52 protein-coding genes (1 of these 52 only partly in view) are annotated in these 57,334 nt (G+C 74.0%); 33 read left to right on the forward strand and 19 right to left on the reverse strand.

The window, feature by feature from the left end:
• Positions 1-76 precede the first annotated feature (76 nt).
• On the reverse strand, positions 77-1,681 hold the full coding sequence (aceB, locus tag OF117_RS12705) for a malate synthase A (RefSeq protein ID WP_263553210.1): 1,605 nt from the start codon (positions 1,679-1,681) through the stop codon (positions 77-79).
• Positions 1,682-1,904: 223 nt separating this feature from the next.
• On the opposite strand from aceB, the gene OF117_RS12710 reads away from it, so the two are divergent.
• Positions 1,905-2,687 (forward strand): IclR family transcriptional regulator, encoded by a 783-nt coding sequence (locus OF117_RS12710; protein WP_263553211.1) that lies wholly within the window; start codon positions 1,905-1,907, stop codon positions 2,685-2,687.
• Here the strand turns inward: OF117_RS12710 and OF117_RS12715 are convergent.
• The 3 genes from OF117_RS12715 to OF117_RS12725 all read right to left on the reverse strand — a co-directional run bounded on the left by OF117_RS12715 (position 2,668) and on the right by OF117_RS12725 (position 6,350).
• A complete protein-coding gene (locus OF117_RS12715) occupies positions 2,668-3,441 on the reverse strand; it encodes an enoyl-CoA hydratase/isomerase family protein (RefSeq protein ID WP_263553212.1) in 774 nt (257 codons plus the stop codon). The two genes, OF117_RS12710 and OF117_RS12715, sit on opposite strands and share 20 nt — an antisense overlap.
• On the reverse strand, positions 3,438-4,691 hold the full coding sequence (locus OF117_RS12720; protein WP_263553213.1) for a CaiB/BaiF CoA transferase family protein: 1,254 nt from the start codon (positions 4,689-4,691) through the stop codon (positions 3,438-3,440). The genes OF117_RS12715 and OF117_RS12720 overlap by 4 nt, the downstream gene beginning before the upstream one ends.
• A 105-nt stretch (positions 4,692-4,796) precedes the next feature.
• Positions 4,797-6,350, reverse strand: coding sequence for an SLC13 family permease (locus OF117_RS12725; protein ID WP_263553214.1), 1,554 nt, complete (start codon positions 6,348-6,350; stop codon positions 4,797-4,799).
• Between the two features lie 222 nt (positions 6,351-6,572).
• Between OF117_RS12725 and OF117_RS12730 the strand changes: the two genes are divergently transcribed.
• The 3 genes from OF117_RS12730 to OF117_RS12740 all read left to right on the forward strand — a co-directional run bounded on the left by OF117_RS12730 (position 6,573) and on the right by OF117_RS12740 (position 11,676).
• A complete protein-coding gene (locus OF117_RS12730) occupies positions 6,573-7,748 on the forward strand; it encodes a pyridoxal-phosphate-dependent aminotransferase family protein (protein ID WP_263553215.1) in 1,176 nt (391 codons plus the stop codon).
• A complete protein-coding gene (locus tag OF117_RS12735) occupies positions 7,745-10,663 on the forward strand; it encodes an FAD-binding and (Fe-S)-binding domain-containing protein (RefSeq protein ID WP_263553216.1) in 2,919 nt (972 codons plus the stop codon). Before OF117_RS12730 ends, OF117_RS12735 begins: the two co-directional genes overlap by 4 nt.
• Positions 10,664-10,755: 92 nt before the next feature.
• The gene (locus tag OF117_RS12740) at positions 10,756-11,676 is read left to right on the forward strand and encodes a diacylglycerol/lipid kinase family protein (RefSeq protein ID WP_263553217.1); all 921 of its coding nucleotides are present in this window, start codon (positions 10,756-10,758) and stop codon (positions 11,674-11,676) included.
• Between the two features lie 24 nt (positions 11,677-11,700).
• Here the strand turns inward: OF117_RS12740 and OF117_RS12745 are convergent, their stop codons facing one another.
• Both OF117_RS12745 and OF117_RS12750 read right to left on the reverse strand, forming a co-directional pair.
• Complete coding sequence (locus OF117_RS12745) at positions 11,701-12,144, reverse strand: OsmC family protein (RefSeq protein ID WP_263553218.1); 444 nt, start codon at positions 12,142-12,144, stop codon at positions 11,701-11,703.
• Positions 12,145-12,301: 157 nt separating this feature from the next.
• Positions 12,302-12,754, reverse strand: a complete 453-nt coding sequence (locus tag OF117_RS12750; RefSeq protein ID WP_263553219.1) for a MarR family winged helix-turn-helix transcriptional regulator — start codon at positions 12,752-12,754, stop codon at positions 12,302-12,304.
• A gap of 204 nt (positions 12,755-12,958) precedes the next feature.
• Between OF117_RS12750 and clpB the strand changes: the two genes are divergently transcribed.
• Positions 12,959-15,550: an ATP-dependent chaperone ClpB gene (gene clpB, locus OF117_RS12755; RefSeq protein ID WP_263553220.1), complete on the forward strand. Its 2,592-nt coding sequence runs from the start codon at positions 12,959-12,961 to the stop codon at positions 15,548-15,550.
• Positions 15,551-15,723: 173 nt separating this feature from the next.
• Complete coding sequence (locus OF117_RS12760; RefSeq protein WP_263553221.1) at positions 15,724-16,575, forward strand: hypothetical protein; 852 nt, start codon at positions 15,724-15,726, stop codon at positions 16,573-16,575.
• A 12-nt stretch (positions 16,576-16,587) separates the two neighbouring features.
• Here the strand turns inward: OF117_RS12760 and OF117_RS12765 are convergent, their stop codons facing one another.
• A complete protein-coding gene (locus OF117_RS12765; protein ID WP_263553222.1) occupies positions 16,588-17,067 on the reverse strand; it encodes a hypothetical protein in 480 nt (159 codons plus the stop codon).
• A gap of 138 nt (positions 17,068-17,205) precedes the next feature.
• On the opposite strand from OF117_RS12765, the gene OF117_RS12770 reads away from it, so the two are divergent.
• The 7 genes from OF117_RS12770 (at position 17,206) to OF117_RS12800 (ending at position 23,086) form a co-directional block, all read left to right on the forward strand.
• Positions 17,206-18,912 carry a molybdopterin-dependent oxidoreductase gene (locus OF117_RS12770; protein WP_263553223.1) on the forward strand — a complete coding sequence of 569 codons (1,707 nt, stop codon included), beginning with the start codon at positions 17,206-17,208 and terminating at the stop codon, positions 18,910-18,912.
• A 146-nt stretch (positions 18,913-19,058) separates the two neighbouring features.
• Positions 19,059-19,736, forward strand: coding sequence for a fasciclin domain-containing protein (locus OF117_RS12775; RefSeq protein ID WP_263553224.1), 678 nt, complete (start codon positions 19,059-19,061; stop codon positions 19,734-19,736).
• A gap of 139 nt (positions 19,737-19,875) precedes the next feature.
• Positions 19,876-20,559 carry a fasciclin domain-containing protein gene (locus OF117_RS12780; protein ID WP_263553225.1) on the forward strand — a complete coding sequence of 228 codons (684 nt, stop codon included), beginning with the start codon at positions 19,876-19,878 and terminating at the stop codon, positions 20,557-20,559.
• Positions 20,560-20,585: 26 nt separating this feature from the next.
• Positions 20,586-21,140 carry an orotate phosphoribosyltransferase gene (pyrE, locus tag OF117_RS12785; RefSeq protein WP_263553226.1) on the forward strand — a complete coding sequence of 185 codons (555 nt, stop codon included), beginning with the start codon at positions 20,586-20,588 and terminating at the stop codon, positions 21,138-21,140.
• Positions 21,141-21,294: 154 nt separating this feature from the next.
• A complete protein-coding gene (gene fbaA, locus OF117_RS12790; protein ID WP_263553227.1) occupies positions 21,295-22,329 on the forward strand; it encodes a class II fructose-bisphosphate aldolase in 1,035 nt (344 codons plus the stop codon).
• Between the two features lie 3 nt (positions 22,330-22,332).
• A complete protein-coding gene (locus tag OF117_RS12795; RefSeq protein WP_263553228.1) occupies positions 22,333-22,749 on the forward strand; it encodes a DUF3151 domain-containing protein in 417 nt (138 codons plus the stop codon).
• A 193-nt stretch (positions 22,750-22,942) separates the two neighbouring features.
• A complete protein-coding gene (locus tag OF117_RS12800; protein ID WP_263553229.1) occupies positions 22,943-23,086 on the forward strand; it encodes a GPGG-motif small membrane protein in 144 nt (47 codons plus the stop codon).
• Between the two features lie 105 nt (positions 23,087-23,191).
• Here OF117_RS12800 and OF117_RS12805 read toward each other — a convergent pair whose 3' ends face one another.
• From OF117_RS12805 to OF117_RS12815, 3 genes are all read right to left on the reverse strand, one after another.
• Positions 23,192-24,016, reverse strand: a complete 825-nt coding sequence (locus tag OF117_RS12805; RefSeq protein ID WP_263553230.1) for an ATP-binding cassette domain-containing protein — start codon at positions 24,014-24,016, stop codon at positions 23,192-23,194.
• Positions 24,013-25,074 carry an ABC transporter permease gene (locus OF117_RS12810; protein WP_263553231.1) on the reverse strand — a complete coding sequence of 354 codons (1,062 nt, stop codon included), beginning with the start codon at positions 25,072-25,074 and terminating at the stop codon, positions 24,013-24,015. The genes OF117_RS12805 and OF117_RS12810 overlap by 4 nt, the downstream gene beginning before the upstream one ends.
• A gap of 153 nt (positions 25,075-25,227) precedes the next feature.
• Positions 25,228-25,836, reverse strand: coding sequence for a hypothetical protein (locus tag OF117_RS12815; RefSeq protein ID WP_263553232.1), 609 nt, complete (start codon positions 25,834-25,836; stop codon positions 25,228-25,230).
• A gap of 81 nt (positions 25,837-25,917) precedes the next feature.
• On the opposite strand from OF117_RS12815, the gene OF117_RS12820 reads away from it, so the two are divergent.
• Complete coding sequence (locus OF117_RS12820; protein ID WP_263553233.1) at positions 25,918-27,207, forward strand: adenylosuccinate synthase; 1,290 nt, start codon at positions 25,918-25,920, stop codon at positions 27,205-27,207.
• A gap of 322 nt (positions 27,208-27,529) precedes the next feature.
• Here OF117_RS12820 and OF117_RS12825 read toward each other — a convergent pair whose 3' ends face one another.
• Positions 27,530-28,558: a glycerophosphodiester phosphodiesterase family protein gene (locus tag OF117_RS12825; protein WP_263553234.1), complete on the reverse strand. Its 1,029-nt coding sequence runs from the start codon at positions 28,556-28,558 to the stop codon at positions 27,530-27,532.
• Positions 28,559-28,653: 95 nt separating this feature from the next.
• Here OF117_RS12825 and rsgA point away from each other — a divergent pair, with 95 nt between their 5' ends.
• On the forward strand, positions 28,654-29,772 hold the full coding sequence (gene rsgA, locus OF117_RS12830; protein WP_263553235.1) for a ribosome small subunit-dependent GTPase A: 1,119 nt from the start codon (positions 28,654-28,656) through the stop codon (positions 29,770-29,772).
• 76 nt (positions 29,773-29,848) lie between these two features.
• The gene (gene purD / locus OF117_RS12835) at positions 29,849-31,126 is read left to right on the forward strand and encodes a phosphoribosylamine--glycine ligase (RefSeq protein WP_263553236.1); all 1,278 of its coding nucleotides are present in this window, start codon (positions 29,849-29,851) and stop codon (positions 31,124-31,126) included.
• A 25-nt stretch (positions 31,127-31,151) separates the two neighbouring features.
• On the opposite strand, the gene OF117_RS12840 is transcribed toward purD, so the two are convergent.
• On the reverse strand, positions 31,152-32,699 hold the full coding sequence (locus tag OF117_RS12840) for an AI-2E family transporter (protein WP_263553237.1): 1,548 nt from the start codon (positions 32,697-32,699) through the stop codon (positions 31,152-31,154).
• 63 nt (positions 32,700-32,762) lie between these two features.
• Between OF117_RS12840 and purB the strand changes: the two genes are divergently transcribed.
• The 6 genes from purB (at position 32,763) to OF117_RS12870 (ending at position 38,658) form a co-directional block, all read left to right on the forward strand.
• Positions 32,763-34,070 (forward strand): adenylosuccinate lyase, encoded by a 1,308-nt coding sequence (gene purB / locus OF117_RS12845; protein ID WP_263553238.1) that lies wholly within the window; start codon positions 32,763-32,765, stop codon positions 34,068-34,070.
• On the forward strand, positions 34,067-34,933 hold the full coding sequence (locus OF117_RS12850; protein ID WP_263553239.1) for a phosphoribosylaminoimidazolesuccinocarboxamide synthase: 867 nt from the start codon (positions 34,067-34,069) through the stop codon (positions 34,931-34,933). Before purB ends, OF117_RS12850 begins: the two co-directional genes overlap by 4 nt.
• A 101-nt stretch (positions 34,934-35,034) precedes the next feature.
• Entirely contained in the window at positions 35,035-35,274 is a 240-nt protein-coding gene (gene purS, locus OF117_RS12855) for a phosphoribosylformylglycinamidine synthase subunit PurS (protein ID WP_263553240.1), read from the forward strand.
• A 3-nt stretch (positions 35,275-35,277) separates the two neighbouring features.
• Positions 35,278-35,949 carry a phosphoribosylformylglycinamidine synthase subunit PurQ gene (gene purQ / locus OF117_RS12860; RefSeq protein WP_411969451.1) on the forward strand — a complete coding sequence of 224 codons (672 nt, stop codon included), beginning with the start codon at positions 35,278-35,280 and terminating at the stop codon, positions 35,947-35,949.
• Entirely contained in the window at positions 35,946-38,258 is a 2,313-nt protein-coding gene (gene purL, locus OF117_RS12865; RefSeq protein ID WP_263553242.1) for a phosphoribosylformylglycinamidine synthase subunit PurL, read from the forward strand. Before purQ ends, purL begins: the two co-directional genes overlap by 4 nt.
• Before the next feature lie 16 nt (positions 38,259-38,274).
• Positions 38,275-38,658: a sterol carrier family protein gene (locus OF117_RS12870; protein ID WP_263553243.1), complete on the forward strand. Its 384-nt coding sequence runs from the start codon at positions 38,275-38,277 to the stop codon at positions 38,656-38,658.
• Positions 38,659-38,780: 122 nt separating this feature from the next.
• Here the strand turns inward: OF117_RS12870 and OF117_RS12875 are convergent, their stop codons facing one another.
• Together OF117_RS12875 and OF117_RS12880 are read right to left on the reverse strand one after the other, a co-directional pair.
• Entirely contained in the window at positions 38,781-38,933 is a 153-nt protein-coding gene (locus tag OF117_RS12875; protein WP_263553244.1) for a hypothetical protein, read from the reverse strand.
• Positions 38,930-40,339, reverse strand: coding sequence for an OFA family MFS transporter (locus OF117_RS12880; RefSeq protein ID WP_263553277.1), 1,410 nt, complete (start codon positions 40,337-40,339; stop codon positions 38,930-38,932). The genes OF117_RS12875 and OF117_RS12880 overlap by 4 nt, the downstream gene beginning before the upstream one ends.
• A 288-nt stretch (positions 40,340-40,627) precedes the next feature.
• On the opposite strand from OF117_RS12880, the gene purF reads away from it, so the two are divergent.
• Together purF and purM are read left to right on the forward strand one after the other, a co-directional pair.
• Entirely contained in the window at positions 40,628-42,193 is a 1,566-nt protein-coding gene (gene purF, locus OF117_RS12885; protein ID WP_263553245.1) for an amidophosphoribosyltransferase, read from the forward strand.
• Entirely contained in the window at positions 42,190-43,251 is a 1,062-nt protein-coding gene (gene purM / locus OF117_RS12890; protein WP_263553246.1) for a phosphoribosylformylglycinamidine cyclo-ligase, read from the forward strand. The genes purF and purM overlap by 4 nt, the downstream gene beginning before the upstream one ends.
• Positions 43,252-43,374: 123 nt before the next feature.
• Here purM and OF117_RS12895 read toward each other — a convergent pair whose 3' ends face one another.
• The 3 genes from OF117_RS12895 to OF117_RS12905 form a co-directional block, all read right to left on the reverse strand.
• Complete coding sequence (locus tag OF117_RS12895) at positions 43,375-43,593, reverse strand: DUF3073 domain-containing protein (protein WP_263553247.1); 219 nt, start codon at positions 43,591-43,593, stop codon at positions 43,375-43,377.
• 158 nt (positions 43,594-43,751) lie between these two features.
• Positions 43,752-44,816 (reverse strand): Glu/Leu/Phe/Val family dehydrogenase, encoded by a 1,065-nt coding sequence (locus OF117_RS12900; protein WP_263553248.1) that lies wholly within the window; start codon positions 44,814-44,816, stop codon positions 43,752-43,754.
• Between the two features lie 75 nt (positions 44,817-44,891).
• Positions 44,892-45,158 (reverse strand): hypothetical protein, encoded by a 267-nt coding sequence (locus OF117_RS12905; RefSeq protein ID WP_263553249.1) that lies wholly within the window; start codon positions 45,156-45,158, stop codon positions 44,892-44,894.
• A gap of 109 nt (positions 45,159-45,267) precedes the next feature.
• Between OF117_RS12905 and OF117_RS12910 the strand changes: the two genes are divergently transcribed.
• The 4 genes from OF117_RS12910 (at position 45,268) to OF117_RS12925 (ending at position 49,718) form a co-directional block, all read left to right on the forward strand.
• Positions 45,268-46,434, forward strand: coding sequence for a Gfo/Idh/MocA family protein (locus tag OF117_RS12910; RefSeq protein WP_263553250.1), 1,167 nt, complete (start codon positions 45,268-45,270; stop codon positions 46,432-46,434).
• Positions 46,435-46,783: 349 nt separating this feature from the next.
• Positions 46,784-47,767, forward strand: a complete 984-nt coding sequence (locus OF117_RS12915) for a substrate-binding domain-containing protein (RefSeq protein WP_263553251.1) — start codon at positions 46,784-46,786, stop codon at positions 47,765-47,767.
• 69 nt (positions 47,768-47,836) lie between these two features.
• Positions 47,837-48,901 (forward strand): ABC transporter permease, encoded by a 1,065-nt coding sequence (locus OF117_RS12920; RefSeq protein ID WP_263553252.1) that lies wholly within the window; start codon positions 47,837-47,839, stop codon positions 48,899-48,901.
• Between the two features lies 1 nt (position 48,902).
• A complete protein-coding gene (locus OF117_RS12925; RefSeq protein WP_263553253.1) occupies positions 48,903-49,718 on the forward strand; it encodes an ATP-binding cassette domain-containing protein in 816 nt (271 codons plus the stop codon).
• Positions 49,719-49,858: 140 nt separating this feature from the next.
• Here OF117_RS12925 and OF117_RS12930 read toward each other — a convergent pair whose 3' ends face one another.
• Positions 49,859-50,725, reverse strand: a complete 867-nt coding sequence (locus OF117_RS12930) for a sugar phosphate isomerase/epimerase family protein (protein ID WP_263553254.1) — start codon at positions 50,723-50,725, stop codon at positions 49,859-49,861.
• An 88-nt stretch (positions 50,726-50,813) separates the two neighbouring features.
• On the reverse strand, positions 50,814-52,001 hold the full coding sequence (locus tag OF117_RS12935) for a phytanoyl-CoA dioxygenase family protein (RefSeq protein ID WP_263553255.1): 1,188 nt from the start codon (positions 51,999-52,001) through the stop codon (positions 50,814-50,816).
• A 113-nt stretch (positions 52,002-52,114) separates the two neighbouring features.
• Between OF117_RS12935 and OF117_RS12940 the strand changes: the two genes are divergently transcribed.
• The 5 genes from OF117_RS12940 to OF117_RS12960 all read left to right on the forward strand — a co-directional run.
• A complete protein-coding gene (locus tag OF117_RS12940; protein ID WP_263553256.1) occupies positions 52,115-53,155 on the forward strand; it encodes a LacI family DNA-binding transcriptional regulator in 1,041 nt (346 codons plus the stop codon).
• A gap of 117 nt (positions 53,156-53,272) precedes the next feature.
• Complete coding sequence (locus OF117_RS12945) at positions 53,273-54,295, forward strand: Gfo/Idh/MocA family oxidoreductase (protein ID WP_263553257.1); 1,023 nt, start codon at positions 53,273-53,275, stop codon at positions 54,293-54,295.
• A gap of 46 nt (positions 54,296-54,341) precedes the next feature.
• Positions 54,342-55,241, forward strand: coding sequence for a sugar phosphate isomerase/epimerase family protein (locus tag OF117_RS12950; RefSeq protein WP_263553258.1), 900 nt, complete (start codon positions 54,342-54,344; stop codon positions 55,239-55,241).
• 34 nt (positions 55,242-55,275) lie between these two features.
• Positions 55,276-56,277 carry an intradiol ring-cleavage dioxygenase gene (locus OF117_RS12955; RefSeq protein ID WP_263553259.1) on the forward strand — a complete coding sequence of 334 codons (1,002 nt, stop codon included), beginning with the start codon at positions 55,276-55,278 and terminating at the stop codon, positions 56,275-56,277.
• Positions 56,274-57,334 carry the 5' portion of a maleylacetate reductase gene (locus tag OF117_RS12960; protein WP_263553260.1) on the forward strand. It continues 58 nt past the right edge of the window, so 1,061 of the gene's 1,119 nt are visible here — the first part of the coding sequence; the start codon lies at positions 56,274-56,276; its stop codon lies off the right edge, out of view. Before OF117_RS12955 ends, OF117_RS12960 begins: the two co-directional genes overlap by 4 nt.

Raw genomic sequence — 57,334 nt, forward strand, 5'->3', positions numbered from 1 at the left:
CCCCGGGTGCGGCGGAAGGGCTCGACGCTCCCGGGGGACGGCACGTGGCCGCGGTGCGATCCGGAGGATCGCCGTGTTACGGCATGCGCGCGTAGGCGGGCAGCGTGAGGAAGTCGGGGTACTCGTCGGCCAGCGACGTCTCCACGAACAGGTCCCGTGCCTCGTCCCAGCGGCCCTGAGCGAAGGCGTCGCCGCGCGACTTCTCGATTCCCGCCATCTCCTCGGAGACGATCCGCTCGACCAGCTCTCGGGTGACCTGCTGCCCGTCGGCCAGCTTCACGCCGTTGTGCAGCCACTGCCACACCTGCGACCGGGAGATCTCGGCGGTGGCGGCGTCCTCCATGAGGTTGTTGATGCCGACGGCCCCGTTGCCGCGCAGCCAGGCCTCCAAGTACTGGACGCCGACGCTGATGTTGCTGCGCAGCCCGGCCTCGGTGACCTCACCCGGGGTCGACTTCACGTCGAGCAGCATCTCGGCCGTGACGTGCACGTCCTCGCGCTTCTTGTCGATCTGGTTCGGCCGGTCGCCGAGGACGGCGGTGAAGACCTCCTTGCAGAGCTCCACCATGCCCGGGTGGGCCACCCAGGAGCCGTCGAAACCGTCGTTGGCCTCGCGCTCCTTGTCGGCCCGCACCTTGGCGAAGGCCTGCTCGTTGATCTGCGGGTCCTTGGACGGGATGAAGGCGGCCATGCCGCCGATCGCGTGCGCGCCCCGCTTGTGGCAGGTGCGGACCAGCAGCTCGGTGTAGGCCCGCATGAACGGCACCGTCATCGTCACCGAGTTGCGGTCGGGCAGCAGGAAGTCGTCGCCGCGCGTCCGGAAGGTCTTGATGACGCTGAACATGTAGTCCCAGCGGCCGGCGTTCAGGCCCGCCGAGTGGTTCCGGAGCTCGTAGAGGATCTCCTCCATCTCGAACGCCGCCGGGTATGTCTCGATCAGCACGGTCGCCCGGATGGTGCCCTGCGGGATGCCGAGGTGGTCCTGCGCCAGGACGAACGCGTCGTTCCAGAGCCGCGCCTCGAGGTGGCTCTCCATCTTCGGCAGGTAGAAGTACGGGCCCTTGCCCTTGCCGAGCTGCTTCTGCGCGCAGTTGACCATGTAGAGGCCGAAGTCGACCAGGCTGCCCGAGCACTCCTCGCCGTCCACGGTGATGTGCTTCTCCGGCAGGTGCCAGCCGCGGGGGCGGACGACGATCGTCGTCAGCTCCTCGTCGGGGCGCAGCTCGTACTTCCTGCCGTCGGGATTGGTGAAGGTGAGGGTGCGGTCCAGCGCGTCCTTGAGGTTGAGCTGGCCGTTGACCACGTTCTCCCACGCCGGGGTGTTGGCGTCCTCGAGGTCGGCCAGCCACACCTTGGCCCCGGAGTTGAGCGCGTTGATGGTCATCTTGCGCTCGGTGGGGCCGGTCATCTCGACCCGGCGGTCCTCCAGACCGGGGGCCGGCGGAGCGACCTGCCACGAGTCGTCCTCGCGGATCGAGCGGGTCTCCTCGAGGAAGTCCAGCGTGCCCCCGTCGGCCAGCGCGCGCAGCCGCTCCTGCCGTCGGGTCAGCAGCTCCCTCCGGCGGGCGCCGAGCTCGCGGTGCAGCGTGGCGACCAGCTCGAGCGCCTCCGGGGTCAGCACCTCGTCCGCGCGGTCGACCGCTGCGCCGGTGACCTCGACGCCGTCCACACCCGTAGCCATGACTCTCCTCGCACAAAGATCTGCGCGGCCGTCGCCGCCGCACTGGTGGTCTACCGCACACCCGGCCGGCTCGCGCGTCGAGCAGCGAAGGCGCCGCCGGACGCTGACTTTCCGGATGATGGAAGGTAGTGTTCGCTCTACGGCAAGAACCTAGTCCGGCGCCCGAGACGGGTCAAACCCGCGGGATCGGGCCTGCGGTGACGCGGAGAGAGGAGCGGCGGCCATGCGTGCAGGCGCCGACGGCGTGCAGTCCCTGGAGCGGGCCTTCCTTCTCCTGGAGCTCATGGCCGAGGACGGCGGGGAGGTCGCGCTGTCGCGATTGGCCGCCGACAGCGGCCTCCCGCTGTCCACCATCCACCGGCTGGTGCGCACGCTGGTGGCCCGCGGCTACGTGCGGCAGCTGCCCTCGCGCCGGTACGTGCTGGGTCCCCGGCTGATCCACCTCGGCGAGAGCAGCTCGCGCACCCTGGGCACCTGGGCCCGCCCGCACCTGGTCTCGCTGGTCGACACCACGGGGGAGACGGCGAACCTGGCCATGCTCGACGGCGACCGCGTGGTCTACGTCGCGCAGGTGCCCTCGCGGCACTCGATGCGCATGTTCACCGAGGTCGGTCGCCGGGTCCACCTGCACTGCACCGGCGTGGGCAAGGCGCTGCTCTCCCAGGTGCCGCCGGGCACGGCCCGGGAGCTCGTGGTGCGCGGGGGCATGCCGCGACGCACACCGCGCACGATCACCGACCCCGACGAGCTGCTCGCCGAGCTCGGGGTGATCGCCGACCGGGGGTACGCGCTCGACGACGGCGAGCAGGAGACCGGCGTCCGCTGCATCGCGGTCCCGGTGCCCGGCGGGCCGGCGCAGACGGCCCTGTCGGTGTCCGGGCCCGAGAGCCGTCTCCCGCTGGAGAGCGTGCCGGAGATCGCCGCCGTCCTGCAGGCCACCGCGGCGGACCTCGCCGCCGAGCTGCACGACGACCGCGGCGGGGTGCTCAGCGGCCGGTCCAGCTGACCTTCTCCCGGGCGACGAAGGCCCGGACGCCGGCCCGGAAGTCCTCGCTGCCGAAGACCTCGCGGACCAGATCGTCGCCATCTGGCAGCGCGGCCCGGCGCAGCCGGGCCACCGCCTGCCCGGCCGCCTTCATGCTCAGCGGCGCGTGCGAGAGCAGGACGTCGACCAGCGCCCCGAGCGCCTCGTCGAGCCCGCCGTCGTCGACCACCTCGCTCACGAAGCCGGCGCCGTGCGCGTCCTCGGCGGTGAGCAGCCGGGCCCGCAGCAGCATGTCGAGCGTCCGGGCGGGGCCCAGGTGGTGCACCAGCAGCGAGTAGGTGTTCATCGACAGGCAGTTGCCGAGCGTCCGGGCGATGGGCACCCCGAACCGCGACGCGCGCGTGGCGATCCGCAGGTGGCAGGCCGCGGCGATCGCCAACCCGCCGCCGACGCAGGCGCCCTCGACAGCGGCGACGGTCGGCACGGTGACGTCCTCCAGCCGGTCGACCACGCGCTGGATGCGGGCCTCGTAGGTGATGCCGTCGTCCCCGGAGGTGAAGCCCTGGAACTGGGCGATGTCGGTGCCGGCGACGAACGCCCGCCCACCCGCCCCGCGGAGCACCAGCACCCGCACCGAGTCGTCGGCGTCGGCCTGCTCGCAGGCCTCGAACAACCCCTCGTACATGGCGAACGTCATCGCGTTGCGCTGCTCGGGCCGGTCGAACACGACGGTCAGCACCGCACCGTCCTGCGTGACCGCCAGGTCGTCGGTCACGCGCCCTCCCCGGGGGCCACGGGCGCCGGCTCCGGCAGCCGCACGGGGCCGGCCACGGCGTCCACGACGTCGTCGGGCACGCCGGCCCGGGTCAGCACCGCCCGGGTGTCGCCACCCAGCGGTGGCCCGGCATGGCTGCGGACGGCGGGGGTGGCGGAGAACCGCATGGGCGAGCCGATCTGCCGCTGCGGCGGCAGCGACGGGTGCGGGGCGTCCCAGAAGAAGTCGCGGACGCCCAGGTGCTCGTCGGTGAACACCTGGCCGTAATCGTTGATCGGCGCGCAGGGCACGCCGGCCTCGCCGAGCGCGGCGAGCAGGTCGGCGGTGCTTCGCGCGCTCGTGCGCGACTCGACGATGCCCTGCAGCTCCTCGCGGCGGGCGTGCCGCCTGGTCGCGTCGGAGTACCGCTCGTCGTCGAGCTCGGCCGCCATGCCGAGCGTGCGGCACAGGCCGGCCCAGGTGTTGGGCGTGTTGGCGCCGAGGGTGATCCACCCGTCGGCGGTGCGGAAGGCCTGGTAGGGCGCCTGGCTCTGGTGCGCCGAGCCGAGCGGTCCGCCGACCTCGCCGGTCGCGAAGTACTTGCCGGCCTCCCAGACCGCCAGGCTCACGCCGGCCTCGAACAGCGAGACGTCGATCGACTGACCGGCGCCGGTGCGGTCGCGCTCGCGCAGCGCCGCGGTGACCGCCAGGGCCAGGTACAGGCCGCACACCAGGTCGCACACCGGGACCCCGACCTTCGCCGGCTCGCCGCCGGGCGGGCCGGTGATGCTCATCAGCCCGCTGCGGGCCTGGGCCATGATGTCCAGCCCAGCCAGCGGGGCGAGCGGGCCGTCCTGCCCCCAGCCCGACCCGGAGGCGTAGACCAGCCGCGGGTTGACCGCCCGCACGTCGTCGGGGCCCAGGCCGAGCCGCCGCATGGCGCCGGGCCGCAGGTTCTCGACCAGCACGTCGGCGCCCTCGACGAGGGCCAGGAAGGCGCGCCGTCCGGCATCGGACTTGAGGTCGAGCGCGACGGACTCCTTGTTCCGGTTCAACCGCAGGTAGGGGGAGCTCTCGCCGTCCACGAAGGGTCCGCTGGCGCGGACCGGGTCGCCGGCGCGCGGGTCCTCGATCTTGACCACCTCGGCGCCGAGGTCGGCTAGCTGCATGGCCGCGTACGGCGCTGCCATGAAGACGCCGACCTCGAGCACCCGCACCCCGGTCAGCGGAGGCCGCGCGCCGGCCCCGTTCGTCGCATCGGTCCCAGTCACGTGTCCTGTCCTCCTGCCAGTGCCGGTCGGGCAGATCCTGCCCCGGACGCGACTGCGCCCCGGAGGCGGGGAGCCTCCGGGGCGCAGTCGGTCAACGGGGTCCGGTCAGAGCCAGCCGGGCACCACCAGGATCAGCCAGGTGACCAGCGGGATGGCCGCGACCATCGAGAAGCCCCAGACCATCAGGTTGCGGAAGGTCCGGTCGCGCTCGGCCTCGGTGGCGTTGGCGACCACCAGGGCGCCACTGGTCGAGAACGGGCTGGAGTCCACGATGGAGGACGACAGCGCCAGTGCGGTGATCAGGCCGATCGCACCCACCGCGTCGTCCCCCTGGAGGAACGGCACGGCCAGCGGGATGAGCGCACCCAGGATGCCGGTGGTGGAGGCGAAGGCGGAGACGACGCCGCCGATGTAGCAAATGAGCAGCGCGGCCACGAGCGGCAGGCCGAGCGAGGCCACGTTGTCACCGAGCCACTCCGGCACGCCCTGGTCCTGCATCAGGCCGACGTAGGTGACGATGCCGCAGATCAGGAGCACGGTCGGCCAGGCGATCTGGCCGACGGCCCCCTTGGCGCCGCGCGGGGCGACGATCGACAGGAGCACGCCGACGGAGACGGCCAGCAGGCCGATGTCGAGGTCGAAGACCAGGGCGCCGACCACGAGCAGCACCAGGCCGCCCAGGGTGAGGCTGCGGTCGCGGTCCAGGGTGGTGACCGCACCGTCCTGCGGCTCCTCCTTCAGCGCGACCGTCTGCACGGCCTTGGTCTCGGCGCGCTCGTCGTCCTCGTCGTGCACGTGCGCGTAGCCGTGCTCGCCGGTGTGGTGGCCGTGGCCGTGTCCGTGGCCTTCGCGGCCGTCGGCCGGCTCGGTCACCCGGCCGCCGGGGACCGCAGCACCGCCGGTGCCGGTGCTGCCGACGGCAGTCCGGCGGGCCGGACCGCCCGGGATGTCCGCGCCGGTGTCCTCGGTCGCGTCACCGGCAACCGTCGCCGCGACGAAGTCGTCGTCGGCCGGGGAGGTGGTGTCGACCCGGTTGCCGCCCAGCAGCTTGCGGCCGCCGAAGAGGAAGAAGACCAGGACCGACAGGGCGATGTTGATGACGATCGAGGCGAACCAGAGGAACAGCGGGCTGCCGGGCAGGTCGTTGTCGGCGACGACGCCGTTGGTGATGGCCCCGAAGACCGACAGCGGCGAGAAGCCGCCGGCGGTCGCGCCGTTGATGATGAACAGACCCATCAGCACCGGGTTGATCTGGTAGCGCCGGGCGAAGGACATGCCGACCGGGGCGATGATGGCGACCACGGCGGGCACGACGCCGCCGATGGCGGTCAGCGCGCCGGTGACGGCGAACATCGCCCACGGGATGGCGGCCAGGCGCCCGCCGGAGGCCTGGACGGCGAGGTGCACCAGGTAGTCGACCGTGCCGTTGTTCTTCGCGATGGCGAAGAGGTAGGTCACGCCGACCAGGACGACGAACAGGGACCCGGGGAAGAACCCGAAGACCGCGTCGTCGTACGGGAGCTCCTCGTCGAGGCCGTAGATGAAGTAGCCGGCTACGAAGGCGGCGACCAGCGCGAGGGCCCCCATGTGCACCGGCAGCACCGTGGCGACCAGGAAGACCACCAGGAGTATCAGGATCAGGACGAGCTGTACGGACACGTTGTTCCCCGAGTCGGATGGACGGGATGGGTACCGCGACGGAACTGTCTTCCGGCATGCGGAACGAGCTTCTCGCTGACCGGGGATTAGATCCGTTGGACCCTCTGGTGTCAAGGATCACAACCTGGTATCGGGCCGCCGTTGGTCCTCCGCCTGGCGGTAGGTATCTTCCGCAGAGCGGACGGAGCACGGCAGCTCGACGCGCTGACGAGAGGCGAGGCAATGCCACTGGCGGGTAGCAGCACAGGTGGACGTCACTTCCTGCAGATTCCGGGGCCGACGAACGTCCCCGACCGGGTGCTGCGCGCGATGGACTTCCCGACGATCGACCACCGTGGCCCGGAGTTCGCCGCGTTGGGCAAGGAGGTCCTCGAGGCCGTCAAGGCGCCGTTCGCGACGACCGGCCCGGTGATCATCTACCCGGCGTCCGGCACCGGCGCGTGGGAGGCGGCGCTCACCAACACGCTGTCGCCCGGCGACAAGGTGCTGTGCTTCGAGACCGGCCACTTCGCCACGCTGTGGCAGGAGATGGCCGGCAAGCTGGGCCTGGTCGTCGACTTCGTGCCCGGCGACTGGCGGCACGGCGTCCCGCCGGAGGTCGTCGAGGAGAAGCTGACCGCCGACACCGGCCACGAGATCAAGGCCGTCATGGCCGTGCACAACGAGACCTCGACCGGCGTGGCCAGCCGCATCGGCGAGATCCGTGACGCCATCGACCGCGCCGGCCACCCGGCGCTGTACCTGGTCGACACCATCTCCTCGCTCGGCAGCATCGACTACCGGCACGACGACTGGAAGGTCGACGTCACGATCTCCGGGTCGCAGAAGGGGCTCATGCTCCCGCCGGGGCTGTCGTTCAACGCGCTCAGCGAGAAGGCCATCGAGGCCTCCCGGACGGCGAAGCTGCCCCGCTCCTACTGGGACTGGCAGCCGATCCTGGCGGCCAACGCCAACGGCTTCTGGCCCTACACGCCCGGCACCAACCTGCTGTACGGCCTGCGCGAGGCACTGAAGATGCTGCACGAGGAGGGCCTGCAGAACGTCTACGCGCGGCACGCGCGGCACGCCGAGGCCACCCGCGCCGCCGTCCGGGGCTGGGGCCTGGAGGTGCTCGCCCTCGACGAGCGCGAGTACTCCGGCTCGCTCACCGCGGTGCTGGTGCCCGAGGAGCACGATGCCGACGCGATCCGCAAGCTCGTCCTCGAGAACTACGACATGTCGCTCGGCTCGGGCCTGGGCAAGCTGGCCGGCAAAATCTTCCGGATCGGCCACCTCGGCCACTTCAACGACCTGACGTTGGCCGGCACGCTCGCCGGCGTCCAGATGGGCCTCGTCCGCAGCGGCGTGAAGATCGACACCGACGGCCTGCAGGCCGCGCTGGAGGTCCTGCAGTCGTGACCGCGGCACCACCCCGGCCGACGGCGGCCGGCGCCTCCTCCGATCTCGCCGCGGAGCTGACCCGCGCGCTGGACGGCGAGGTCGCCTTCGACGACTACAGCAGGCACCTGTTCAGCCAGGACGCGAGCATGTACGCGATGACGCCGGTCGGGGTGGTCTACCCGCGGCACGCCGGCGACGTGATCGCGACCGTGCGCCTGGGAGGGGAGGCCGAGCTGCCGGTCCTCGCCCGCGGTGCGGGCACGAGCCTGGTGGGACAGACGATCACGCCGGGCATCGTCATGGACCTGTCCCGGCACATGTACGGGATCACCGAGCTCGATCCCGAGGCGCGCACCGCCCGCGTCGAGCCGGGTGTGGTGCAGGACGACCTCAACCGGGCCGCGGCGAAGCACGGCCTGATGTTCGGCCCGGACACCTCGACGTCGAACCGCGCCACGATCGGCGGGATGATCGGCAACAACTCGGCCGGCAGCGGCTCGCTGCGGTTCGGGATGACGATCGACCACGTCCTCGAGCAGGACCTGGTGCTCGCCGACGCCTCCACCACCCGCTGGGGCGTGCTCGACGAGGCCGAGATGCTGCGCCGCGCCCAGGGCGACTCGCTGGAGGCGCGCATCCTGCGCGGCCTGCCCGGCATCCTGCGCGACAACGCCGAGGCCGTCGCCACGGGCTTCCCGGAGTACTGGCGGCGGGCCGGCGGCTACCGGCTCGACCGGCTGGCCGGGGCGCCGCCCTACGACCTGGCCAAGTTCCTGGTCGGCTCCGAGGGCACGCTCGCCGTCGCCACGTCGGCCCTGGTCGGGCTGGTGCCCAAGCCGGCCAAGCAGGTCTTCGCCGTCGGCCACTTCCGATCGGTCGTCGAGGCCACCGCGGCCACCGAGGACGCGCTGTCCATGGACCCGGCCGGCGTCGAGATGATCGACAAGACCATCCTCGACCTGTCCCGGCGGAAGATCGAGTACGCCGGCCTCGGCCGGATCCTCGAGGGCGATCCCGCGGCGCTGGTGTTCGTCTCGTTCACCGGCGACGACGAGGCGGCCCTGGTCGACTCGGTCGACCGGCTCGCCGCGTTGTGGGAGAAGAACGGGCACGGGTACGCCACGATCCGCGCGATCACGCCGGTGCAGCAGGCCGACCTGCTCAAGGTGCGCAAGTCGGCGCTCGGCCTGCTCATGGCCGCCTCCGAGGGCGTCCGGCGGCCGCTGGCCTTCGTCGAGGACACGGCGGTCCCGCCGCAGCACCTGGCGGAGTACACGGCGCGGTTCCGCGACGTGCTCGACCGGCACGGGTTGGAGGCCGGCTTCTACGGTCACTGCTCGGTGGGCTGCCTGCACATCCGCCCGTTCGTCGACCTGTCCCGGCCCGGCCAGGTCGAGACGATGCGGGCCGTCGCCGAGGAGATCAAGGACCTCGTCAAGGAGTACGGCGGCGCCAACTCCAGCGAGCACGGCGACGGCCTGGCCCGCAGCGAGTTCAACCGCGAGCTCTTCGGCGACGAGCTGTACGAGGCGATGCGCCAGGTCAAGCAGCTGTTCGACCCGTCGGGCGTGCTGAACCCGGGCAAGATCGTCGACTCGCCGAAGATGACCGAGCACCTGCGCGACGCGAACCCGCCGCAGCCCGGGCCGCTGCGCACCCGGCTGACGTTCGACGTCGTCGGCGGCATGTTCGGTGCCGCCGACCGGTGCATGAACATCGGCCTCTGCCGGAAGTCGACCACCGGCACGATGTGCCCGTCCTACATCGCCACGCGCATGGAGGAGCACTCCACCCGCGGCCGGGCCGGCGCGCTGGTCAAGGCGCTGTCGGAAGGGAACCCGCACGCCGCGCTCTCCGACGAGCGGCTGCACGAGGCGCTCGACCTGTGCCTGTCGTGCAAGGCGTGCAAGGCCGAGTGCCCGCTCGGGGTCGACATGGCCGCGCTGAAGGCGGAGGCGCTGGCGGCCAAGTACGACACGACCGGCGTCCCGCTGCGCAGCCGGGTCTTCGGGTCGATCCGCACGCTCAACAAGCTCGGCTCGGCGACCGCGCCGCTGTCGAACGTCCCGGGCCGGATCCGGCCGCTGCGGGCGCTCATGGAGAAGCGGCTCGGCGTCGCCCGGCAGCGACCGCTGCCCCGCTTCGAGCGCGACAACCTGCCCCGCTGGTTCCGCCGGCGTCGCAGCGCGGTCGTCCCCACCGAGGGGCGGGTCACCGTGCTGGCCGACTCGTTCACCAGCTACAGCGAGCCGGGCATCGGCAAGGCCGTCGTGCAGCTGCTCGAGCGGGCCGGGTACGACGTCCGGCTGGAGAGCAAGGGCTGCTGCGGGCGGCCCAGCATCTCCAAGGGCCTGTTGGACGACGCGAGGAGGAAGGCCAAGGGGCTGGCCGACTCGCTGTGCGCGAGCGGGGCCGTCGCCGGGCCCATCGTCGGCTGCGAGCCGTCCTGCATCCTCACGCTGCGCGCCGAGCACGTGCAGCTGCTGCCCGACGACCCGAACGTGCGCGCCGTCGCCGAGCGGGTCAGGCTGCCCGAGGAGCTGCTGGTCGAGGCCATCGACGCCGGTCGTCTGCGGCTGCGCGAGGACAGCCGGCTGGCCGGCCGCACGATCGTCTTCCACGGTCACTGCCACCAGAAGGCCGAGGCCGGAACGGCGGCCACCGTGGCGCTGCTGAAGCGCATCCCCGGGGCCACGGTGCAGGAGCTCGACGCCGGCTGCTGCGGCATGGCCGGGTCGTTCGGGTACGAGGCGGAGCACTACGACATCTCGCTGCGGGTGGGGGAGGACCGGCTGTTCCCGGCCGTGCGCGCGGCGGCGCCGGACGCCGTGATCGCGGCGACCGGGACCTCCTGCCGGGAGCAGATCCACCACGGCACGCGGCGCGAGGCCCAGCACCCGGTGGAGCTGGTGCTGCAGGCACTGGCCGACTGATCCGGGCGGGCCCCGCGCACCCCCTAGGCTCCGGGCTCCGGATGCGGACGGGTGCGCGGGCCCGCCGTCGCCGGGCGGACGGGAGGAGCGCGGTGGCGCAGCGGCTGCTCGTGGTGGTGAATGCCGCGGCCGGGACGGCGGACGACGACGCCGTCGCAGCGGCGCTCGCCGCGTTGCGCGCGGAGGCGGACGTCGAGGTGGTCGCCACCGGGTCGCCGGAGGAGCTCGACGACCTGTTCGCCGTGGACGACGACCGTCGCGTGGTGGTCGTCGGCGGCGACGGGTCGCTGCACGCGGTCGCCCGCGCGCTCTCGCGGGCGGGCCGACTGCGGCCGGACGACCCGGTCGGCCTGATCGGCCGCGGCACCGGGAACGACCTGGCCCGGGCGGTCGGCCTGCCGCTCGAGCCGGTGGCCGCGGCGCGCGCGGTGCTCGCCGGGGTGCCCCGCCCGCTCGACCTGCTCCGCGACGAGGAGGGCGGCGTGGTCGTCAACGCGGTGCACGCGGGAGTCGGTGCCTCGGCCGGGCGGCGGGCGCACGGGCTCAAGGACGCGATCGGGCCCGCCGCCTACCCCGTCGGCGCGGCGATCGCCGGGCTCACCGACGCGGGCTGGGAACTCGACGTGCGGGTCGACGGCGTGCCCGTCGTCCCACCCGGGACCGAGGGTCCGGCGCGGCTGCTCATGGTCGGCATCTGCAACGGGCCGACGATCGGCGGTGGGACGCCGCTCGCGCCGGGCGCCGTCCCCGACGACGGGCTGGCCGACGTGGTGGTCTGCGCGGCCACCGGCCCGGGTGCGCGGGTGGCCTTCGGCGCGGCCCTGCGAGCCGGCACGCACGTCGAGCGCGACGACGTCCGGCTGGTGCGCGGCCGGGAGATCACGGTGAGCGGGGAGCCGGTGGAGCTCGACGCCGACGGGGAGGTGCGCGAGGGCCGCGGCTCGCACGCCTGGCGGGTCGAGCACCACGCCTGGTCGCTGCTCGTGCCGAGCGGAGTGGATCCGTCCGCGTGACGCCGACGGATCCACTCCGCTCTGTCACGTGAGCGCGGCGTCCAGGGTGATCGTCTCGACCGCGGCCAGCGCCTTGCTGATCGGGCAGCCGACCTTGGCGGCCTCGGCGGCCTTGCGGAAGCCGTCCTCGTCGAGCCCGTCGACCCGGCCGCGGACGGTCAGCGCGATCCCGGTGACCTTGAACCCGCCGCGCTCCTTGTCCGGGCCCAGGCTGACGTCGGCGCTGACGTCGAGCGACTGCGGGGTGCCGCCGGCCTCCGCGACGTTGGCCGACAGCTGCATGGCGAAGCAGGAGGAGTGGGCGGCGGCGACCAGCTCCTCCGGGCTGGTGGTGCCCCCGGCGTCGTCTGCTGCCCGCTTGGGGAAGGACACCTCGTAGGTGCCGACGCCCGAGCTGGCGAGCTCGACCCGGCCGGAGCCCTCCTGCAAGCTGCCGGTCCAGGCGGTGCGTGCGGTGCGTGTGGGCATGGTCCCTCCCAGGTCCTCGGTCCGGTCTCGACGGTCCACCCGGCCCTGGGGGCCGACCGGACTCCGCGAGCGACTACCCGGTCCGGTTGCGCCCAACCGACCCGATCGACCGGCTCCCCGGGCGGCCGGTCCCCGGCCGATCCGCCCGGTCGGGCCGTCAGTGGACGACGGGGGCGCTGACCCGCTCGGTCAGATGGCGCAGCCGCTGCTGCAGATCGCGGAACTCGTCGCGGTCGAGGTCGAGGGTGCCGATCATCTCCTCGTTGATCCGCAGCGCCCGCTCCTGCAGCGCCCGGCCGGCGTCGGTCAGGGCGATGGACACCGACCGCTCGTCCTCCACCCGGCGGTGGCGCGTGACCAGCCCGGCCGCCGTGAGCCGCTTGAGCAGCGGCGAGAGCGTGCCGCTGTCGAGGGCGAGCCGGGAGCCGAGCTGGCCGACGGTCTGCTGGTCGCGCTCCCAGAGCAGCATCATGACCAGGTACTGCGGATAGGTGAGCCCGATCTCCTCCAGCATCGGCCGGTAACGCGCCGTCATCGCGCGCGACGCGGCGTAGAGCGCGAAGCAGAGCTGGTCGTCGAGTGCCACGCTCGGCGACGGGAGAGCAGTCATCCCGCAAGTCTAGGGCCAACCCGATCGTGCGCTATGCAGTGATCTGCGTCCCTTCGCCACCGCGAACGGCGTCCCGGGCGGGCCCTCCGGCAAGGTTGAGCGGAACAGGCTCAACTCCTCCGTCGTTGGACATCGCGACGCACCCACCCGGTGGCGGTGGTTCCGCCGCCGGCCCGTCTGCACGAGAGGACGACGCTCCAGGCCATGCAGAGCAAGCTCACCACCCGTTCGCAGGAGGCCTTCGCCGCGGCCCAGCGACTGGCCGTCGAGCGCGGTCAGGCCGCGCTGGAACCCCTGCACCTGCTCGTCGCGTTGCTCGGGCAGTCCGACGGGATCGCCGGCCCGCTGCTGACCGCGGTGGGCGCCGACCCGGCGGACGTCCGCTCCAAGGCCGAGGCCGCGCTGCGCCGGATGCCCAGCGTCAGCGGGGCGACGGTGCCGGCCCCCTCGCCCTCCCGCGAGCTCCTGCGGGTGATCAACGCCGCCGGCGAGCAGGCGAGCGCCCTGGGCGACGAGTACGTCTCGACCGAGCACCTGCTGGTCGGGCTGGCCGGCTCGGACGGCGAGGCGGGCGCCGTGCTGACCAGCGCGGGCGCCACCCGCGACGCGCTGCTGGCCGCCTTCCGCACCGTCCGCGGCAACCGCAGGGTCACCACGCCCGACCCCGAGGGCACGTTCCAGGCGCTCGAGAAGTACGCCGTCGACCTCACCGCCCGTGCCCGCGAGGGCAGGATCGACCCGGTCATCGGCCGCGACACCGAGATCCGCCGCGTCGTGCAGGTGCTGTCCCGGCGGACGAAGAACAACCCGGTGCTCATCGGCGAGCCCGGCGTCGGCAAGACCGCCATCGTCGAGGGCCTGGCCCAGCGCATCGTCGCCGGCGACGTCCCGGAGAGCCTCAAGGGGAAGCGCCTCATGGCGCTGGACCTGGCCAGCATGGTCGCCGGCGCCAAGTACCGCGGGGAGTTCGAGGAGCGGCTCAAGGCCGTCCTGCAGGAGATCACCGACGCCGAGGGCGAGATCGTCACCTTCATCGACGAACTGCACACGATCGTCGGTGCCGGCGCCTCCGGCGAGGGCGCCATGGACGCCGGCAACATGATCAAGCCGATGCTGGCCCGCGGTGAGCTGCGCATGGTCGGCGCCACCACGCTCGACGAGTACCGCGAGCACATCGAGAAGGACGCCGCCCTCGAGCGGCGGTTCCAGCAGGTGTTCGTGGGCGAGCCGAGCGTCGAGGACACCATCGGCATCCTCCGGGGCCTCAAGGAGCGCTACGAGGTCCACCACGGCGTGCGGATCACCGACTCCGCGATCGTCGCCGCCGCCACCCTGTCCGACCGCTACGTCACCGCCCGCTTCCTGCCGGACAAGGCGATCGACCTGGTCGACGAGGCGGCCAGCCGGCTGCGCATGGAGATCGACAGCCGGCCGGTCGAGATCGACGAGGTCGAGCGCGCCGTCCGTCGCATGGAGATCGAGGAGATGGCGCTGGCCAAGGAGGACGACCCGTCGTCCCTCGAGCGCCTGGCGTCGCTGCGCGCCGACCTCGCCGACCGCCGGCAGGAGCTGGCCGAGCTGACCGCCCGCTGGCAGCAGGACAAGGGTGCCATCGAGCGGATCCAGCGGATCAAGGAGGAGCTGGAGCGGCTGCGCCAGGAGGCCGAGCGGGCCGAGCGGGACGGCGAGCTGGCCCGCGTCGCCGAGCTGCGCTACGGGCGGCTGCCGGAGCTCGAGCGCTCCCTGGCCGAGGCCGAGGCGTCGGTGCAGACCGGTGAGTCCATGCTCAAGGAGGAGGTCGGCGCCGACGACATCGCGGAGGTCGTGCAGGCCTGGACCGGCATTCCCGCCGGCCGGCTGCTCGAGGGGGAGACCGCCAAGTTGCTGCGGATGGAGGCGGAACTCGGCCGGCGCGTGGTCGGCCAGCCCGACGCGGTGCGGGCCGTCTCCGACGCCGTCCGCCGGGCCCGCTCCGGCGTCGCCGACCCGAACCGGCCCACCGGCTCGTTCCTGTTCCTGGGCCCGACCGGTGTCGGCAAGACCGAGCTGGCCAAGGCGCTGGCGGAGTTCCTGTTCGACGACGAGCGGGCGATGGTCCGCATCGACATGAGCGAGTACTCCGAGAAGCACTCGGTGGCCCGGCTGGTCGGCGCACCCCCCGGCTACGTGGGCTACGAGGCCGGCGGCCAGCTGACCGAGGCGGTCCGGCGGCGGCCGTACACCGTGGTCCTGTTCGACGAGGTGGAGAAGGCCCACCAGGACGTCTTCGACGTGCTGCTGCAGGTGCTGGACGACGGTCGGCTCACCGACGGCCAGGGCCGGACGGTGGACTTCCGCAACACGATCCTGATCCTGACCTCGAACCTCGGCTCGCTGCTGATCGCCGACCAGTCGGTCTCCGAGGAGCGGCGCCGCGACGCGGTCATGGAGGTCGTCCGGACCCACTTCAAGCCGGAGTTCCTCAACCGGCTGGACGACGTCGTCGTGTTCCGCGCGCTGGGCACCGAGGAGCTCACCGGGATCGTCGACATCCAGGTCGGCGTGCTCGCCCGCCGGCTGGCCGCCCGGCGGTTGACCCTGCAGGTCACCGACGCCGCCAAGGAGTGGTTGGCGATCAACGGGTTCGACCCGGTGTACGGCGCCCGACCGCTGCGCCGCCTGGTGCAGTCGGCGATCGGCGACCAGCTGGCCAGGGCCCTGCTCGCCGGTGACATCCGCGACGGGGACGAGGTCGTCGTCGACTGGCCGGCCGACGTCGCCGAGGGCGATGCGGGGCTGTCGGTCCTCCGCGGCTAACCGGGGAACCCGTCCTCCGGATCCGCCCGCCCGGCGGGCGGATCCGGAGAGCTCCGGTGACGGCCGGGACGTCATTCCTCCGGGTGGAGCCGCGCCGACACGCCTCCGACGTGGTGGCCCGGGCCCGGGGGACCCGCGATGATCGACACGACGGACGACGAGTGGAGGCCGGTATGACCTCAGGGCAGGGCGGGGACCGCGAGAACGGGACGCCGCAGGGCGGGGAGCAGCCGGGTCCCGGCACGTCCGGCCGGCCCGGGCAGCACCCCCCGCCGGGCCAGTACCCACCGCCGGGCCAGTACCCGCCGCCGGGCCAGCAGCCGGGTCAGTACCCGCCGCCCGGACAGCAGCCCGGTCACGGCCAGCCGGGTGCCCAGCCCGGCGCCGGCCAGCAGCCCGGCTACGGCCAGCCACCGGCCCAGTACCCCGGTTACGGCCAGCCGGGTGCCCAGCCCGGCTACGGCGAGCCGCAGCCGGGGCAGTACCCGGCGTACGGGCAGCAGGGCGGGTACGGCTACGCGCCGGCCCCGTCGTCCCCGCAGGGGTTCGGGGCGCCGGCGCCGGTGGAACGCCCCGTGACGGTCCGCGTCGGCATCGGGGCCTTCGTCGCCAGCCTCGTCCTCGGCCTCGTCGCCTCGTTCGTGACGTTCTCGGACATCGACGCGCTCGTGGCGCAGACGGTGGCCGGGTCCGGTGACCAGCTGACCGAGGAGCTGGCCCAGGGTGCCGTCCTCTTCGGGGCCGTGCTCGGGCTGGTCCTCGTGGCGCTCAACGCGCTGTTCCTGTGGTTCGCGTGGCAGGGCCGCAACTGGGCGCGCATCGTGCTCGTCGTCCTGGGTGGCCTCAGCGTCCTCTTCGGGTTGGGCGGACTGGGCGCCGGAACCGGCGCCAGCGGTTTCGTCAGCGCGGTCGGCGTCTTCCAGCTGCTGCTGACCGCGGTCGGCGTCGTCGCGCTGCTGCTCAAGCCCAGCAACGACTGGTACCGCTACGAGAAGTGGCGGCGCGCCAGCGGCGTCCCCCGCTGACCCGGCGGGCGGTCATCCGCCGCGCAGCGGCGGCACCCACTGCCCCGTCGTCCGTGCCAGCAGGCTGGTGACCGCGCCCACCGAGAGCACTAGCACCAGCAGCGAGAGCGCCGTCGCGCCTCCGGCGGTCGCCATCGACACGACCGTGAGCAGGGCCAGCCCGACAGCGCCCGCCACGCCGGCCCAGCGTGCCCACGGCCGGCGGCGGGGGAGCCCGACCGCAGCCGCGGCCGCCGCCAAGCCGATCACCACGTAGGGCAGCTGCGTTCCGACGACGAGCCGCTCGGCTTCCTCCCGCGTCACGTCCGGCTGCACCTCGGCGATCCGGTCGGCGATGGCCTCCCGGCCGAACCAGCTCAGCCCCGCGTTCACCAGGAGCAGCACGGCCAGCAGCGCCAGCAGCACCACCGCCACGCGGACCGACGCCGGCATCGGCGCGGCCACGCCGCCGCCGCCGCCGTCGTCGCCGGGCGCCGGGGGAGGGGCGGTCACGTCCACCACCCTCGCACGGGCTTCCGCCCGGACCGCGACGCGTCGCCGCTCCTGGCTGGTCGGCGCCCGGACGGGTGACGGGACGGACAGGCGGGGCACCCGTGAATCCGCGGCGGTCGTCGGTGCCGAATCCTGGGTGTGACGACGACGGGACACCGCCCGGTGGCGGACGGCGCCGGGGCGCGGGCGGAGCGGCGCGGGCGCCGGCGGCTGGCCGCCCTGGCCGGCCTGGCTGCCGCCGCGGTGGCTCTCGGTGTGGCCGAACTGGTGGCCGGGCTGACCGGTCCGTGGACCTCGCCGGTGGTCGCGGTCGGCGACGCGGTCATCACGCTGACCCCCGAGCCGGTCAAGCAGTTCGCCATCGACACCTTCGGCGAGGCCGACAAGGTGGCCCTCGTCGTCGGCACGCTGGTCGTCGTCGCGCTGTACGCGCTGGCGGTCGGGGTGCTGTCCCTGCGCGACCGCCGGCTCGGTACGGTGGGAATCGCGCTCTTCGGCCTGGTCGGGGTGGTTGCCGCGATCACCCGCCCGGCCGGGGGTCTCCTCGACGCGCTGCCGTCCCTGGTGGGTGCGGTGGCCGGAGGCCTCGCGCTGCCGGCGCTGCTCGCCCCGCTGACCGCGCCGTCGTCGGGCGGTCCGCACCCGCGCTCGACGGGGGAGGCGTCGCCGGGGCACCCGTCCCCGGCCGGGGAGTCGAGCGAGGCGTCGTCCGCGGACGCCCGCGTCGTGGACCGGCTGCGCGAGGTGCTGGCCGGCGGCGACCGGAAGGGTGCCGGGCTCGACCGTCGCCGCTTCGTCGTCGGCAGCGGCGTGGCCCTCGGCGTCGCGGCAGTGACCGGGGGTGGTGGGCGCCTGCTGCAGCGCCGCTTCGACGTCGCCGACGCCCGGGCCGGCCTCCGCCTGCCCGCACCTTCGGACGCTGCCGCTCCGCTCCCGCCCGGCGCCGACCTCGCGCCGGAGGTCGACGGCCTGACGCCGCTGTTCACGTCGAATCGCGACTTCTACCGGGTCGACACGGCCATCACGGTGCCCCGCATCGACCCCGCCGGCTACCGGCTCGCGCTCACCGGCATGTTCGACGCCCCGCGCAGCTACACGCTGGCCGACCTGCTGGAACGGGACGACCTGGTCGAGCGCGACATCACGCTCACCTGCGTGTCGAACGAGGTGGGCGGCGGCCTGGCCGGCACCGCCCGCTGGCTCGGCGTCCCGCTGGGCGCCGTCCTCCGCGAGAACGGCGTCCGGGACGGCAGCACCCAGCTGCTCTGCCGCTCCTCCGACGGCATGACCATCGGCGCCCCGACGCGCTCCGCGCTCGAGGTGCCCGACGCGATGCTCGCCGTCGGGATGAACGGCGAGCCGCTCCCGATCGAGCACGGCTTCCCCGTCCGGATGCTCATCCCGGGGCTGTACGGCTACGTCTCCGCCTGCAAGTGGCTGGTCGGCATCGAGGCCACCACCTACGAGGCCGTCGACGCCTATTGGACCCGCCGCGGCTGGGCCGCCCGGCAGGAGATCCGCGTCGCCTCGCGTATCGACGTCCCGCTGCGCCCCTTCCCGGCCGGACGCCGGCCGATCGCCGGGGTCGCCTGGGCGCAGACCCGCGGCATCACCGCCGTGGAGGTCCGGGTCGACGAGGGGGAGTGGCGGGAGGCCCAGCTCTCCCCGCAGGTCGACGCCGATCTGTGGCGCCAGTGGGTGCTGCCCTACGACTTCGCGCCCGGGCGGCACCAGATCACCGTGCGGGCCACCAGCGCGGAGGGCGAGCTGCAGACGCAGGAGCGCCGGCCCCCGTTTCCGTCCGGCTCGACCGGATGGCACACGATCCAGGTGGTCACAACTTGATGACGCACGGTTTGCCCGGCACCCGGATCGGACAGATCCCCTCGAGTTCGTCGCGGTCGCCCGGCCGACGACGTCCTCGGTCCGCGCCCGCGGACCGAGGTGACCGGCACGGCCGCCCGGCCGCCCGACCCGACAGGAGCTCCTCCGTGATCCTGCCCCGCCTCACTCGCGGCGCCGTCGTCGCCGCAGCTTCGATGCTCGCGCTGACCCTCTCCGCCTGCGGTTCCTCCGAGGAGCCCGCCGCCGACGCGGGCGCCGGCACGACCGAGGCCGCCCCCACGACCGAGGCCACCGAGTCGGCCGCGCCGACGACCGAGCCGACCTCGGACGAGCCCTTCGGCGAAGGCTGCGCCGCCGTGCCCACCGATGCCACGAACGAGGGCAGCTTCCAGGGCATGACCGACGATCCGGTCGCCACCGCGGCGAGCAACAACCCGGTGCTGTCGACCCTGGTCGAGGCGGTGTCGGCCGCGAACCTCGTCGACACCCTCAACGGCCAGGAGGGCATCACCGTGCTGGCCCCGGCCAACCCGGCCTTCGAGGCGGTCCCGCCGGACGCGCTCAACGCGCTGCTCGCCGATCAGGCGCAGCTGACCGCGGTGCTCACCCATCACGTCATCGGCGAACGGCTCACGCCCGAGCAGCTGGCCGGAGAGCAGACCACGCTCAACGGCGACACCGTGACCATCGAGGGCTCCGGCGAGGACTTCACCGTCGCCAGCACGGTGACCGGTCAGCCGGCCACCGTCATCTGCGGCAACGTGCAGACAGCCAACGCCACCGTCTACATCCTCGACCAGGTGCTGGCCCCGCCGGCCGCCTGATCGGCTTGCGATTCGGTCACGCCCGGTTTCCCGGGTGGCCGCACCGAGCAGGGGAGCACCGTCCCACGTCCGCGGTCGTCCGGCCCGCATCCGCGGGCCGGGCCGGCCCGGGCACCCCGGGACGGAAGGAGCCGGACCCGTGACCCCCTCCCGTGCCGCGCGCGCCGCGCTCGTCCCCCTCGGCCTGACCCTCGCACTGGCCCTCGCCGGTTGCGGGGGAGAGACCGAGCCGGGCGCCGCGCCCGACCCGACCGTCGAGGCTCCGCCGACCAGCGAGGCGGAGGAGCCCACCGACGCACCCGCCACCGGTGAGCCGGAGCCCGGCGTGCCCTTCGGCGAGGGGTGCGCCGGACTCCCCACCGGCGGCCCGGACAGCCTGTCCTCGCTGGTCGAGCAGCCGGTCAGCGGAGCGCTCGCCGACTACCCCGAGCTGACCGCCCTGCACCAGGCCCTCCAGGCGACCGGCCTGGGCGACACGCTCGACGCGCAACAGGCGGTGACCGTGCTCGCGCCGTCCGACGGCGCCTTCGCCGGGATCCCGCCGGAGCAGCTGCAGACGCTGCTCGCCGACCCGGCCGGGCTCGGCGCCGTCCTCGGCTTCCACGTGCTTCAGGGGCGGCTCGGCCCGGACGAGCTGGCCGGCGAGCAACCCACCCTCGGCGGCGCGACCCTCGTCGTCGAGGGCTCCGGGGAGGAGTTCAGCATCCCCGCCGAGTACACCCTCGGCGGGCGGGCGCCGGCCACCGTCGTCTGCGGGGGCATCCAGGCGGCCAACGCGACGATCCACGTGATCGACCAGGTCCTGCAGCCGCCCGCCGGCTGACCCGACCCGGCTCCTAGGGTCGGCGCATGACGGCTGCCGCTGCCCTGCCCGACCGCGACCGGCTCCGCGAGCTGATCGTCGACCTCGCCGTGGTGCGCGGCCGGGTGACGCTGTCGTCCGGCCGGGAGGCCGACTGGTACATCGACATGCGCCGGCTGACCCTCCACCACGAGGGGGCGCCGCTGGTGGGCCGGGTGATGCGGCAGCTGACCGGCGACCTGCGGTACGACGTCGTCGGCGGTCTGACGCTCGGCGCCGACCCGGTGGCCGCGGCGATGCTGCACGCGGCGGCCGCAGGGGAGGGCTTCCTCGACGCGTGCATCGTCCGCAAGGAGGGGAAGGCGCACGGCCTGCAGCGCCGGATCGAGGGCCCCGACGTCGCCGGCCGCTCGGTGCTGGTGGTGGAGGACGTCTCCACCACCGGCGGCAGCCCGCTGACCGCGGCGCAGGCATTGCAGGAGGCGGGCGCGGAGGTCATCGGGGTGGCCGTCGTCGTCGACCGCGGCGGCCGGGACGCCGTCGAGCGGGCCGGTCTCGAGTACCGCGCGGCCTTCGACCTCGTCGACCTGGGCCTCGTCTGACTGCGCGCGGCGTTACGAGGGTGGGGGTGCCGGGCCGGAAAGTGCGCACCTGGCACTCCACGGGCCGGGCGCGGGCGCGATACTGGCGCCCGACATCCCGACCGACGCCGACGTCCCCGACCGACGCACGACCGCGACGACAGGAGTGCCCCGGATGCCCATCGCGACCCCCGAGGTCTACGCCGACATGATCAACCGGGCCAAGGAGGGCGGTTTCGCCTACCCGGCGATCAACTGCACGTCGTCCGAGACGGTCAACGCGGCGCTGCGCGGCTTCGCCGACGCCGGCAGCGACGGCATCATCCAGTTCTCGACCGGCGGGGCCGAGTTCGCGTCCGGCACGAGGGTCAAGGACATGGTGACCGGCGCGGTCGCCCTCGCCGAGTTCGCGCACGTGGTCGCGGAGAAGTACCCGGTCAACATCGCGCTGCACACCGACCACTGCCAGAAGGAGAAGCTCGACTCCTACGTCCGCCCGCTGATCGCGCTCTCGAAGGACCGCGTCGACGCCGGGCAGGAGCCGCTGTTCCAGTCGCACATGTGGGACGGGTCGGCCATCGACCTCGACGAGAACCTCTCGATCGCCGAGGAGCTGGTCGAGAAGGCCGCCGCGGCCAAGATCGTGCTCGAGCTCGAGATCGGCGTCGTCGGCGGGGAGGAGGACGGCGTCGTCGCCGAGATCAACGAGAAGCTCTACACCGCGGACGGCGACTTCCTGAAGACGGCGCAGGCGCTGGGCCTCGGCGAGAAGGGCGTGTACCTGCTGGCCGCCACGTTCGGCAACGTGCACGGCGTCTACAAGCCGGGCAACGTCAAGCTGCGCCCCGACGTGCTGGAGCGCGGGCAGGCCGTCGTGGCCAAGGAGTTCGGCCTCGGCGACGGCGCCAAGCCGTTCAACCTGGTGTTCCACGGCGGGTCGGGCTCGCTGCTCGAGGAGATCCGCGAGGCGCTGTCCTACGGCGTCGTGAAGATGAACGTCGACACCGACACCCAGTACGCCTTCACCCGACCGATCGTCGGGCACATGTTCTCCAACTACGACGGCGTGCTGAAGATCGACGGCGAGGTCGGCAACAAGAAGGCCTACGACCCGCGCAGCTACATGAAGGCCGCGGAGACGGGCATGGCGGAGCGCGTCGTCCGCGCCTGCGAAGACCTGCTCTCGGCCGGCCAGTCGCAGAGCGGCTGAGGCGTGTCGCGCCCCAACCTGCTGGGTGAGCCGCCGCCGACGTTGCTGCCGGGCGACCCGGTCGCCGATGCCGCGCTCGCCGAGGGCACCCCGGCCGCCGAGGTCGCCGCCCACCACCCGACGGTGAGCGCGGCCTGGGCGGCGCTCGCCGAGGAGGCGCTGGGCCGGGCCGAGCGCCGGCTGCGCGACACCGTCGAGGCCTACGCCTACGCCCGGACCGGCTACCACCGCGGCCTGGACGCGCTGCGCCGCAACGGTTGGCGGGGCCACGGGCCGGTGCCGTGGTCGCACGAGCCCAACCGAGGGTTCCTGCGCTGCGTCACGATGCTCGCGCGGGCGGCGGAGGCGATCGGCGAGACCGACGAGCAGGAGCGCTGCACCCAGCTGTTGCGCGACTGCGACCCGGACCTGGCGCCGTGACACTCTCGCCCTCCGGGCCGCGCTCGTCGGCGACGACCGCGGCGAGGCAGCGGTCGGGTCACGATCACCCGTCGGGGCGACCGTTCGGCCGGTGCGGAGGTTCCGGCGCCGCTACCGTCTGAGCAGGGCGTCCGACCCGGACGTCCAGCTCAGGGCGTCCGACCCGGACGTCCACGGGAGATGGAGGTCAACCGTGGCCACCCTGTTGTGGATCCTCGCCGTCGTACTCGTGATCGCGGGCATCGTGGCGATCGTCCGCAAGCAGTTGCTGTGGGGGATCGTGCTCATCGTCGTCGGGCTGCTCGTCGGCCCCGGTGGGGTCAGCGTCTTCGCTTGACGTCCGCGCACCGCCTCCGGCCCCGTCGCCGCTCCCGCGGTCGACGGGGCCGTGTCGGGGCAGGGTGAGGTCGACGGGCGGCACGCGTGTGCCGGGGGCTCGCCGTCAGCGGTCCAGCTCGGGATGCGCCGCGGTGAGCACCGCCGTCAGCGCGGTCAGCTCGTCCCCGCCGGCCACCAGCCGGGTGAGGTCGGCGGCGTCGACGTCGTCCCGGGTGAGCGTGCCGGCCACCTGACCGCTGGCCAGCAGCAGGAAGCGGTCACCCACGAGGTGCGCGTAGCGCGGGTTGTTCGTCACGAAGAGCACCGCGAGGCCCTCGGCGCGCGCGGCCACGACCGACTGCAGCACCAGGGCGTGCTGCGCGACGGTCATGGGCGCGCTCGGCTCGTCGACCACCAGCACGCGGGCGCCGAAGTGCAGCGCCCGGGCCACCGCCAGGCTGTGCCGCTCCCCGGCGCGCAGCGCGCTGGCCGGCTGGTCGGGGTCCAGGCCGGTCACCCCCACGCGGCGCATGGCCTGCACGGTCGTCTCCCGGGCCGCCGCCAGGTCCAGCCGGCGCGTCGGCCAGATGCCGCGCAGCGGCTCGGCGCCGAGGAAGAGGTTCCGCCAGACCGACAGCAGCGGCGCGACGGCGAGGTCCTGCCACACGGTGGCGATCCCCGCCTCGCGCGCCCGCCGCGGGGTCCGCAGCCGTACCGGCCGCCCGTCGAGGAGCACCTGTCCCTCGTCCGGCCGGACCAGGCCGGACAGGACGGCGACCAGCGTCGACTTGCCCGAGCCGTTCTCCCCGAGCACGCAGGTGATCTCGCCGGCGCGCAGCGCGACCGACAGCCGGGTCAGCGCGGGAACGCTGCCGTGCCGGACGGTGAGCCCGCGCAGCTCGAGCACGGGAGGCGCCGTCCCGCCGTCGTCCCGGACCGGTCCCGTCACGAGCGCGGGACCGCCTTCAGCCGTCGGCGCACCGCGCCGTTGGCCAGCAGGGCCACCAGCAGCAGCACGCCGAGCAGGGCCTGGAACCACCGCAGGTCCCAGCCGGCGAGCAGGATGCCCTGCCGGGCGACCGCGTAGAGCAGCGCGCTGACCGCTGCGCCCACGGCCGAGCCGCGCCCGCCGGTCAGCAGGCAGCCGCCGATGACGGCGACGACCAGGTAGTCGACACCGGAGGCGAGCCCGGGCACGGCCGACACCCCGCCGAGGCGGAGCAGCCCCAGCGTGCCGATGAACCAGCCCGCGGTCGCGGTCAGGCAGAACAGCGCGACCGTGGTCCGGCGGACGGCCACTCCCAGCTCCCGGGCCGCGTGCCGGGCACCGCCGATCGCGAGCACCGCGTTGCCGAACCGGGTGCGCCACAGCACCCACGTGGCCACGGCGGTGATCCCGAGCCACCAGAGGACCGAGATGCGGAACCGTGCGTCACCGACGGCAACCGTGGAGCTGAAGGCCGCGGCGGCCGACGTCCAGCCGGGGCTGTCGGAGAGCCCGACGATCCCGGCCGAGCCGGTGACCTCCTCGGTGCCGACCAGGGTGACGCCCTGCAGCACGAGCAGGGTCGCGAGGGTGACGAGGAAGCTGGGCAGGCCGGTGTTGACCACCAGCACCCCGTTGACCACCCCGACCAGGAGGGCGCACAGCAGCGAAACGCCCAGCGCGGGCCAGACGGCCCACCCGGCGTAGCCGGTCAGCAGGGCGGTGACCAGGGCGCTGGCCACCGCGACGATGCCCACCGAGACGTCGAACTGCCCGGCGACCATCAGCAGCGTGACGGCGACCGCCCCGATGCCCAGCGGCGCGGCGACCTCCAGCACGGCCGCCGCGCCGGCGACGGTGAGCAGCTCGGGGGCCCGGATGCCGAACAGGACGACGACGACCACCAGGCCGACCGTCGCCGGCAGGCTGGGTCGGGCGAGCGCGCGGGTGAGCAGCCGACTCGGCCCGGGCGCGCCGCGCGTGCCGGCCATGCCGAAGCCGGGCAGGCGGTCGGTGCTCACCGGCACGGGCGCTGGGGGTCGGTCGGCAGCGGTGCCTCCTCGGCGGACGGATGCCCCCAGTGTCCACGACGAGCCGGGCGGTGCGCAGGTGCCGCCTGCCATGGAGTGGATCGGTGCGGGTCACCCGCGGGTCACCCGCACGGATCCACCCCGTCAGGGCTCGAGGCGCCAGCGCACCCGCTCGTCGGCGTACCACGTCCAGCGCTGCACCGGCCGGCCGTAGGGCACGCCGTCGCGGACGATGCGCGCCGGGTCGCTGGCGACCTGCAGGGCGCGGCCGCTGGTCCGTCGGGTCGGCCGCAGCGGTTGCACCATGACGGTGACGCCGATGGTGTCCACGGCGCTCCAGTCGGGGCGGACGTCGATCCGGGTGACGTCGCCGTCGGCCACCTTGATGTCGTCGTGGTAGGCGCGCAGGCCGACGCGCGAGCTCAGCCGTCCGCCGTCCGCCGACTCCAGCCGGCCGTGGTGCAGCAGCACCCCGCCGTGGTCGTCGCGCACCAGGGTGAGGTCCCGCGGTCGCCCGGTGCCCACCCCAAGCGCGTCGGCCAGGGCGGCGGACTCCTTGTCGCGGGTCGGCGCCCAGGCGACCGGCACCACCGCGTTGCGACCCGTCTTGAGCAGCAGGGCCAGGACGGCGTTCAGCGCCGCCACCGGCCCGCGGACGACGAGGGCGTCGGCGGTCTCGGCCGCCGCGAGCTTGTCCCGCCGCGGGGCCTCCCCGGGGTCCAGGCGCCGGAGGTCCAGCTCGACGGGAGGCATGCCGACTACCCTGCCACCTGCCAGCCGGTTGACCGCCGGTGCGCTGCCGCTCCGACGACGACCGAGGAGAACCCCGAACCCATGCCGGCTGTCGTGCTGATCGGTGCCCAGTGGGGCGACGAGGGCAAGGGCAAGGCCACCGACCTGCTCGGTGGCCGGGTGCCCTACGTCGTCCGCTACCAGGGCGGGAACAACGCCGGGCACACGGTGATCACCCCGGACGGCGAGAAGTACGCGCTGCACCTGATCCCGTCCGGGATCCTCACGCCGGGCTGCACGCCGGTCATCGGCAACGGCGTGGTGGTCGACCCCGACGTGCTCATCGGCGAGCTGGCCGGCCTCGAGGAGCGCGGGGTCGACACCTCGCGGCTGGTCATCTCCTCCGACGCGCACCTGATCATGCCGCACCACCGGGCGCTGGACCGCGTGACGGAACGGTTCCTCGGCAAGCGGCGCATCGGCACCACCGGCCGCGGCATCGGCCCGGCCTACGGCGACAAGGTGGCCCGGGTCGGCATCCGCGTGCAGGACCTGCTCGACCTGTCGATCCTGCGGCAGAAGCTCGAGGGCACGCTCCAGGAGAAGAACCAGGTCCTGGTCAAGGTCTACAACCGCAAGGCGATCGACGTCGACGAGGTCGTCGAGGAGTACGCGGCGTACGCGGAGCAGCTCAAGCACCGGATCGCCGACACCCGGCTGCTGCTCGGGCGGGCGCTCGACGCCGGCGAGTGGGTGCTGCTGGAGGGGTCGCAGGGCACCCTGCTCGACGTCGACCACGGCACGTATCCGTTCGTGACGTCGTCCAACCCGACCGCGGGCGGGGCCGCCACCGGCGCCGGCATCGGACCGACCCGGATCTCCCGGGTGGTCGGCATCCTCAAGGCGTACACGACCCGCGTGGGCTCCGGCCCGTTCCCGACCGAGCTGTTCGACGCCAGCGGCGAGTACCTGCGCAAGCACGGCGGCGAGGTCGGCGTCACCACGGGCCGCGACCGGCGCTGCGGCTGGTTCGACGCCGTCGTCGCCCGTTACGCCAGCCGGGTCAACGGCATCACCGACTACTTCCTCACCAAGCTCGACGTGCTCTCCGGCCTGGAGACGGTGCCGGTCTGCGTCGCCTACGACGTCGACGGCGTCCGGCACGAGGAGATGCCGATGACGCAGACCGAGTTCCACCACGCGACACCGGTCTACGAGGAGATGCCCGGCTGGTTCGAGGACATCCGGACCTGCCGCACCTTCGACGAGCTGCCGCCGAACGCGCAGGCCTACGTGCGCCGGCTGGAGGAGCTCTCCGGCGCGCGGATCAGCGTCATCGGCGTCGGCCCCGGCCGTGACGAGAACGTCCTCGTCAACGACCTGCTGCAATGACACCGCGGTCCTCCGGACCGCACCGCGGCCCGGTGCCGTCCCCCGGTTGAGCGGGAGCCCTGCGCCCGGTCGTTCCTCGGGGGACCCTGCGGGCCCCCGCTCGATCACGACGCCGCACCGCGGCCCGGTGCCGTCCCCCGGTTGAGCGGGAGCCCTGCGCCCGGTCGTTCCTCGGGGGACCCTGCGGGCCCCCGCTCGATCACGACGCCGCACCGCGGCCCGGTGCCGTCCCCCGGTTGAGCGGAGCCCTGCCACCACGTCCTCGCGCCGGGAGGCCTCCGGCCCCCGCGACGCGAGGACGAGCCCCGGCGGGCTCAGCGGGTCAGAGCCCGGCGGGGAGGCGCTCCAGCTCGGCGCGCACCCGGACGGCGACGTCGGGGCAGTCGGTGATCAGCCCGTCGACGCCCAGGCCGATGAGCAGCCGGGCTTCGCCGGCGGCGTCGCCGCGCGCGGCCGGGTGCTCGCCGCGGCGCAGGTGCGCGGGCAGGAAGCAGTTCTCCGGGCGCACCGTCCACGGGACGACGAGCAGGCCGGCGTCGTGCGCCCGGTGCACCAGGTCGGAGATGCCGACCAGCGCGTGCCCGCCGCCGCGCAGCAGGATGCGGTGCCGGCTGGGCGCGATGCCCTGGGCGTAGGTCGACACCTCGCGCAGGCCGGCGGGGGTCACCAGCGGGTCGTCGACGGGGTCGTCGTCCACCAACTGCAGGAGGCGCGGCCCGTGGTCGCCGAGGTCGGTGCGCAGCTCCCGCAGCACCACGGGGTCGAACGACTGCACGACCACGCTGCCGTCGGGCCCGGTGGCGCCGAGGCGGCGCAGCTCGGCCGCCACCAGGGCGGCCAGCCGCCGGCCGGCCGCGGCCGGCCCCGGCTGCTTGAGCTCGGCCAGCACGCGCACCGGGCGGCCGGGGGTGGAGCGCCGGCGGGCGAGGTCGACCACCTCGGCCAGGGTGAGGACGCCGAACCGGCCGTCGTAGGTGGTGTTGAGCGGGCGCAGGTCCGGCATCCGCTCGATGGCCCGGAGGGTGCGCAGCTCGGCCAGCGTGAAGTCGTCGACGAACCAGCCGGTGCACGGGCGGCCGTGCACCTCGCGGGTGCGCCGTCGGGCGGCGAACTCCGGGCGCGCGGCCACGTCGGTGGTGCGGGAGAGCTCCGCCTCGTGCCGGACGACGAGGGCGCCGTCGCCGCTCACGACGACGTCGGGCTCGATCAGGTCGGCACCGAGGTCGATGGCCAGCTCGAAGGAGGCCAGGGTGTGCTCGGGGCGGTAGGCGGGTGCGCCGCGGTGCCCGACGACGGCGGGCAGCGCCGGGCGCGTCGCGGTGAGGAGGGCCGGCGACTCGGTCGCGCGCATGCCTTCAGGGGACCCCGGCCAGGTGACGGGACGGCGAACGTCGCCCGGCGCGTTGCGCACAATTCGGGAGACGGGCGCCTGACCTGGGCGCCACCATGGCCGGTGTGACGCATCTCGCAGCGCTGGGCTGGACCCCCGACCGGGCCGCCGAGCTGCCTCCGGACAGCCGCCCGGCCCGGGTGGTACGGGTGGACCGCGGTTGGCTGCGCGTGGTCTCCGACGACGGTGAGCGGTCGGTGCCCGCGGTGGCCGCCCTGCACGAGACCGCGCCGGGCGCGGTCGCCCGGACCACCGTCGCCCGGACCACCGCCGCCCGCAGCGGCGCCGTCCTGGACCGACCCGGTCCGCCGGGTGGGCCGGCGGTCGGCGACTGGGTGGCGCTGCGCGCCGGGTGGGCCGTCGCGGTGCTGCCCCGGCGGAGCGCGTTCGTCCGCACCGTCGCCGGCCGCACCTCGGCGGCCCAGGTGGTGGCCGCCAACCTCGACGCGGTGCTCGTCGTCGACGCGCTCGCCGGTCCGGCGCGGCCGCGGCGGGTCGAGCGCTACCTCGCGGTGGCGTGGAGCAGCGGGGCGACCCCGGTCGTCGTGCTCACCAAGGCCGACCTGTGCGACGACGTCCCCGCCGCCGTGGCGCAGGTCGCCGAGGTCGCGCTGGGCGTCGAGGTGCTGCCGGTCAGCTCGGTGACGGGGGAGGGTCTGGCGGCCGTCGCCGCGGCCGTCGGCCCCGGCCGGACCGCCGCCATGGTGGGTCCTTCCGGGGTGGGCAAGTCCAGCCTGGCGAACGCGCTGGCCGGCGTCCCCGTCGCCCCGACCCGGGAGATCCGCGCCGACGGGCGCGGCCGGCACACCACCACGGCGCGCGAGCTGCACGTGCTGCCCGGCGGCGTGCTGCTCGTCGACACCCCCGGCATGCGCGAGCTGGCGCTGCACGACGACGCCGACGGGGTGGCGGCCGCCTACGCCGACGTGGCCGAGCTGGCCGCGGCCTGCCGCTTCCGCGACTGCGCGCACCGGACCGAGCCCGGCTGCGCGGTGGCGGCCGCCATCGACGCCGGCACCCTCGACCCCGCCCGGTACGTCGCCTGGCGCAAGCTCGAGGCGGAGGCGCACCGGCAGGCGCTGCGGTCCGACGCGCGGGCCCGGGCCACCGAGCGGGCCCGGGTGCGGGCCTTCACCCGAGCGCTGCGCGCCCAGCCGAACCGCCCGCGCTCGTGAAACGACATCGATGGACCACTCCGGCTCGGAGGGTGGCCGGACCCAGCACGGGGCGGGCTGAGTAGCGTCGCCGTCCGTGCGCGTGCTGGTGATCGGCTCCGGTGCCCGGGAGCACGCCCTGTGCGTCGCTCTGTCCGCCGACCCCGCGGTGCTGGCGCTGGCCTGCGCGCCCGGCAACGCCGGCACCCGGTCGCTCGCCGAACCGTTCCCGCTCGACGTCACCGACCCGGTCGCGGTGGCCGGGCTGGCCCGCGAGTGGCGAGCCGACCTCGTGGTGATCGGGCCCGAGGTGCCCCTGGTCGCCGGCGCGGCCGACGCGGTGCGGGACGCCGGCATCGCCTGCTTCGGCCCGTCGGCGCAGGCGGCCCGGCTGGAGGGCAGCAAGTCCTTCGCCAAGGGCGTGATGGCCGCCGCCGGCGTGCCCACGGCCCGGTCGTGGCCGGTGGGCGGGCGGGCCGAGCTGGAGACCGCCCTCGACGAGGCCGCGCAGCACACCGGCGGAGCGCCCTGGGTGGTCAAGGACGACGGCCTGGCCGCCGGCAAGGGCGTGCTGGTCACCGACGACCGCGCCGCGGCGGTCGCGCACGGGCGGGCGGTGCTGGACGCCGGTGGCGCGGTGCTGGTCGAGGAGTACCTCGACGGCCCGGAGGTGTCGCTGTTCGCGGTGACCGACGGGCGGACGGTGCTGCCGCTGCTGCCCGCCCAGGACGCCAAGCGGCGCGACGACGGTGACGCCGGCCCCAACACCGGGGGGATGGGCGCCTACGCGCCGCTGCCCTGGGCACCGGCGGAACTGGTCGACGAGGTGCTCGCCACGGTGCTGCAGCCGACGGTCGACGAGATGGCCCGGCGCGACGAGGCGTTCGCCGGGCTGCTCTACGCCGGGTTGGCGCTGACCTCGCGCGGCGTCCGGGTGGTGGAGTTCAACGCCCGCTTCGGCGATCCGGAGACCCAGGTGGTGCTGCCGCTGCTGGAGACGCCGCTGGCCGGTCTGCTGCAGGCGGCGGCGACCGGGGTGCTCGCCGCCCACCCGCCGCTGCGGTGGCGCGACGGCGCGGCGGTCACCGTGGTCGTCGCGGCCGCCGGCTACCCGGGTGCGCCGCGCACCGGCGACCCGGTGACCGGCGCCGACGGCGAGGGCGTCCTGCACGCCGGCACCGCGCTGGCCCCGGACGGGACGGTCGTGTCGGCCGGCGGCCGGGTGCTGGCCGTCACCGCGACCGGGTCCGACCTGGCCGCCGCCCGGCGGGCGGCCTACGAGCGGGTGGCCGGCGTCCGGCTCGCCGGCGCGCACTGGCGCACCGACATCGCGCTGGCCGCGGTCGAGAGGCGGATCGCCGTCCCGGCGCTCTAGCGCACCACCCGCGGCCGGGCCGCGCTCAGCTCGCGGTGACCGGTGAGGCGGCGCGCTCCCGCCGGGGTTCCGGCGGCCGCGGGCCGAGGTGCCGACGGCTGAGGTAGGTGCCGGCGACGTTGGCGCAGGCGACCGTGGGCACGGCGATCAGCGCCCCGAAGATGCCGGCCACGAGCAGCCCGGCCGCGATGGCCAGGACGACGGCCAGCGGGTGCACCCGCACCGCCCGGCCGAGCAGCAGCGGCTGCAGCACGTGGCCCTCCAGCTGCATGACGGCGGTGATGATGCCCAGCGCGACGAGAGCCGCGATGGGTCCGTCGGAGACCAGCGCGACCAGCACCGCGACCGTGCCGGCCAGGAACGAGCCGATGATCGGGATGAACGCGCCGAGGAACACCAGCGCGGCCAGCGGGACCACCAGCGGCACGCCCAGCACCGCCAGCCCGATGCCGATGACGACCGCGTCGAACAGGGCCACGACCGCGGTCGCGCGCACGTAGGAGATCAGCGTGCGCCACGAGCGCCGCGCGGCCTCGTCGACGTACGCGCGGGAGTCGTGGGGGAACAGCCCGACCAGCCACAGCCAGATCCCGCGGCCGTCCTTGAGGAAGAAGAACAGGGTGAACAGGGCCAGGACGGTGCCGGTGACGACCTCGCCCACCGTGGTCGCGGTGGTGAGCGCGCCCGAGGCGAGGTCCTCCTGGTTGGCCACCAGCGTGTCCTGCAGCTGGGTGACGGCCGCCTCGAGCTGGCCCTGGGTGATCGGGAAGGTGCGGACGACGAAGTCCTGGACCTGCTCGATGCCCTGGCTGACCTGCTGGGCGAGGTCGCCGAAGCCGTCCATGATCCGCTCGACGACCAGCGTGATGATGCCGGCGACGACGCCCAGCCCCACGACGAGCATGGCCAGCGCCGCCAGGGACGGCGGCCAGCCGTGCCGGATGAGCCAGGCCGCGCCCGGCTGCAGCAGCGCCGCCAGCAGCAGCGCGACGATCACCGGCACCAGGACGACGTCGACGCGGGCGGCCGCCCACAGCAAGACGTAGAGCCCGGCCACCACCACGATCAGCCGCCACGACCAGGACGCCGCCGTCCGCAGCCCCGGTGGCACGGCGGCCTCGCTGCTGGGGTGCACGGCCATGGCCGGCGGACGGCGGACGCCCGGGCGGCGACTGCGGCCGGCCTCGGGCGGTCCGCTGATGCCGCCGGGCGCGAGCGGGCCGTCGAGGTCGGGCGCGCCGGGTTCGGGGCTGCCCAGCGGCGGGCGCGACGAGCCCTCCGACCGATGGGCGCCGCCGTCCGCGGGCTCGCCGTCCGCGGGCTCGTCGTCCGCGGGCTCGTCGTCCGCGACGTCGTCGAGGAGGTCGTCGTCGAGGGGGTCGTCGTCGGCGACGCGGTCGCCGCCGGCGTGGCCCTGCGCCGTCCGCAGGAGCAGCCGGCCCCCGGCGTCGGGCCAGTCGTGCGGGTCGTGGGTCCGCGCTGCGTGGATGCGTGCCCGCGCGCGTGCCAGCAGGGTGCCCGCCCGGCGCAGCATGGCCCACCTCCCGCGCGTGTAGGGGTCGTCGATGATCACGGTAGCCCTGCGGGAGGATGTTCCCGTGGTGCGACGAGCGGACCGGCGGCGGGCGAGGCACGCATGATCGAGCGGTACACCCTCCCCGAGATGGGCCGGGTCTGGAGCGACCGGCACAAGTACGAGCTGTGGTGCCGGGTCGAGACGCTCGTGCTCGAGGCGCACGCCGCCGCGGGGCGGGTGCCCGCCGACGTCGTCCAACCGGTGCGCGCGGCCCCGCCACCCACCCCGGAACGGGTCGCCGAGATCGAGGAGACGACGCAGCACGACGTCATCGCCTTCCTCACCGCCTGGGCCGACAACACCGAGCCGCGGTCGGCGGCGGCCTACGTGCACCACGGCATGACGTCGTCCGACCTGCTCGACACGGCGCTGGCCGTGCAGCTGACCGAGGCGACCGACCTGCTGCTGGCCCGGCTGGACCGCCTGGTCGCGGCGCTGCGCGACCACGGGCTGGCGCACCGCGGCACCATCAAGGTCGGCCGCACGCACGGCGTGCACGCCGAGCCCGACGTGTGGGGCCACCGCGTCGCCGACCTGGCCTTCGCGACGGCGCGTTCGCGCGACCGGCTGCGCGCGGCGCGCGCCGCGGTGGGCGTGGTGGCCATCTCCGGCGCGGTCGGCACGTACTCCCTGGTCGACCCGTCGGTCGAGGTGGCGGTCGCCGACGCGCTCGGGCTGCGGCCGGCGGACGCCTCCACGCAGGTCGTGCTGCGCGACGGGATCAGCGAGTGGGTGTCGGCGCTGGCGATCGTGGCGACCGTCTGCGAGACGATCGCGCTGGAGGTGCGGCACGGCCAGCGGACCGAGGTGCGGGAGCTGTCGGAGGCGTTCGGCTCGGGCCAGAAGGGGTCGAGCGCCATGCCGCACAAGAAGAACCCGATCCGCTCCGAGCGCATCGCGGGGCTGGCGCGGGTGGTGCGGGCAGCGGTCGTGCCGGTCATGGAGGGCATCCCGCTGTGGCACGAGCGCGACATCTCGCACTCCTCGACCGAGCGGGTGTTCCTCCCCGACGCCGCGATCACCACCGACTACCTGCTGCATCTGACCACCGGGCTGGTCGAGAACCTCGTCGTCGACGCCGAGCGGATGCGGGCCAACCTGGAGTCGACCGGCGGGCTGATCTACACGTCGTCGGTGCTGCTGGAACTCGTCGAGGGCGGGTTGTCGCGGGAGGACGCCTACGCGCTCGTCCAGTCGGCGGCCATGGAGACGTGGAACAGCGGGACGCCGTTCCGCGAGACGCTGCGCACGCGCGCCAAGGCCGCAGGGGTGGAGCTCGACGAGCCCCGACTGGACGAGATCTGCCGCCCCGAGCGGTACGTGGAGAAGCTGGGGCCGCTGTTCGACCGGCTGGCCGCGCTGGCATGACCGCCCCCGACCTGCCCCTCGTCGCGCGCGGCAAGGTGCGCGAGGTCTACGACGCCGGCGACGACCGGCTGCTGATGGTCGCCTCCGACCGCATCTCGGCCTACGACGCCGTGCTGCCCACACCCATCCCCGACAAGGGCCGGGTGCTGACCGCGTTGTCGGCCTGGTGGTTCGAGCAGCTCACCCCGGAGCTTGAGCGGTTCGGCGCGTCGCACCACCTGCTCTCGACGACCGACGTCCCGCCGTCCGTGGCCGGCCGGGGGATGCTCGTGCGGCGGCTGGAGATGCTGCCGGTCGAGTGCGTGGCCCGCGGCTACCTCGCCGGGTCGGGGACGGCGGAGTACCGGCGCACCGGGCGCATCGTCGACGTCCCGCTGCCGGCCGGGCTGGTGGAGGGCTCGCGGCTGCCGACGCCGGTGTTCACCCCGTCGACGAAGGCGGACGTCGGCGAGCACGACGAGCCGATCGGCTTCGAGCGCGTGGTGGAGATGGTCGGCGCCGCCCGCGCCGACGCGCTGCGCGCGCTCACCCTGGAGCTGTACCGGGAGGCGGCCGAGCTCGCCGAGGCGGCCGGCATCGTCCTCGCCGACACCAAGTTCGAGTTCGGCGTGGACGCCTCGGGCGGGCTGGTGCTGGCCGACGAGGTGCTCACCCCGGACTCGTCGCGCTTCTGGCCGGCCGACACGTGGTCGCCCGGCGGTCCGCAGCCCTCCTACGACAAGCAGTTCGTGCGCGACTGGCTGACGTCGTCCGGGTGGGACAGGGTCTCGCCCCCGCCCGAGCTCCCCGACGACGTCGTCGCCGCCACCCGGGAGCGCTACGTCACCGCCTACGAGACGCTGACCGGCCGCGCCTTCACCTGAGGGGTCGCCCGCGCTCGGAGCGGCGGCCCGCCGGCGGGGAGGGCGTCCCGGGACGAGGTGGCACGCGGGGTGCCGGTGGAGCGGCTTGTACCCTCGTGCGCGTGCCGCGGGTGGTCGTCGACGTCGTCCTCAAGCCGGAGATCTCCGACCCCCAGGGCCAGGCGGTGCTCGGTGCGCTCGGCCGGCTCGGCCACGGCTCGGTGCGCAGCGTCCGCCAGGGCAAGCACTTCGTGCTCGAGGTCGACGGCACCCCCGACCGGGACGAGCTGCAGCAGATCGCCGAGACGCTGCTGGCCAACCCGGTGATCGAGGACGTCGAGCTGCACCTGCCGGGGGCCTGAGCCGTGCGGATCGGGGTGATCACCTTCCCGGGCAGCCTGGACGACGTCGACGCCGCGCGCGCGGTCCGCCTCGCCGGCGGGGAGCCGGTGAGCCTGTGGCACGCCGACGACCACCTCGAGGACGTCGACGCCGTCGTCCTGCCCGGCGGCTTCTCCTACGGCGACTACCTGCGGGCCGGGGCCATCGCCGCCCGCGCACCGCTGATGCACTCCGTGGTCGCGAAGGCGAGGAGCGGACTGCCCGTGCTGGGCATCTGCAACGGTTTCCAGGTGCTCTGCGAGGCCGGCCTGCTGCCCGGCGCGCTCACCCGCAACGGCCACCTGCACTTCCGCAACCGCGACCAGGCGCTGCGCGTCGAGCGTGCCGACACCGCGTGGACCGGCAGTTACACCGCGGGCCAGCGCATCGTCGTCCCGGTCAAGAACGGCGAGGGCCGCTACGTCGCCGCCCCGGCCGACCTCGACCGGCTGGAGGAGGAGGGCCGGGTCGTCGTCCGGTACGTCGAGGGCAACCCCAACGGCAGCTTGCGCGACATCGCCGGGGTGACCAGCGCGGACGGCCGGATCGTCGGGCTCATGCCGCACCCCGAGCACGCCGTCGAGGACCTCACCGGCCCGTCCACCGACGGCCTCGGCTTCTTCACCAGCGTGCTCACGGCCGTGGTGGCCGCGTGATCACCGTCGACACGGTCGAGCGGGCGGTCGGCACCCCCGACGAGCCGCAGCCGTACACCGAGCTCGGGCTGAAGGACGACGAGTACGTCCGCATCCGCGACATCCTCGGCCGCCGGCCGACCACCGCCGAGCTCGCCATGTACTCGGTCATGTGGAGCGAGCACTGCTCGTACAAGAGCTCGAAGGTCCACCTGCGCCAGTTCGGCGACCTGCCCAGGAGCGAGGCGCTGCTCGTCGGCATCGGCGAGAACGCCGGCGTGGTCGACGTCGGCGACGGCTACGCGGTCACCTTCAAGGTCGAGAGCCACAACCACCCCAGCTACGTCGAGCCCTACCAGGGCGCGGCCACCGGGGTCGGCGGCATCGTGCGCGACATCCTCACCATGGGCGCCCGGCCGGTCGCGGTCATGGACAGCCTCCGCTTCGGCCGCGCCGACGCCCCCGACACCGCCCGCGTGCTGCCCGGCGTGGTCGCCGGTGTCGGCGGCTACGGCAACTGCCTCGGCCTGCCCAACATCGGCGGCGAGCTGTCGTTCGACGAGTGCTACGCGGGCAACCCGCTGGTCAACGCCCTGTGCGTCGGCGTCATGCGGCACGAGGACCTCCGCCTGGCCAAGGCCGAGGGAGCCGGCAACAGGGTCGTCCTGTTCGGCGCGCGCACCGGCGGCGACGGCATCGGCGGCGTGTCCGTGCTCGCCAGCGAGACCTTCGCCGACGCCGCCGAAGCCGGGCTCAGCCCGGCCAAGCGGCCCAGCGTGCAGGTGGGCGACCCGTTCACCGAGAAGCTGCTGATCGAGGCGTGCCTGGAGATCTTCGCCGCCGGGCTGGTCACCGGCATCCAGGACCTCGGCGGCGCCGGCCTCTCGTGCGCCACGAGCGAGCTGGCCAGCGCCGGCACCGGCGGCATGCACGTCGACCTCGACCGGGTCCCGCTGCGCGACTCCACGCTCACCCCGGCCGAGATCCTGATGAGCGAGTCGCAGGAGCGCATGTGCGCGATCGTCGAGCCCGGCAAGGTCGACGACTTCCTCGCCGTCTGCCGCAGGTGGGACGTGCAGGCCACCGTGATCGGCGAGGTCACCGACGGCGACCGGCTGACCGTCGACTGGCACGGCGAGCGCATCGTCGACGTCCCCCCGCGCACGGTGGCGCACGAGGGCCCCGTCTACGAGCGGCCCGTGCAGCGCCCGGCCGACCTCGACGACCTGCGGGCCGACGACCCCGCCGCGCTGCCGCGGCCGACGACCGGGGCCGAGCTCACCGCCCACTGGCTGGCCGTCGTCAGCAGCCCGGACGGTGCGGACAAGACCTGGGTCACCGAGCAGTACGACCGCTACGTGCGCGGCAACACGGTGCTCGCTCAACCGGACGACGCGGGCGTCGTCCGCATCGACGAGGACACCCACCGCGGCATCGCGCTCGCCCTCGACGGCAACGCCCGCTACGCCCGCCTCGACCCCTACGCCGGCGCGCAGCTCAACCTGGCCGAGGCCTACCGCAACGTCGCGGTCTCCGGCGCCCGGCCGCTGGCCGTCACCAACTGCCTGAACTTCGGGTCGCCGGAGGAGCCCGCGGTGATGTGGCAGTTCGCCGAGGCCGTCCGCGGGCTGGCCGACGGGTGCCGCGAGCTCGGGCTGCCGGTGACCGGCGGCAACGTCAGCCTGTACAACCAGACCGGCGACGTGGCGATCAACCCGACGCCGGTCATCGGCGTGCTCGGGGTGCACGACGACGTCCGCAGGCGGGTCCCGTCCGGCTGGCGGGCGGCGGGGGAGACGGTGCTGCTGCTCGGCGAGACACGTGCGGAGTTCGGTGGCTCCGCGTGGGCCTCCGTCATGCACGGTCACCTCGGCGGCCGCCCGCCGGCGGTGGCCCTGCCGGCCGAGAAGGCGCTCGCCGCCCTGCTCGCCGGGCTGGTCGGCGAGGGCCTGGTCACCTCCGCGCACGACCTCTCCGACGGCGGCCTCGCCCAGGCGCTCGCCGAGTCGGCGCTGCGCTACGGCACCGGTGCCGCGCTCGACCTGTCGGCGGTGGCCGGCGACGCCTTCACCGCGCTGTTCAGCGAGTCCGGCGCGCGCGCCGTGGTGACGACGACCGACCCGGGGTCGGTCCGCGTCACCGCCGACTGGGCCGGCGTGCGGGTCACCGAACTCGGCACGACGGGCGGTGACGCCCTGCGGGTGGCCGACCTCCCGGAGCTGCCCCTCGCCGAGCTGCGCGCCGCCTGGACCGCCACCCTCCCCGCGCTGTTCGGCTCGCCCGAGGTCACGGTCGGCAGCGTCCCGGCGGGCACCGTCCCCACGAGCTAGCGGCGGGTCTGCGGGCATGGGCCCAGCGGCGCCGATCCCGGCCGCCGAGCTGCGCGCCGCGGTCGACCCGGTCCGGCCGTGGCTGGCGGGGGAGGCCGAGCCGCCGCCGCGGCCGGTGCTGGCAGCCGCGGTCAAGACGTCCGCCAGGTGGCTGGCCCAGCAGGCGCCCGGCCGTTCGGTCGAGCTGCGGGTTCCCCCGCACGTCGCCGTCCAGCTGGTGCCCGGGCCGCGGCACACCCGCGGCACGCCACCCAACGTGGTCGAGACCGACCCGGCCACCTGGCTACGCCTCGTCACCGGCGCGCTGACCTGGGACGAGGCGCTCGCGCGGGGTGCGCTCACCGCCAGCGGCAACCGCGCCGACCTCTCCCCGTACCTGCCCTTGGCCCCACTCAGGTGACCCGCATGGTCGTGCCGAGTGGGCCCCCGGAGGGGGTCCGCGCAGGCGCGACGCAGCGGCTCAGCGCGGCCGGCGGACGGCTCCTGGCCGCGGTGTCGTCCGGAGGACGACGGCGTCATTGCTCAGCCGGTGAACAGCGTGATCGCCGTCTGCACGGTGCGGAACAGCCCGTAGAGCAACGGGATGCCGACCAGCGCCCAGGCGAAGACGATCAGTGCGACCGGGGTGTGCGTGGGCTGCTGCTGCCGGTCCGACGTGGACAGGGACGAACTCATCGCGCGGCGCTCCTCTCCGGGGTGCGGGCGGTGGAGGCGGCCTCGGCCTTCTTCGGCTCGTGCCACCGGTCGTCGACCGGCTTGACCATCAGGTTGGCGAGGAACCCGACGGCGAGCAGGCCGACCATGATGAACAGGGCCGGGCGGTAGTCCCCGGCGACCAGCTGGCCGGGGGTGCCCTGGGTGTCGAGGACGCCGTTGACGATCAGCGGGCCGGCGACACCGGCGGCCGACCAGGCGGTCAGCAGCCGGCCGTGGATCGCGCCCACCTGGTAGGTGCCGAACAGGTCGCGCAGGTAGGCCGGGATGGTGGCGAAGCCGCCGCCGTAGAACGACAGGATGATGGCCGCGAGGACGACGAACAGCCAGGTCGCGCTGCTGCCCAGCGTCGCCAGCGCCACGTAGAGCAGCAGGCCGACGCCCAGGTAGACCATGTAGATGTTCTTGCGGCCGATGTAGTCCGAGGTCGACGACCAGACGAACCGGCCGGCCATGTTGAACAGCGAGAGCACGCCCACGAAACCGGCCGCCGCGGACGCCGCGATCGCCGAGGTCTCCCCGGTGCGGAAGAAGTCCTGGATCATCGGCGCGGCCTGCTCGAGGATGCCGATGCCCGCCGTCACGTTGCAGAACAGCACCGTCCACAGCAGCCAGAACTGCGGGGTCTTGACGGCGTTGCGCGCCGACACGTTCTCCGTGGTGACCAGGGCCTTCTGCTTCACGGTCGACGGGTCCCAGCCCTCGGGCCGCCAGCCCTCCGCCGGCACCCGCACGATGGCCGAGCCGAACACCATGAAGCAGAAGTAGACGATGCCGAGGGTGAGGAAGAGGCCCGCGACGGCGCCGCCGTCCGGCGTCGTGCCCGCGGTCCCGTCGTAGCTCGGGTCGTACAGGCTCATCAGCTGCCGGGAGATCGGGGAGGCGATCAGCGCGCCGCCGCCGAAGCCCATGATGGCCATGCCGGTGGCCAGGCCCGGCCGGTCGGGGAACCACTTGATCAGCGTCGACACCGGCGAGATGTAGCCGATGCCCAGGCCGATGCCGCCGAGGAAGCCGTAGCCGAAGTAGAGCAGCCACAGCTGCTCGGTCGCGATGCCGAGCGAGCCGACCAGGAAGCCGGCGGCCCAGAAGCAGGCGGCGGTGAACATGGCCGCCCGGGGGCCGTTCTTGTCGACCCAGGTGCCGAAGACGGCCGCGGAGAGGCCGAGCATGACGATCGCGATCGAGAAGATGACGCCGATCGCGGTCAGGCTGGTGTCGAAGTGGGCCACCAGCGCGGACTTGTACACGCTGGTCGCGTACGCCTGCCCGATGCACAGGTGCACCGCCAGCGCGGCCGGTGGGATGAGCCACCGGTTGAAGCCCGGTCGCGCGACGATGCGCTCCCGGGACAGGATGCTCGGCACTGCCAAGGTCGGACCTCCGGTCGTCCGGACCGGGAGCGGGGCGCAACCCGGTCGCCTGCTGGTTCCCGCACGGCCTCGGCACCCTAAGCGAGGCAAGGGCAGCCCGCTCGTCGATCGTGATCTGATCGTTGTGCACGACTCCATGGTGTGCTGCACAACACAGTGAACCCTCAACCACCGCATCCGGCCAGTCGGGACGCCGGACGAGGAGCAGGCACCCCGGGACGCGGCGGGTGCAGACCCGGGCGCCGGTCGGAGGGGAGCGCCGATCGCCGGTACCCTCGACAGGTGCCCCGAGGTGATGGACGGCTGACGCACGACCTCGACCCCGGCTCCCCCGGCCCCCAGGACGCCTGCGGCGTCTTCGGCGTGTGGGCGCCCGGCGAGGAGGTCGCGAAGCTCGCGTACTTCGGGCTCTACGCCCTGCAGCACCGGGGGCAGGAGGCCGCGGGCATCGCCGTCTCCGACGGCTCCTCGGTGGTGGTCTACAAGGACCTCGGGCTGGTCAGCCAGGTCTTCGACGAGCCGACCCTGGGCAGCCTGCGCGGCCACCTCGCCGTCGGCCACACCCGCTACTCCACCACGGGCGCCTCGACCTGGGAGAACGCCCAGCCGACCTTCCGCACCACCGAGGATGGCACCGGCCTGGCGCTCTGCCACAACGGCAACCTGGTCAACACCGCCGAGCTGGCGGCGAAGGCCGCGGACGACGGCGTCCCGGGCGCCTTCGCGGCCACCACCGACTCCGACCTGGTCACCGCTCTCATCGCCGCCCGCCCCGACCTCCCCGTCGAGGACGCCGCCATGCAGGTGCTGCCCCAGCTGCGCGGCGCGTTCAGCTTCACCTTCATGGACGAGAACACCCTGTACGCCGCCCGCGACCCGCAGGGCGTGCGCCCGCTGGTGCTCGGTCGTCTGGAGCGCGGCTGGGTGGTGGCCAGCGAGACCGCCGCCCTCGACATCGTCGGCGCCTCGGTGGTGCGCGAGATCGAGCCCGGTGAGCTGCTCGCCATCGACGAGAACGGGCTGCGCAGCCAGCACTTCGCGCACAGCGAGCCGAAGGGCTGCGTCTTCGAGTACGTCTACCTGGCCCGCCCCGACACGACGATCGGCGGCCGCAGCGTGCACGCCGCCCGCGTCGAGATCGGTCGCCGGCTGGCCAGGGAGCACCCGGCCGACGCCGACCTGGTCATCCCCGTGCCCGAGTCGGGCACCCCGGCGGCCGTCGGCTACGCCGAGGCGAGCGGCATCCCGTACGGGCTGGGGCTGGTCAAGAACTCCTACGTCGGCCGCACGTTCATCCAGCCGTCGCAGACCATCCGCCAGCTCGGCATCCGGCTCAAGCTCAACCCGCTGCGCGACGTCATCCGCGGCAAGCGGCTCGTCGTCGTCGACGACTCGATCGTGCGGGGCAACACCCAGCGGGCGCTGATCCGCATGCTGCGCGAGGCCGGCGCCGTCGAGGTGCACGTGCGCATCTCCTCGCCGCCGGTCAAGTGGCCCTGCTTCTACGGGATCGACTTCGCCAGCCGGGCCGAGCTCATCGCCAACGGCCTGGACATCGACGGGGTCCGGGCGTCGATCAACGCCGACTCGCTGGGCTACGTGTCCGAGCAGGGCCTCATCGCGGCCACCGAGCAGCCGGCCACCCGGCTGTGCACGGCGTGCTTCACCGGCCAGTACCCGATCCCGCTGGGCGAGGCCGGCCTGCTCGGCAAGCACGTCCTCGAGGCCTCCGGGCGCACCCCGATGCCGCGCGTCGACGAGACGCGGGCGGTCAGCGGCTGGACCGGCCAGCAGGCCGGCAGCGCCACGCTGCCCGGCGGCGCCGAGGACGCGCTGTCGCGTCCGTGACGGCCGGGGACGGCTTCACCTACGCCGCGTCCGGCGTCGACATCGACGCCGGTGAGCGGGCCGTCGAACTCATGCGGACGGCGGTGCAGCGCACCAGCCGGCCGGAGGTGGTCGGCGGCCTCGGCGGCTTCGCCGGGCTGTTCGCGCTGGACACCGCGAAGTACCGGCGCCCGCTGCTCGCCTCGTCCACCGACGGGGTGGGTACCAAGATCGCGCTGGCGCGGCGGCTCGACCGGCACGACACGGTCGGCATCGACCTGGTGGCGATGGTGGTCGACGACCTGGTGGCCTGCGGAGCCGAGCCGCTGTTCCTGCAGGACTACGTGGCCTGCGGGCGGGTGGTGCCCGAGCGGATCGCGGCCGTCGTCACCGGCATCGCCGCCGGCTGCATGCGGGCGGGCGCCGCCCTGGTCGGCGGCGAGACCGCCGAGCACGGTGACCTCATGGCCCCGGACGACTACGACCTGGCGGCGACCGCGGTCGGCGTAGTCGAGGCCGACGCGGTGCTCGGCCCCGAGCGGGTCCGGGACGGCGACGCGATGGTCGCGATGGCGTCGTCCGGGCTGCACTCCAACGGCTACTCCCTGGTGCGCCGCGTGGTCGCCGCGGCCGGGCTCGACCTGCACGGCACCCCGAGCGGGCTCGACCGGCCGCTCGGCGAGGAGCTGCTCGAGCCCACCCGCATCTACGCGCCGGACTGCCTCGCGCTGGTGCGCGACTTCGGCGTCGACGCCGTGCACGCCTTCGCCCACATCACCGGGGGAGGGCTGGCCGGCAACACCGCCCGCGTCGTGCCGGAGGACCTGCAGGCGACCCTGGACCGCGGCACGTGGGCGCTCCCGCCGGTCGTGGCGCTGCTCGAGCAGCACGGCGTGCCGCGTGCGGAGTCCGAGCGCGCCTTCAACTGCGGCGTCGGCATGGTCGCCGCCGTCGCGCCGGGCGTCGCCGACGCGGTCGTCACGGCGCTGGCCGGACGGGGTGTGCCGGCCTGGGTGGCCGGCACGGTCGGGCCGCGGGCGGGCGCCGAGGCGGCCCGGCTGGTGGGCGCCTACCGCTGAGCGGCCGCGCCGGCCGCGCCGGCCTGGTCCCCCGGGCACGACGGCGCCCCCGGCTGACGGCCACCGACCAGAGGTCGGTGGCCGCTACCGGGAGCTGTCGTGGCCTGCGGATGCGACCGGGGCTCAGCGGGAGCTGGTCGCCCAGTCGTCGTCCGCGTCGTCGTCCGCCCAGCGGTCGGTGTACTCGTCGTCCTCGTCGTCGTCCGTCGCGTGGTGCGACGGGAAGGACGACGGCTGACCGGCGAGCTCGCGCTGCAGCGCGGAGAGATCGGTGTTCGGTGAGCTGTACTTGAGCTCACGGGCCACGCGCGTCTGCTTGGCCTTCGCACGGCCGCGCCCCATCGGCTCGACCCCCTCGTTACGGCGTCCGGGAGCCCAGCTCCGGGCTGGACGGCCCGCGTGGTGACCCCGACTGAGTGACTGTGTCTGGAGCGAGCTTACGACACGGATCGGCCACGGGCACGCGTCCACCCTCCGGGGGACGGAGCCCTCCGTCGCCGTCAGCGGGGGAGCCGGATGGTGGCCAGCCGGCCCACGGAGGCGATCCGTTCCTCGGCCAGCCGGTCGGCGGCGATCGCCGGCGGCACGCCTTCTTTGGTCGCCGTCTCGAAGACCCGCAGGGCGACGTCGAAGATCCCGCTCGCCTTGGCCTGCGCGCGCTGGAAGGAGAAGCCGTGCCGCTCGTCCTCGACCTGGATCACCCCGCCCGCGTTCACCAGGTAGTCGGGGGCGTACAGGATGCCGCGGTCGACCAGCTGCTGGGCGACGTCGGCGGTGGCGAGTTGGTTGTTCGCGCCGCCGCAGACGATGGCCGCGGGGAGCACGGCGACGGTCGCCTCGTCGAGGGCCCGCCCGAGCGCGCAGGGCGCGTAGACGTCGTGCGGGGTGCGCACGAGCGTCGCGGTGTCCGGGACCGCGCGCACCGACGGGTGGCTCGCGCGCACCCGCGCGACCGCGGCCGGGTCGACGTCGCTGACCACCACGTCGGCGCCGTCCTCGACCAGGTGACCGACCAGCCAGGTGCCCACCTTGCCCACACCGGCGACCGCGACGGTCCGGCCGGCCAGCGTCGGCTCGCCCCAGGTGTGCTGCGCGGCGGCCCGCATGCCCTGGAAGACGCCGTACGCCGTGAGCACCGACGAGTCGCCGCAGCCGCCGTAGGCCTCCGACCGGCCGTGCGCGTACCGGGTCTCCCGCGCGACGACGTCGAGGTCGGCATTCGTCGTGCCGACGTCGCAGGCGGTCAGGTACCGACCGCCCAGCGACTCGACGAAGCGGCCGTAGGCGCGCAGCAGCGCCTCGGTCTTGTCGGTGCGCGGTTCGCCGATGATGACGGCCTTGCCGCCGCCGAGGTCGAGCCCGGCCAGGCTGTTCTTGTAGGCCATCGCCCGCGACAGCGCGAGCACGTCGGTGACGGCGTCGTCCTCGCTCGCGTAGGGGTAGAAGCGGGTGCCGCCGAGGGCGGGTCCCAGGGCGGTCGACCAGATCGCGATCACCGCGCGCAGCCCGCTCTCGCGGTCGGAGCAGAAGACGACCTGTTCGTGCCCCTCGCGCAGTACGTCCACGTCAGGAGCCTAGTTCGCGCCGGAGCCGCGGGAGCCGCGCGCACGACGCCCGGTGCGCGGCCGGGTGCACCGCGCTCACTCGAAGGGGTTCTCGCCGGCCTCGATCTGCTCGGCGAACTCGGCCAGGGCCGCCATGTCGGGGTCGCCCCCGGCCGCGCGCACCACCGACTCGAGCGCCGCGCACACCTCCCCGGCCGGGCGGCCGGCGTGGCTGTGCCCGATCGCGGCGAGCCGGGGCCGCACCCGCTCGCTCAGCTGCTCCTCGAGACGGGCGGACGGCGGACGGAGGAACTCGAGCAGCCCGCGCTGCAGCTCCGCGCCGATCCTCGACCTGCGTGCCATGCCCGACCTCCCGCGGCCGCCGGGTCGCGGCCCGCACCCACCATGCACCGCCGGGGGTGGCAGCACCAGACCGGAGACACCCGACCGGCGCGCGGCTACGCTGCCGCGCGTGGCGGGCGCGCGGGACGTCGGGGTGGCGGTCATCGGCTTCGGCTGGATGGGCCGGGTGCACGCCCAGGCCTACGCGCGGGTGCGGCACCACTTCCCGGACCTGCCGGCGTTGCCCCGGCTCGTCGCGGTCGCCGACGAGGTGCCGGGCCGGGCGGAGCAGGCCGCCGAGCAGTTCGGCTTCCTCCGGGCGACCCGCGCCTGGCAGGACGTGCTGGCCGATCCGGACGTCGAGGCGGTCAGCGTCACCGCGCCCAACTTCCTGCACCGCGAGATCGGCGCCGCGGTCGCCGAGGCCGGCCGGCACCTGTGGATCGAGAAGCCGGTGGGGCTGACGGCCGACGACGCGCAGGCGGTGGCCGCGGCGGCCGACCGGGCGGGCGTGCGGAGCGCGGTCGGGTTCAACTACCGCAACGCCCCCGCCGTCGCCGCGGCGCGCAACCTCATCGCCTCGGGCGGCATCGGCACGGTCACGCACGCCCGGTTCCGCTTCTTCAGCGACTACGCCGCGCACCCCGAGGGGGCGCTCACCTGGCGGTACGAGCGCGCCCGGGGCGGGAGCGGCGTCCTGGGCGACCTCGCGTCGCACGGCATCGACCTGGTCCGCCACCTCCTCGGCGAGGTGAGCTCCCTGGTCGCCGACACGGCGGTCTTCGTCGCCGAGCGGGCCCGCCCCGGCGCGGCGACGGCCGGTCACGCCCGGGCGACCGGCGGGGAGCCCGGCCCGGTCGAGAACGACGACTACGTGTCGGCACTGCTGCGCTGCGCCTCCGGGGCCCGGGTCGTGCTGGAGGCGAGCCGGATCGCCGTCGGGGAGCAGAACGCCTACGGCTTCGAGGTGCACGGCACGACCGGCGCGCTCTTCTGGGACTTCCGCCGGATGGGCGAACTCGGCGTCAGCCAGGGCTCGGCGTACCAGGACCAGCCGGTCAGCACGCTCTTCGTCGGCCCCGGAGCCGGCGACTACGCCGCCTTCCAGCCCGGTGCGGGGATCGCCATGGGATACGACGACCTCAAGGTGGTCGAGGCCTGCACCTTCCTGCGCTCGATCGCCGACGGGCGCGCCCACGGCCCCTCGCTGGACGACGCCGTCGCGGCGGCCGTGGCACTGGACGCGATGGCGGAGTCCGCGGAGCGCGGCGGCTGGGTGGACGTCGTACCCCGCTGAGCCCGACCGCGTCGGACCCCGCGCCCGGCGCGCCGCGGACGACCACTCCCAACTCGTTACGAGACCGTGACCCGGCGTGGTCGCAGCCGGATCGTCGCGCAATCGACTGCGGACAGCGTCTTGACGACCGTTGTTACCGCTGTCACATTGAGCCATGTCAGTTTGTCAGGACATAGGAACCACCGCGTTGCGGTGCTCCGGTCCTGACTCCGGCTCCGACGCCCTACCGGTGGAGGCGCCGGAGCAGCACTATCTCCGCAGCCGCATGCCGATCGCTTCCCCGCGGGAGGTCCCGCACCGGCCGGCGGCCCGCCCTCCCGGTGGATCGCAGACAGGAAGGAATGGCTCGATGAGAAGTATCGGGACGCCGATGAAGGCCGCGGTCGGGTTCGCCGCCGTCGGTCTGGCGCTCGCCGCCTGCAGCAGCGAGGGCGGTGCGCGCAACCAACCCGGCGCCGCCGGCGCGGCAGGCGGCGAGGAGTACACCATCGCGATGGTCACCCACGAGGCCCCGGGCGACACGTTCTGGGACAAGATCCGCGCCGGTGCCGAGGCGGCCGCCGCCAACCACGGCATCACGTTGAACTACTCGAACAACCAGGACGCCGGCGAGCAGGCGACGCTGGTCCAGAACGCGATCGACAGCGGCGTGGACGGGTTGGCCACCACGCTGCCCACCCCGGACGCGATCGGTCCGACGGTGCAGGACGCGGTCGACGCGGGGATCCCGACGGTCGCCTTCAACGCCGGCATCAACGACTACCAGAACTACGGCGTCACCATGTACTTCGGCTCCGACGAGGACCTCGCCGGGCAGACCGTGGGCACGAAGATCTCCGAGGAGAACGCCGGCCACACCGTCTGCGTGATCCAGGAGCAGGGGCAGGTGCAGCTCGAAGCGCGCTGCGCCGGCGTGCAGAAGACCTTCCCCGACACCGAGATCCTCTACGTCAGCGGCCGCGACCTGCCGGCGGTGCAGCAGACCATCGGGGCCAAGCTGCAGCAGGACCCGTCGATCGCCAACGTCGTGGCGCTGGGTGCCGACATCGCCCTGGCCGCGAACCAGGCGAAGGCCGACTCCGGCAGCCAGGCGCAGGTCGTCACCTTCGACCTCAACGCCGACGTCGCCCAGGCGATCGAGTCGGGCGAGATCCTGTTCTCCGTCGACCAGCAGCCCTACGTGCAGGGCTACATGGCGGTCACGTCGCTGTGGTTGAACCTCACCAACGGCAACGACATCGGCGGTGGCGGCCCGGTGCTCACCGGTCCGTCCGTCGTCGACCAGACGAACATCGGCCCGATCGTCGAGTACGCGCAGAACAACACCCGGTAGTCGCACGGGGGGAGCCGGGTCCGGCCGGCTCCCCCCACCCCGTCCCGCCCCCCAGCCCTGGAGCCCTCCATGAGCTCGTCCGTCGCCACCAAACCGGCCGCGCCGCCGCCGGCCGCACCACCCCCCGGCCGCGCCCAGCGCTCGCTCTTCTCCCGCGTGCTCGGCCGTCCCGAGGTCGGCGCGCTGGCCGCGGCCATCGTGATCTTCGCCTTCTTCTACGCCGTCGCCCCGCCGTTCCGCACCCTGCCGGCGCTGGCGACCGTCCTCTACGCCTCCTCGACCATCGGGATCGTCGCCGTCGGCGTCGCGCTGCTGATGATCGGCGGGGAGTTCGACCTGTCCGCCGGTGTCGCGGTGACGACGTCCGCGCTGGCCGCCGGCATGATCACGTTCCAGTTCAGCCTGAACATGTGGGTCGGCGTGGTGGTCAGCCTGCTCATCGCGCTGACCATCGGCTTCGTCAACGGCTGGCTGGTGATGCGCACCGGCATACCCAGCTTCCTGATCACGCTGAGCACCTTCTTCATCCTCCAGGGTGTGAACCTGGGTGTGACCAAGCTGGTCACGGGCACCGTAGCCACGCCCAACACCAGCGCGCTCGACGGGTTCGCCTCCGCCAAGGCGGTCTTCGCCTCGGACATCCCGCTGGGCTTCATGACCGTGAAGGTCACCGTGCTGTGGTGGCTGCTGTTCGTCGCCGTCGGGACGTGGCTGCTGCTGCGCACGCGGACCGGCAACTGGGTGACCGCCTCCGGCGGCAACCAGGCCAGCGCGCGGGCGGTCGGCGTCCCGGTGCCCAAGGTCAAGATCGGCCTGTTCATGGGCGTCGCGTTCCTGGCCTGGTTCCTCGGGATGCACCTGCTCTTCAACTTCAGCACGGTGCAGGCCGGCCTGGGCATCGGCAACGAGTTCATCTACATCATCGCCTCGGTGGTCGGCGGCGCGCTGCTCACCGGGGGCTACGGCTCGGCGGTCGGCTCGGCGCTGGGCGCCTTCATCTTCGGCATGACCACGCAGGGCATCGTCTACGCCGGGTGGGACCCCAACTGGTTCCGCACGTTCCTCGGCGTCATGCTGCTCCTCGCGGTCATGGTCAACCTGTACATCAAGAACTACGCGGCCCAGAGGAGATGACGTGACCGACACACTGGCCGAGCACGCCGCACCGGACCTGAAGGTCGGGACGCCGCTCGTCGAGATGGAGGGCGTCGGCAAGAGCTACGGCGCCATCCGCGCCCTGGAGGGCATCGACCTGCGGGTGAACGCCGGAGAGGTCGCCTGCGTCCTGGGTGACAACGGTGCGGGTAAGTCCACCCTCATCAAAATCATCTCGGGTCTGCACCCGCACACCGAGGGCACCGTCAAGGTCGACGGCAAGCCGGTGCACTTCTCCTCGCCGCGGGAGTCCCTCGACCACGGGATCGCCACCGTCTACCAGGACCTCGCGGTGGTCGGCCTCATGGAGGTCTGGCGCAACTTCTTCCTCGGCTCGGAGATCCGCAAGGGCAAGTACCCCATGGCCCCGCTCGACATCGCGGCCATGCGGGAGATCGCCGACACCGAGCTGCAGAAGATGGGCATCGTCGTCAAGGACATCAACCAGCCCATCGGCACGCTGTCCGGTGGTCAGCGGCAGTGCGTGGCCATCGCCCGTGCCGTGTACTTCGGCGCGCGGGTGCTGATCCTCGACGAGCCCACCGCCGCCCTCGGCGTGAAGCAGTCCGGCGTCGTGCTGAAGTACACCGCCGCCGCCCGCGACGCGGGTCTCGGCGTCGTCTTCATCACCCACAACCCGCACCACGCCTACCTGGTGGGCGACCACTTCATCATCCTCAAGCTGGGCCGGCGGGTGCTCGACAAGAAGCGCTCGGAGGTCTCCCTCGAGGAGCTCACCACGGAGATGGCCGGCGGCCAGGAGCTCGCGGAACTCTCGCACGAGCTCAAGCGCTAGCCGCACAGCCGGCAGAGTGCGCGGATGGGCAGTTCCCGGCCGGGGAATCGCCCGTCCGCGCACTCTGTCGGCGCCGGCGCGGGGTCAGGCGCCCGCGTGGCACTCCTCGTGCAGGGCGCGCCCCACCGGCTCGCCGCCGGTCACCGGACGCGGGCGGCCGCCACGACCTCGCGGGCGGTGGCGGCGGCGCGTGCCGCGGCTTCCCGGACGGCGAGCCGGCGGTGCGCGGTGGAGAGGATCTCGACACCCCACGGACCGGACCAGCCGGCGGCGCGCAGCGCGGTGATGATGCCGGCCAGGTCGAAGGAGCCCTCGCCGCAGTAGCGGCGCCGGTCGACGGTGTCCTCGAACAGCGTGCCGACGACCTCGCCGTCGGCGTCGTCCAGCTCAACACCGACGATCCGCCGCAGCGGGAGCGCCGCGAGCTCGTCCGGCGGGGTGCCGGCACGCTCGACGTGCCAGACGTCGACGACGAGCCCGCCGGCGGGGTGACCGGCCTCCTCGACCAACCGCAGCGCGTCGTGGACCGTCCGGATGTTGGACCAGGGCAGGAACTCGATGCCGAGGCGGGCCCCGGCGTCGGCTGCCTGGCCGGCGAGGAGGGTGAACTCGTCCGCCCAGCGTCCCGGCTCCCACCGCGCCCCGCTGGTGTCGGGGGTGACCTTGACGTGACGGGCGCCGAGCGCCTCGGCGGCGGTCAGCAGGAACCGGCGCAGCTCGTCCGATCGCGCCCGCGCGGGGCCGCTGCTCCACCAGTCGGGCAGCCCTTCCAGCTCCACGTGGACGATGCCGTTGTCCGCCAGCATCGCGCGGACGCCCGACAGACCGTGCTCGCGCTCGGCGGTGGCCAGGTCGACGGCGAGGACTCCGAAGCCGGTGAACCCTGCGGCGGCCGCGGCCTCGATCCGCTCCCGCAGCGGGACCGGGCTGCGCCAGTCCGCCCGTGTCGGTGCGGCGTCGCCGGCCGTCGTCCAGCACGTGGCGAGCAGCTCGTCGGCGGCTGCCATGTCCTCCATCCCCGCTCCCGGCTGCCGGAAGGGCCCTCCTGCCGCCGCCCCGAGCGTCGGCGAGGGGTGGAGGCAGGAGGGCCCTTCTTCAGAATGCGTTGGCGTGCCGCTCGGCCTGGGCGGTCAGCTCGGCGTCCAGCGCCTCGGACGTCCACTGCTCCTGCAGGGCGCGCCAGACCAGCTCGGCCTGGGTCTCGGGGGCGAGGCCGCCGATCGGCTGGTCGCGGTCGAGGTTCGTGGGGAAGGCGTAGCCCTCGGCGGAGGCGGCGACCACGTTGCGCAGGGTGCGCTCGTCGACACCGGCGGCCCGCTGCGCCAGCAGGACCGGGTGGAGCGCCCGGCTCATGGCCGCGCGGTCGACGGTCTCCATGGCGCGGCCGAAGGCGGAGGACACCTGCAGCAGGTTGGCCATGCGGCGGACGTCGGTCGAGCGGTTGGTACCCGCGCCGTGGAACAGGGCCGGGTTGAAGAAGGCGGCGTCGCCCTTCCGCAGCGGCAGCTGCACGAAGTGCTCGTCGAAGTAGGCGGTGAACTCCGGCTGGTGGAAGGCGACGTAGCCGGGGGCGTACTTCTGCGAGTGCGGCAGGTACATCGTCGGCCCGGTGACCACCGGCATGTCGCAGTGCGCCACCGCGCCCTGCAAGGTCATGACGGGGGAGAGGCGGTGCACGTGGGCCGGGTAGGCGAGGGCCTGCTCCTCGGACATGAACCCGAGGTGGTAGTCGCGGTGGGCGACCTGGGCCTTGCCGCCGGGGTTCACCACGTTGACCTGGCTGGTGACCTGGTACCCGCGGCCCAGCCAGGCCTCCGAGACGAGGGCGAGCACGTCGTTGCCGTAGTACTCGGCGAACAGCTGCGGCTCGCGGACGGCGAACTTGTCGAGCGCCCCCCAGATGCGGTCGTTGGCGCCGGGCGTGGCGAAGTGGTCGCCGCCGACGACCCCGGCGGCCTTCTGCTCGGCGATCACCGCTTCGAAGACGGCGGTGGCCCGGTCGACGACGCCCGCGTCGGGGAAGGCGTCGGCGAAGACCACGATGCCGGGACCCTCGGCCAGCGCCCGGGCCAGCTCGGCCTGCACGTCCCGGCGGCCCTCCGGCGTGGTGACGTGGTTGCGCAGCCGGGATCCGTAGACGAGGACGTTCTCCCGGACCTCGTCGGCGTAGGGGTGGTCGGCGAGGTCGGTGGTCGTCTCGACGATCGCGCGGAAGTCCGCCAGCCGGCAGTCGTCCGCGGTGAACCAGCCGCGGGTGGTCGGGGGAGAGGCCAGGGTGTGCACGGCGACGTCCTTCCGGAGCGGGATGAGATGTCGTCGAGCCTGACGGGTGAGGGCGGGGATCACAAGGGTGCCGAACCATCGCAGATCCATCATTTGTCCCTCAGACTGGACGCATGCCGCACCCGTACCCCGTCCGCGAGATCGCTCGTCAGGCGGGGCTCTCCGAGGCGACCGTGGACCGCGTCCTCAACCGGCGCGGGGGTGTGCGGCAGAGCACGGTGGACCAGGTGCACCGCGCGATCGCCGATCTGCACCGCCAGCGCTCGCAGGTGCGGCTGACCGGGCGGACCTTCTTCCTCGACGTGGTGGTCGACGCGCCCGCCCGCTTCTCCTCGGCGGTGCGGGCGGCACTGGAGTCGCAGCTGCCGCTGGTCCGACCGGCGACGTTCCGGGCGCGGTTCCACCTCGCGGAGGCGCCCCCGGTCGCCGAGCTGGTGGCCACGCTCGACGACATCGCGCGGCGCGGGTCGCAGGGCGTCGTCCTCAAGGCCCCGGACCACCCCCAGGTCCTGACCGCGGTCGAACGGCTGGCAGAGGCCGGCGTCCCCGTCGTCACGCTCGTCACCGACCTGCCGACCAGCCGACGGGTCGCCTACGTCGGCCTGGACAACCGGGCCGCCGGGGCGACCGCGGCCTACCTGCTCGACCAGTGGCTGCCCGACGACGCCGCCGTCCTCGTCACCCGGGGCACCGGCTCCTTCCGGGGCGAGGACGACCGCGAGATGGGCTTCCGCGCGACCACCCGCGCCCTTCGTCCCGGCCGGCGCCAGGTCGACCTGGTCGACGCGACGGGCGACGACGACGCGCTGCGCGGCTCGGTCCGCGACGCCCTCGCCGCCGATCCGGGCATCGCCGGCGTGTACTCGCTGTACGCCACCGGCGGCAACGCCGCGACGCTCGCCGCCTTCGCCGACGCCGGGCGCAGCTGTCGCGCGTTCGTCGCCCACGACCTGGACGCCGAGAACCTCGCACTGCTGCAGGACCGGCGCCTGTCGGTGGTGCTGCACCACGACCTCGCCCTCGACCTGCGCCGCGCCTGCCACGTGGTCATGCAGGCCCACGGTGCGCTGCCCGGCGCGCCGCGGTCCTGGCACTCGGGCATCCAGGTGGTCACGCCGTACAGCATCCCTGCCGAAGCGCTCGTCACGTCCTGACCGGGCTGATGGTTTATTGAGGGATCGATGACGTTGACGCCGCTGTGGCGGCGGCCACAGCCTTGACCCCGACGCGGCCGGTACCCGCCGGCCGGACCGGGAGTCGAGGAGGGCGTCGTGACGCTGGACGTCGGGGTCATCGGGGTCGGCATGATCGGCCAGGAGCACATCCGCCGCCTGGACGGCGGCGCCGGCGGCAGCCGCGTGGTGGCCGTCGCCGACGCGGACGCCGGACGCGCCACGACCGTGGCCGATGGCCTGCCGGCGGCCAAGGTGCTCCCCTCCGGTGAGGAGCTGGTCGCGTCGGACGCGGTCGACGCCGTGGTGGTGACCTCCTGGGGGCCGACGCACGAGCCGTACGTGCTCGCGTGCATCGCCGCGGGCAAGCCGGTGTTCTGCGAGAAGCCGCTGGCCACCACCGAGGAGGCCTGCCGGAACATCGTGGACGCCGAGGCCGCCGCGGGCCGGCGGCTGGTGCAGGTCGGCTTCAACCGGCGCTACGACCCGGCGCACCGGGCGCTCAAGCAGGCGGTGGACGGCGGCGCCATCGGTGCTCCGCTGCTCGTGCACTGCGCGCACCGCAACGCCTCGGTGCCGGCGCACTACACCCGGGACATGTCGATCGCCGACACGGCGATCCACGAGATCGACGAACTGCGCTGGCTGCTCGGTCAGGAGATCGCCGCCGTGCAGGTGCTCGCCCCGCGCAGGAGCAGTCGCGGCGGTGAGCTGCAGGACCCGCTGCTGGTGCTGTTCGAGATGGCTGACGGCGTGCTCGTCGACGTCGAGGTGTCGGTCAACGTGCACTACGGCTACGAGATCCGCTGCGAGATCTCCGGTGAGACCGGCACCGTGGAACTGGCCGATCCCGCCCCGGTGACCATCCGCCGCGAGGGGACCGTCGCGGGCCTCGTCCCGGGTGACTGGCGGGAGCGCTTCGCGCTCTCCTACGACATCGAGCTGCGTGAGTGGGTCGACACCGTCGCCGCCGGGCGGCCGCCGCAGGGGCCCAGCGCGTGGGACGGCCTCGTGGCGCAGGTGGTCGCCGACGCGGCGCTGCAGTCGCTCCACTCCGGTGGCCGGGTCGCGATCGAGCTACCGCCCCGGCCGGGCCTCTACGCCCCGGCCACGGCGCCGTGACGCCGCTGCCCGCGTCCATCCCCGCGCACGCACCCACGGAGTCGCCATGACACCCCGCCCGACCATCGGCAACCGCGAGCTGCTGGCCACGTGCTGGACCTCGGCGGGGGACGCGGCGCCCGACCGCGGCGACGAGGTCAGCCCCGTCGACCTGCGGACCCGGATCGAGACCGCGGCGGAGATCGGCTGGGAGGGCTTCGGCCTGCTGCACGCCGACCTGGCGATGGCCGAGCGCACCCTCGGTCTGCGGGAGCTGCGCCGGATCTTCGACGGTGCAGGGATCGAGCACGTGGAGCTGGAGGTCCTCCCCTGGTGGTGGACCACCGACGAGCGGCGTCGGATCTCCGACCAGCGGCGCACCCTGCTGCTCGAGGCGGCCGAGGTCCTCGGCGCCCGGACCATCAAGGTCGCCGCCGAGGGCGGTGGCCTCCCGGTCGACCCGGCGCGCTTCCACGACGACTTCGACCGCCTGGCCACGCAGGCCGGCAACGCCGGCACACGTGTGGCCCTGGAACCCATGCCGATGACCAACCTGCCGACCATCCAGGCCGGCGTCGACTTCGTGACCGAGGTGGGCAACCGGTACGGCGGGCTGACCGTCGACATCTGGCACGTCCACCGCGGCGGGACCGGCTACGCCCAGCTGGAGCGGATCCTGCCGGTGGAGTACCTGTTCATCGTCGAGCTCGACGACGCGGACGAGCAGGTCGTCGGCACCCTCTGGGAGGACACCGTCAACGGTCGCCGCCTCCCCGGTGAGGGCGCCTTCGACGTGCCCGCCTTCATCGCCGCCGTCCACCGCGCGGGCTACCGCGGCCACTGGGGGGTGGAGATCATCTCCGAGCAGCACCGGCAGCTGCCCGTCCGCGAGGGGCTCGCCCGCGCCCGCGCCGCCACGTTGCAGGCACTCGCGGCCGCGGAGGACCTCGTGGCCTCGGCCGGCTGACCCGACCACCCCGACTCCACCACGGAGGCCCGTCATGCCCGATGCGCGCAGCGACACCGCGTTCTCCGCCCGGCCGGCACCCGTCCGGGCAGGCGGTGAACTCTTCACCGAGGAGCGCTCGGCCGAGGTGGTCGCCGCCAGCTTCACCGGCACCCCCGATCCGCGGCTGCGGCAGGTGCTGGGCTCACTGGTCCACCACCTGCACGCGTTCGTGAAGGACGTCGAACTGACCGAGGACGAATGGGGCGTCGCGATCGACTTCCTCACCCGCACCGGGCAGATGTGCAGTGACGTGCGGCAGGAGTTCATCCTGCTGTCGGACGTCCTCGGCGTCTCGATGCTGGTGGAGACGATCAACCACCGCACCGGCGGCACCTCGACCGAGTCCACGGTGCTGGGGCCCTTCCACATGGTGGAGTCCCCGCGGCGGGAGCTGGGCGACGACATCGCCCTCGACGGCAAGGGCACGCCGTGCCTGGTGTCGGGACAGGTGACCGGTCCGGACGGCGAGCCGCTGGCCGGGGCGGTGGTGGACGTGTGGCAGACCAACGAGGACGGCTTCTACGACGTCCAGCAGCCCGGGATCCAACCGGCGGGCAACCTGCGCGGGTTGTTCACCGCCGACGGCGACGGCCGGTTCTGGTTCCGCTCGGTCGTGCCGCGGTACTACCCGATCCCCGACGACGGGCCGGTCGGGCAGCTGCTGGCGGCCACCGGGCGCCACCCCAACCGGCCGGCGCACCTGCACTTCATCGCTTCCGCGGCCGGCTACCGGCCGGTGACCACGCACGTGTTCGTCGCCGACAGCCCCTACCTGGACTCCGATGCGGTCTTCGGGGTCAAGGAGAGCCTCGTCCGCGACGTCCCCGAGGTCGACGACCCGGACCGGTCGGCCGACGTGGGCCTGCCCAACCCGTTCCGGACGCTGACCTTCGACCTCGCCCTGCTGCCCGAGGACAGCCCTGAGGTCTCAGCACGGCCGGCGGCCCAGCCCGCGGACGGGCAGCCGACCGTGGTGCGGGGAGCGCCGTCGTGATCCGCCCGTTCACCTACCAGGCGTTGCCGATGCGGGTGGTGTTCGGCGCGGGCTCCCTGGCGAGGCTGCCCGACGAGGTGGCGGCTCTCGGCCTGACCCGTGTCCTGGTGCTCTGCTCTCCGGAGCAGGAGGCCATCGGCCAGCAGGTCGCCGCCGCCCTGGAGGCCGCGGCGGCCGGTGTGCTCCCGGAGGCCCGGATGCACGTGCCGGTCGAGATCGCCGCTCGCGCTCGGGAGCTGGCCGCCGACCTGGGCGCCGACGGCTGCGTGGCCGTGGGCGGCGGCTCCGCGGTCGGCCTGGGCAAGGCGATCGCGCTCGAGCACGGTCTTCCGGTGATCGCGGTGCCGACGACCTACGCGGGCTCGGAGATGACCCCGGTGTGGGGGCTGACCGAGGGCGGGCAGAAGCGCACCGGCCGCGACGTCCGGGTGCTGCCGCGGAGCGTGCTCTACGACCCGGAGATGACCCTGACCCTTCCCGCGCTGATGTCGGCCACCAGCGGGATGAACGCCATCGCCCACGCCGTGGAGGGGCTGTACGCCCCCGATGCGACGCCGATCGTCTCGCTGATGGCAGAGGAGGGCGTCCGCGCCCTGGCCGCTGCCCTGCCCCGGGTGGTGGCCGACGGATCCGACCTCGACGCCCGCGGCGAGGCCCAGTACGGGGCCTGGCTGTGCGGCGCGGTGCTGGCCGCGACGACGATGTCGCTGCACCACAAGCTCTGCCACACGCTGGGCGGCACGCTCGACCTGCCGCACGCGCAGACGCACACCGTGGTCCTGCCGCACGCGCTGGCCTACAACCAGCCCGCCGCACCGGACGCGGTCGCCGCGCTGTCCCGTGCGCTCGGCGGCGGGCCGGACCCGGCCCGGGAACTGTGGGAGCTCGCCGGCCGGCTCGGCGCCCCCCGCTCTCTGCGCGAGCTCGGCATGACGGAGGAGGACATCCCGCGGATCGCCGGGTTCGCCGTCGCGAATCCGTACGCCAACCCCGGGCCGGTGACCCGCGACGGCGTCCAGGCGCTGCTCCGCGCCGCCTGGGCCGGCGAGCCGCCGCG

Origin of the sequence: Geodermatophilus sp. YIM 151500 (assembly GCF_025716945.1) — a bacterium.
Classification (GTDB): Bacteria; Actinomycetota; Actinomycetes; order Mycobacteriales; family Geodermatophilaceae; genus YIM-151500.

Coding starts and splice junctions, on each gene's coding strand:
- OF117_RS12870 (WP_263553243.1), top strand. CDS start 38,275: ATGGGCCCAGCGGCGCCGATCCCGGCCGCCGAGCTGCGCGCCGCGGTC.
- OF117_RS12950 (WP_263553258.1), top strand. CDS start 54,342: ATGACACCCCGCCCGACCATCGGCAACCGCGAGCTGCTGGCCACGTGC.
- OF117_RS12820 (WP_263553233.1), top strand. CDS start 25,918: ATGCCGGCTGTCGTGCTGATCGGTGCCCAGTGGGGCGACGAGGGCAAG.
- OF117_RS12745 (WP_263553218.1), bottom strand. CDS start 12,144: ATGCCCACACGCACCGCACGCACCGCCTGGACCGGCAGCTTGCAGGAG.
- OF117_RS12920 (WP_263553252.1), top strand. CDS start 47,837: ATGAGCTCGTCCGTCGCCACCAAACCGGCCGCGCCGCCGCCGGCCGCA.
- OF117_RS12905 (WP_263553249.1), bottom strand. CDS start 45,158: ATGGCACGCAGGTCGAGGATCGGCGCGGAGCTGCAGCGCGGGCTGCTC.
- OF117_RS12940 (WP_263553256.1), top strand. CDS start 52,115: ATGCCGCACCCGTACCCCGTCCGCGAGATCGCTCGTCAGGCGGGGCTC.
- rsgA (WP_263553235.1), top strand. CDS start 28,654: ATGGCCGGTGTGACGCATCTCGCAGCGCTGGGCTGGACCCCCGACCGG.
- OF117_RS12895 (WP_263553247.1), bottom strand. CDS start 43,593: ATGGGGCGCGGCCGTGCGAAGGCCAAGCAGACGCGCGTGGCCCGTGAG.
- OF117_RS12825 (WP_263553234.1), bottom strand. CDS start 28,558: ATGCGCGCGACCGAGTCGCCGGCCCTCCTCACCGCGACGCGCCCGGCG.
- OF117_RS12955 (WP_263553259.1), top strand. CDS start 55,276: ATGCCCGATGCGCGCAGCGACACCGCGTTCTCCGCCCGGCCGGCACCC.
- OF117_RS12760 (WP_263553221.1), top strand. CDS start 15,724: ATGACCTCAGGGCAGGGCGGGGACCGCGAGAACGGGACGCCGCAGGGC.
- OF117_RS12875 (WP_263553244.1), bottom strand. CDS start 38,933: ATGAGTTCGTCCCTGTCCACGTCGGACCGGCAGCAGCAGCCCACGCAC.
- OF117_RS12750 (WP_263553219.1), bottom strand. CDS start 12,754: ATGACTGCTCTCCCGTCGCCGAGCGTGGCACTCGACGACCAGCTCTGC.
- pyrE (WP_263553226.1), top strand. CDS start 20,586: ATGACGGCTGCCGCTGCCCTGCCCGACCGCGACCGGCTCCGCGAGCTG.
- OF117_RS12815 (WP_263553232.1), bottom strand. CDS start 25,836: ATGCCTCCCGTCGAGCTGGACCTCCGGCGCCTGGACCCCGGGGAGGCC.
- OF117_RS12850 (WP_263553239.1), top strand. CDS start 34,067: ATGACCGCCCCCGACCTGCCCCTCGTCGCGCGCGGCAAGGTGCGCGAG.
- aceB (WP_263553210.1), bottom strand. CDS start 1,681: ATGGCTACGGGTGTGGACGGCGTCGAGGTCACCGGCGCAGCGGTCGAC.
- OF117_RS12730 (WP_263553215.1), top strand. CDS start 6,573: ATGCCACTGGCGGGTAGCAGCACAGGTGGACGTCACTTCCTGCAGATT.
- OF117_RS12915 (WP_263553251.1), top strand. CDS start 46,784: ATGAGAAGTATCGGGACGCCGATGAAGGCCGCGGTCGGGTTCGCCGCC.
- clpB (WP_263553220.1), top strand. CDS start 12,959: ATGCAGAGCAAGCTCACCACCCGTTCGCAGGAGGCCTTCGCCGCGGCC.
- purB (WP_263553238.1), top strand. CDS start 32,763: ATGATCGAGCGGTACACCCTCCCCGAGATGGGCCGGGTCTGGAGCGAC.
- OF117_RS12930 (WP_263553254.1), bottom strand. CDS start 50,725: ATGGCAGCCGCCGACGAGCTGCTCGCCACGTGCTGGACGACGGCCGGC.
- fbaA (WP_263553227.1), top strand. CDS start 21,295: ATGCCCATCGCGACCCCCGAGGTCTACGCCGACATGATCAACCGGGCC.
- OF117_RS12710 (WP_263553211.1), top strand. CDS start 1,905: ATGCGTGCAGGCGCCGACGGCGTGCAGTCCCTGGAGCGGGCCTTCCTT.